This window comes from Planktosalinus lacus (assembly GCF_014640155.1).
In the GTDB taxonomy this organism is placed as follows: domain Bacteria; phylum Bacteroidota; class Bacteroidia; order Flavobacteriales; family Flavobacteriaceae; genus Planktosalinus; species Planktosalinus lacus.
Genome location: NZ_BMGK01000007.1, coordinates 57,672 through 115,342, shown reverse-complemented (window position 1 = coordinate 115,342; position 57,671 = coordinate 57,672). Strand labels below are relative to the sequence as shown.

Below are 57,671 nucleotides of genomic sequence, written 5' to 3'. Positions count from 1 at the left end.
AAGAAGGGCAATATGAAGTGATTATAACTGCAAAAAATTTGGCAGGAGATACCGTAAGTATTACGAAAACCCTTATAGTTTCCTTTTTACCCCCTGAAAACCTTGAAGTAACAATTACTATAGACAACAACAATCCCTTTTTAGTGAATGTCTTTCCAACTGCAGACAATGCAGTGGGGTTTGAGGTATATTTTGGAGAAATTCAGGATGAAGAGCCTCAGAATATTGTGGCAGGAGACATCGCTCAGTATACATATTCAACCACTGGTGTATTCACCATAACAGTGGTGGCATTAAGTGGTGGGGAAGCAACTTTAACTTATAGTGAAGAAATTGAAATTACAGACCCTTTGGTTTTACCCATTGATTTTGAATCTGAAACCGTAAATTATGCATTCTTTAATTTTGGCGGCGGTGAAGCTTTGGGTGTTCCCGTGGTTCAAAACCCTGCTCCAAATAACGTTAACTCAAGTGCCAAAGTAGGTCAATATACTAAAGTTTCAGGGTCTGAGGTCTGGGCCGGAACATCGGCAACCCTCAATGAAAATATTGACTTTTCATCAACTCAAACAATTGCAATTGACGTTTATTCTCCCCAAGCAGGAATACCGGTTTTATTTAAAGTTGAAAAAGAAGGTGATGGAAGCATCTTTGCTGAAAGCACTCAAAACACAACTGTTGCCAACCAGTGGGAAACACTCACATTTAACCTGACAGATATAAACCCTGCAGAGAGCTATTCTGTGATTGCTCTGTTCTTCAATTTTGGCACTTCAGGAGCCGATGAAGACTATTATTTTGACAACATCAGACTAACAAATCCTTTTGAGATTGGATTACCAATAGATTTTGAAGGTGGTGCAAACTCATATCCATTTGTTGAGTTTGGTGGAGCTCCTGTTAGCATTATTGCAAACCCTGATGCGTCAGGTATAAACACCAGTGCAAATGTGGCTGAAATGTTAAAAGCCTCAGGTTCTGAGCCATGGGCGGGTGCTTTTATTGATCTGGATGAGGATGTTGACTTTGGAATTAGCTCAACAATTAGTATAAAGGTATGGTCGCCACAAGCAAATGTTCCTTTTACAATGAAGTTTGAAAACCCCGGCGCAGGTACAGAAACCGAAGTATCTGTGAATATACCTACTGCTAATCAATGGATAGAGTTAGAATTTGATTTTTCAGGGGCCGGTACTACAGGAAACTGGACAAGACTGGTTTTATTCTACAATCTTGGCACACCCGGAGCTGGTGAGCTAATCTATTTTGATGATATTGAATACTCAGGAGGTTCAGGACCTACCTCTGTAAGTGTTCCACTTACTTTTGAAGGGTCTTTAGATTATACATGGACAGGTTTTGGTGGAGCTGAAACACAAGTTATTAATAATCCTGATCCATCTGGAATTAACACCTCAAACAGAGTAGCAGAATTATTTAAGGATACAGGTGCAGAGGTATGGGCAGGTTCATTTTTAGACCTTGATGAACCCATTGACTTTTCTAATACACAACAAATGTCGATGAAAGTCTGGAGTCCCATAAATAATGCTAACGTAATATTAAAACTGGAAAGCCCTGCTACCGGTTATGAGATTGAAGTGAGTGCTACAACAAGTGTGGCCAACCAATGGCACGAATTAACCTTTGACTTCTCAAGTGTAAGTCTCTCTGAAAATATTGATAGAGTGGTAATTTTTATGGATTTTGGAAATCCAGGAAATGGAAACACCTTCTATTTTGACGATATACAATTAGAAAATTAAAAAATTGAAGTAATGATTAAAAAACTGAGTCTATTATTATGTCTTATCCTTGTTATGGGTTGTCAGGAAGATGACGCAAAATTTGGGCAATTACAAGCTCCAACAAATCTTCAAATTCAAGTAGAAGTTTTAAATGCTGATAACGATAACCCTTTTGGAGATGGAAGCGGAAGTGTTAACTTCACTGCAACAGCTGAAAATGCTATTAGTTATAAATTTGATTTTGGCGACAATGTAACTCAAGTTCAACCCGGAGGCCTTGCTTCACACACATACAGTAATGAGGGTGTAAACGACTACCTTGTTACCGTTGTGGCAACGGGTACTGGAGGTACTACGACAACTGAAACCATAGCTATCTCGGTGTTGAGTAATTTTGATGACCCCATTACTGAAGAATTGCTAACAGGAGGTAGCAGTAAAACCTGGTTTGTTGCTTCACAAACTCCCGGACATTTGGGTGTTGGTCCAATAGACACATTTACTCCGGACTATTTTTCTGCAGCACCCAATCAACTTGCCGAATGTCTTTATGACGATGAAATTACTTTTGGTTTAGATAACAATGACAATATTACCTTTAATCACAACAACAATGACATTACATTTTTTAATGTAGAGTTTTTAAATGTTGGTGGCGGCGGTGGTGACTCAGACCAATGTCTTCCGTACAATACCTCTGGTAATAAATTTGTATCTCTTGCCGGCGCTAATTTTGGGGTGCCTGAAGATTTGACCACTGGAACTCAATTTACCATTTCTGATGAAGGCTTTATGAGTTACTACATCAATACAAGTACCTATGAAATTCTCGAAATAACTCAAGACTATATGCATATTAGAGCTATTTCAGGTTCTGCTTCAAACCCGCTCGCCTGGTATTTAAAATTTACAACTAATGAAGGGAGCCAAGGCAATCAACTTGAAACTGAGTTTACAGATTTGATTTGGACAGAAGAGTTTGATGTTGATGGTCCTCCAAATCCTGATGTCTGGAATTTTGAAGTCGGTAACGGAGACAACGGATGGGGCAATCAAGAACTTCAATATTACACAGAAAATAATGCTGAAGTTTCTGATGGTACTTTAAAAATTAACCTCATTGCAGAATCTATTAATGGGTATAACTATTCCTCTTCAAGAATCAATACTCTAAATAATTTTGATTTTAATTATGGTAGAATTGAAATAAGAGCAAAGCTTCCGGAAGGAGGGGGCACTTGGCCCGCTTTATGGATGATGGGATCAAACTTCCCAGATGTTGGATGGCCTTTCTGCGGTGAAATTGATATAATGGAGCATCGCGGAAATGAGCAGGATGTCATTCACGGCACACTCCATTTTCCGGGTAATTCAGGTGGTGACGCAATTTCCCAAACCACAAATGTTCCAGGTGTATCCCAAGAGTTCAATAATTATACTGTTGAATGGTCTTCTGAGAATATTCAATTTGCTGTAAACAATGAAGTCTATCACGTTTTTGAAAACAATTCTTCTGTTCCTTTTAATGACCCATTCTTTATCATACTGAATGTAGCAATGGGAGGAACATTTGGAGGAACTGTAGATCCAAACTTTAGCCAAAGTACCATGGAGATTGATTATATAAGAGTTTACCAATAATGAGAATGAAAAAATTAAACTCTTACATTTTACTAATATCGATTAGTTTCATTACGCTTGGCTGTAATTCTACAAAAAATTCAGGTAACAATGAACTTGTTGATGAAATTGATATTAAAGTTGAGGAGCTAATCAAGGAAATGACCCTGGACGAAAAGATTGGTCAAATGAATCAATACAACGGCTTTATGGACTTTACCGGACCCACTCCACAAAATGGTTTTGAAGCTGTTAAATATGAGAATATAAGAAAAGGGCTCGTAGGGGCAATGTTAAATGTTCATGGTGTTGAAAATGTGAGAGCAGTCCAAAAAATAGCTGTTGAAGAAACACGATTAGGCATCCCTCTCTTGTTTGGGTTTGATGTGATTCATGGCTTCAAGACCATAAGCCCCATACCTTTGGCTGAAGCAGCCAGCTGGGATTTGGAAGCTATTAAAAAATCTGCTCAAATTGCAGCAGAAGAAGCTTCAGCAGCAGGTATTAACTGGACCTTCGCTCCTATGGTTGACATTTCAAGAGATGCACGGTGGGGAAGAGTTATGGAAGGTGCAGGTGAAGATCCTTATTTAGGAAGTTTGATAGCTAAAGCGAGAGTAGAAGGATTTCAAGGAGTAGATTTAACTTCAGAAAAAACACTGGCTGCTTGTGCCAAACATTTTGCAGCGTATGGTTTTGCAGAGGCAGGCAGAGACTACAATACCGCAGACCTGGGAACTTCAACTCTTTATAACACTGTGTTGCCACCCTTCAAGGCAGCTTTAGAGTCCGACGTAAAAACGTTTATGAATGGGTTTAACATTTTAAATGGTATTCCTTCTACAGGCGATGCCTTTTTACAAAGAGATATTCTAAAAGGAAAATGGGAGTTTGATGGATTTGTGGTTTCAGACTGGGGTTCTATCACTGAAATGATCCCTCACGGATTTGCTAAAGATGGTAAAGAGGCAGCAAAACTTGCCATCCTTGCCGGTAGTGATATGGACATGGAATCTTATTTATATGTCACTAAACTTGCTGAACTTGTAAAAAATGGGGAGGTAGATGAAGCCCTGATTGATGATGCTGTTCGGAGAATATTAAGAGTAAAATTTGAATTGGGTCTTTTTGACGACCCCTATAAATATTGTGACTTAGAAAGGGAAACGGCCACCATCGGCAAGCAAAGTTTTCATGATGAGGTTTTGGAAATTGCCAAAAAATCAATCGTACTGCTTAAAAATGAAAACAATCTCTTACCGCTCCAAAAATCAGGTCAAAAAATTGCTGTTATAGGTCCTCTGGCAGCAGACAAAACATCACCTCTTGGAAGCTGGAGAATAGGTGCCGATGACGAAACAGCTGTTTCAGTTCTTGAAGGATTTAAAAAGTATAATAGTACCAATCAAATTAGCTATGCTAAAGGTGCAGATTTAATACTTAACAAGCCATTATTTACTACAGAACTGGAAATAAATACTTCTGATACCTCAGGTTTCGGAGAAGCCATTCAAACAGCAAAAAATGCCGATGTGATAGTAATGGTTTTGGGAGAGCATGGTTTTCAAAGTGGTGAAGGCCGAAGCAGGACAAATTTAGACCTTCCGGGAGTACAACAACAACTCCTTGAAGAAGTTTATAATGTGAATAAAAATGTAGTTTTGGTTTTGCAAAATGGACGTCCATTAACAATAAACTGGGCCTCAGAAAATATTCCTTCAATTGTAGTTGGTTGGCATTTAGGCACTCAAAGTGGAAACGCCCTCGCACAGGTTCTCTATGGTGACTATAACCCAAGTGGAAAATTGCCCATGACATTTCCCAGGAATGTAGGTCAGCTTCCTCTTTACTATAACTATTACAACACAGGAAGGCCGGTTGAGCCGGCTCCAAACCAAGTTTTTTGGTCTCATTATATTGATGAATCAAACGATCCTCTTTACCCTTTTGGGTATGGTTTAAGCTACACAAGCTTTGAATATGATCAGCTTGAAGTAACTAATAAATTTTCTGAAAACAATGTAGTAGAGATTTTAATTACTGTTAAAAACACCGGTAACACCTCCGGGAAAGAAACTGCTCAACTTTATATCAAAGACCTTTATTCCAGTGTTGTAAAACCCGTAAGAGCATTAAAAGGCTTTCAACAAATCGAACTGGAACCGGGTGAAACCAGAACACTCCAGTTTTTATTGACAGAACAAGAACTTGGTTTTTATGATAATTCAGGAAATTGGGTTGTTGAACCGGGTACTTTTGAAGTGTTTGTTGGAGGTAATTCTAAAGCGATACTTTCGAAACAATTCGAAATTTAGAGAAATAAAACTCATTTTTTAATAAAACTATTTTACCCAATATTAATTTTTAAAATTCAACACTTATGAAAAAGATTACTTTATTTAGTTTCTTATTTGCTTTTGCCTTTATGGCTGCGCAAACGACAGTTACTGTAGATGGCTCTGCAGAACACATTGGATATGCAAATGTATTTGAAACACCTGCAAATGGTGGTGGATTTGTTTTTGGATCTCCTTGGGGAGTAGCAGACATTAAAACTGTAGTTGACCCGGGTTCAAATACAGTGACATTATTTCCAAACTTCAATACCTATGGAGACAATCCAAATGACCCGTTCTGGGTGGATCAAAGCACCGGTCTTGGAAATAAAGTTTTTGAGGGAAATACCTTTGTAGAAAACACTACAGATTTAATAGGTCAGGAAGTTACATTTGAAGGTACCGTTGAAGACTTTACTCTTGACACTGATTATGTAGTAAAAGCGTTTATTAAAGTTTTTAATGCAGATTTTTCAGTACTCAAAGAAGAGTCAGTAGTGTTAACTGAAGCAGGTGATTTTTCACTTACATACTCAAACGTTGAGGCTGAAGACACTACTCTTCAATATGGCTTTGCGGTGACAGGATTGAATGCAAATCCTGATGACGAATCCACTTTAGGAAATGTTGTTGTAGGGCCAATAAACCTATCAACTTCAGACTTTGGTTTGTTTTCAATAGTAGCATTTCCAAACCCTGCCTATGAAAGTTGGACAATCAGCAACAAAAGCCTGTCTTCTTTTACATTAAATCTCTATGATATAAATGGTAAATTAATATCAGCTTTTGAAAATAACGCTAGTCAAGACTTGACAATTGACGCGTCAAACTTAAAAGCCGGAATCTATTTTGCAAACATTATTTCTCAGAGAAATACAAATACGATTAAGCTAATAAAGAAATAAAAACCATTTATTTCCTTCTTAACAAGCAAGTTGTTATTGTTTTAAATAGTTATCAAGGGCGTGAATAGTTGTTTTTTAACTTAAACCAAATGAAAGATGAAAAAAGTTACTTTACTTATATGCTTAATGAATCTTCTTTTTGGGTTTAGTCAAAATGCACCCATAGACTTTGAATCAGAAGGAAATGGTGCAAACTGGACCTGGACAGTTTTTGAGAATGATACCAACCCGGATCTGGAAATTATTTCAAATCCAGACCCAACAGGCATTAATACTTCTCAAACAGTAGCAAAATTTACCGCTTTAGAAAGCGGTCAACCTTGGGCAGGATGTGAATCAGCTCAAGGAGCAGATCTTGGAGAGTTTGTACTTGACCAAACAAATTCAACCATAAGCATTATGGTTTGGAAAGATGTAATAAGTGATGTAGGTATAAAACTGGTCTCATCCACTTTTTGGTCTCAGGGAGAGATCAAAGTCCCTAATACAGTGATAAATGAATGGGAAAATATCACCTTTGATTTTTCAAGCTTCACCAATCCGCCATCGGGCAATGGAGTTTTAAATCAAATTGTAATATTCCCTGATTTTGACCTAAGCGGAAGAACTCAGGACAATGTTGTTTACTTTGACAATATAACTTTTGGCGACGAAGTGCTATCAGTTTTAAACAATGAGTTTTTAAACAATCTTGTTATTTATCCAAACCCTGCCTCTGAAAACTGGACAATTTTAAACAAAAACACAGAAATTACTTCAGTGAGTCTGTTTGATGTAAATGGTAAGTTGGTGGCGTTTATTGATCACGTTAACCAGCAGAATTTGACCCTGGATGCTTCTATGCTAAAAACAGGAATTTATTTTGCTACTGTAGTAACAGAAAAATCAGCAAAAACTTTAAAGTTGATTAAACAATAGCCGTTTAGAAGAAAAACAAAACGCATATTTAGTTTTTTATATTTAATGAATTAGCCTGAAAATTTCATAATTAAGTTAAGTTTAATTAATCCACGAATGGTGATTAAACCGACCTCAACACAATAAATGGGGTCGGTTTTTAATCCATGTTAGTTTTAAATATAATGAGCTCTTTAAAAGAATTATCCAAGCTACTTGGCGTTTCTATATCAACTGTATCAAAAGCGTTAAATAATGCTGATGATATTTCTGCCCATACAAAAAAACGTGTTAAAGAATTAGCTCTCGCTTTAAACTATCAGCCCAATAAAATGGGCGCTGCTCTGCGGAATAAAAAGTCAAAAACCATAGGTGTTATTATACCAGATATACTTAATCCTTTTTTTGCCGAAGTCTTGTTTGGAATTGAAAAATACTGTTCTTTAAAAGGGTATGATACACTGGTTTGCATCAGTAATGATCTTACCTCAAAAGAAGCTGAAAAAATTAAACTGCTCAAGAGCGGAAGTGTGGACGGGTTTTTAATTTCTCTGGCTTCTCAAACACAAATTAACCAGGACTATACCCACATTATCAAAAATATACCATCAAATGAACTCGTTTTATTTGATCGGCTTACCCATCATATAAGTTGTGATAAAGTGAGTGTTGATGATGAAAATATCACTTACAAAACAACCAAAAATCTAATCAAAAATGGTAGAAAATCTATTGCCTTTTTAAGTACAATTGAACATCTCGAAATTGGCAAAGAACGTAAACAAGGGTATCAAAAAGCATTAAAAGAAGCTAAAATATCCAACAATAAGAATCTCGAACTTTCATTAGAAACTAATGCAGTAATGCATAATCAAATAAAGGAATGGATTCTATCAAACGAATTTGATGCGGTAATAGCAGCAGATAATACTTCAGGAATAATTGTTCAAAATTTTCTACTTGCTCTAAAACCCATCAAAGCAAAAAAAATCAAAGTGATTGGGTTTTCTAATGCTAACCAGTCTCTCTTAACCTTTCCACAACTAAGTTATATTGATCAAAATGCTGAACTGATAGGACAAAAAGCTGCAGAGTTACTTATCAATAGAATACAGAACACTAACAAAAACAAAGCATTCACACACATTAAAATTCCGGCGAGTATAATTTAACCTTTTTTTGAAAAATTAATCATCGCCAATGTTGAAGGGTGTTGCTCTTGGCTACTTGTATCCCTTAGATAGTCCAGTGTGCCTGTAGCAAGTTTTTTACCAAGTTCAACACCCCACTGGTCAAAACTAAAAATATTCCAGATAACCCCTTGCACAAAAAGCTTGTGTTCATAAAGGGCAATCAAAGCTCCCAGGTTTTCTGGGGTGAGTTGTTTTATCAAAATAGTATTTGAAGGACGGTTTCCGTCAAAAAAACGATAGGGGTTTTCAATTTCCTCACCAACTGTGCCATTTAAAAACGCTTCAGATTGTGCAAAACAGTTGGCTAAAAGTATTTCCTGATGTTGGTCTTGCTTGTGCAGTGCTTTTGCGAAAGCGATAAAATCAACCGGAATCAATTTAGTGCCCTGATGCAACAACTGAAAAAATGCGTGCTGGGCATTGGTGCCGGTGCTTCCCCAAACAATCGTTCCGGTTTCATACGTTACGGGATGACCGTTTCTGTCCACTTGCTTTCCGTTACTTTCCATCACGGCTTGCTGCAGATAAGGAATCAGTTTTGATAGATATTGAGAATAAGGAACAACAGCTTCGGTTTCTGACTTGAAAAAATTATTGTACCACACCGAGAGCAACGCCAGTATTACCGGTATATTTTTATCAAAAGAAGCTGACTTGAAATGTATATCCATTTGGGAAGCTCCTTTTAAAAGTTTTTCAAAATTGGCATAGCCCACAGCGAAACAAATGGAGAGCCCCACTGTGCCCCAAAGTGAAAAGCGACCGCCCACCCAATCCCACATCGGGAATATATGATCCCGGTGGATTCCAAATTTTTCAATAGCACCCAAATTGGTTGAAACTGCGACAAAATGTTTAGAAACGGCTTCCTTATCTACAGTTTTCAAAAACCAATTCCTAACTGTTTCTGCATTGGTCAGGGTTTCCTGAGTGGTAAATGACTTGGAAACCACAATAAACAGAGTGGTTTCTCTATCAAGTTTCTTGAGTGTTTCCTGAACATGATCGCCATCAACATTGGACATAAAATGCACATTGAGGTGATTTTTATAGTAAGCAAGTGCTTCTGTAACCATATCAGGTCCCAAATCACTTCCGCCGATGCCAATGTTGACAACATCGGTAAAAGCTTTTCCTGTATGTCCTTTCAACTTGCCGGAAATAACCGATTCAGAAAACTGCTTCATTTTTTGAAGCGTTGTGCTTACTTCGTTTGGTAAATTTTTAAAATCTCTCAAGGCGGTATGCAGCACCGCACGGCCTTCGGTTTCATTAATTTGTTCTCCTGAAAATTGAGCTTCAATCGCATCGCCAAGCTTGACTTCTTCGGCAAGCTGAAGGAGCAACTCCAGTGTTTTATCGGTTATTCGGTTTTTAGAATAGTCAAAATAAAAGTCTTCCCAAGAGATTGAATATTTCTGAGCGCGCCTTGAATCTTCCGAAAAAAACTGTTGCATCTTGCTGTCTTTAATTTCAGCAAAATGCTTGTTTAATGCTGTCCAGGCATTTGTAGTCACCGGATTTACTTTAGGTAAACTCATGCATTCAGTTTGTTTTTTCTGTAATACTCAATCAAGCCATCTATGGGTCTTCTTACAATATTTCCAAGTTCAAGGTGATACCTGTTAAGACAATCCTGAATGATGTCTTTAGAGAAATGTGCAATGGAACCTATAAAATGTATGGGAACCTGTTGTGCCTCTTTATAACAAAGTATTTTGTATTCAATAAACTTAAGAACCCCTTCACTGATTAGGTTATAAAAATAAGCGTTTTCTTCTTCATGGGTAAATATAAATTCGGCGAAGGATGCTAGATAGGTATTGGGATTCGGTTTTTGATAAAGATTTATTTTAATTGTATCGGGATCCAGGTCAAAGCGTTTTTCAAAATCAACGGCAAGTTTTGAGGGCATTTTTTTATAAAAATAATCCCTGATAAGCCTTTTTCCAAAATAGTTGCCACTGGCCTCATCCATCAAAATAAACCCTAAAGACTCGACATGTGTTTTGGCTTTCTTCCCGTCAAAATAACAGCTGTTGGAACCGGTGCCAAAAATACAGACAATTCCGGGTTGATCTGTTACTGCAAGTGCTGCAGCCACCATATCTTCTTCAACAGTTACTTTTGCATTTACAAAAAGTTGTTTTAAAACCCGGCTAAGCAAATTTTTGGGAGTTATGGTGCCACATCCTGCTCCATAGAAATCTACAAAGCCAACCTGATTAAAAATTGCTGCCAATTCAGGATTGTTTTTGATGCGAAAGAGTAATTCTTGCTCAGGAACCACAGCAGGATTGAGCCCCGGTGTGCGTGTTTTTAAAACAAGATTGCCTTTTTGGTCCAGAAGTACCCAGTCACATTTTGTAGAGCCGCCATCTGCGATTAATGTCATTGATTATAATTTAGCCACATATTCTGATAAATCGACCAGTTTTGAGGAATATCCATACTCGTTATCATACCAGGCAACCAATTTAAAGAAATTATCGTTCAGGGCGATACTGGCTTCGGAATCAAAGGTGCAAATGTGCTCATCTGAAACAAAATCCTGACTGACCACTGCTTCATCTGTATAAGCCACCAGTCCTTTATAAGAACCATTTGCTGCTTTTTTAATTGCTGCTTTAACTTCATCAAATGAAGCTCCTTTTTCGGTGCGCACAGTCAAATCAACTACCGAAACATCTGCTGTAGGAACCCTGAAGGCCATACCGGTGAGTTTACCCTTTAAATCAGGAATGACCTTGGTCACAGCTTTTGCTGCTCCTGTTGATGCAGGAATGATATTGATAAGCGCACTTCTTCCGGCACGATAATCTTTTTTTGAAGGACCATCAACAGTAAGCTGGGAGGCTGTCGTGGCATGAACTGTAGTCATTAAACCTTCCACAATTCCAAATTCGTCGTTTATAATTTTTGCTAAGGGTGCTAAACAGTTAGTAGTGCAAGACGCATTTGAAACAATTGTATCTTCCGATTTTGCTTCGGTGTGATTAACTCCCATTACAAACATAGGGGCATCTTTGGATGGCGCAGAGATGACTACTTTTTTAGCTCCTGCCTTGATGTGTTTGTAAGCATCGTTTTTAAGGGTAAAAAATCCTGTGCATTCTATGATAATTTCAGCACCGGCTTCATTCCATTTTAAGCTTTCGGGGTCACGCTCTGCAGTTACCCTGATTGTTTTTCCGTTTACCACAAGATGTCCGTCTTTGGTAGAAACATCGCCTTTAAATCTTCCGTGAACAGAATCATATTTTAATAGATAAGCCAAATGTTCTACATCAAGAAGGTCGTTGACTGCAACGACCTCTATATCCTTTCTTTGTTCTGCTATTCTTAAAACCAATCTGCCAATTCGGCCAAAGCCGTTTATTCCAATTTTTATACTCATAAATTCTAAATTAAATTGATGTTATGTCTGCAACCCTGATTAGTTCAAGGTCAATTTTTTGTTGTTCTTTTATGGCCTCTTCAAAAGAGACGTGCACCATTTTATTATTTTGTGTGCCAATCATAATGTCTCGTTTCCCATCCAAAAGGGCATCGACAGCCGCCACTCCCATTCTGCTGGCCAGTACACGGTCATAACAACTGGGAGAACCTCCTCTTTGAACATGCCCTAAAACAGTGACTCTAACGTCATAGCCTTCCATATTGGTTTTGATGAATTCAGCCAGTTCAAAGATGTTTTTACCAATTTGATCCCCTTCAGAAACCACTATGATACTGGAGGTTTTACCGGATTTCCGACTGCGCTCTAAAGACTCTATCAAACGGTCTTTACCCATGTCTTCCTCAGGAATGAGAATCTCTTCAGCTCCGGCTCCAATACCGGCATTCAGGGCAATATGTCCTGCATCACGGCCCATCACTTCTACAAGGAAAAGACGGTTGTGGGAATTGGCTGTGTCCCTGATTTTATCAATAGCTTCAACAACGGTATTTAAAGCAGTATCAAAACCAATGGTATTGTCTGTACCGTGAATATCGTTATCGATAGTGCCGGGCAGTCCCACTATGGGGAAATTAAATTCTTTAATAAAAATACTCGCCCCTCTGAATGTCCCATCGCCCCCAATTACAACTAGTGCGTCTACACCTTCATTAACAAGGTTTAAGTGGGCTTTTTCACGACCTTCTTTTTCGTGAAAATCTTTGGAGCGTGCAGACTTTAAAAAAGTGCCTCCACGATTGATCAGGTTTTTTACTGATCGGGCATCCAGCATTTTGAAGTCGCCTTCTATTAACCCCTGTAATCCCCTGAACACACCCACACATTCAAGTCCGTGATAAGCACAAGAACGCACAACTGCTCTGATGGCAGCGTTCATTCCGGGAGAATCTCCTCCGCTGGTGAGCACAGCTATTTTTTGAAGTTTTTTTGCCATTATGTAAAGCTAAAGCAATTAACTGATTCCTGCAAAAAGTTATGCAATCTCTAACGTTTTCGGTTAATAAAATTCCTGTCACTCAACTTTATAAATTAAATTAATAAGGTATTAAAACTCTGTTTTTTTTTTATTTTAGTGTTTTAATAAAAGTTTATGCAATCTAAAGCAACTTCACCCGAAGCATACATCTCTGAACTTCCTGAAGAACGGAAAGAGGCATTTACCAGACTAAGACAAACTATATTAAATAACCTTCCAAAGGGTTTTGAAGAGACCATGAGTTATGGAATGATAAGTTATGTGGTGCCACATTCATTATATCCTGACGGTTATCATTGTGATCCAAAACAACCTCTTCCTTTTATTTCAATTGCTTCTCAAAAAAACTATATCGCACTATACCATTACGGATTGTACACAAACCCCAAACTTCACGACTGGTTTGTTACTGAATATCCAAAACATTCCAAATACAAGCTTGATATGGGAAAAAGTTGTGTGCGTTTTAAAAAACCGGATGCAATTCCTTTTAATCTCCTTGAAAAATTGTTGAAAAAAATAACTCCTCAACAATGGATAGAACTCTATGAAAGTCAAATGAAAACATAATAGTTCATAAAAATTTTACTTTTTTTTGAGTAAATGAGGAATTCCTCAAAAATACCTCACCCCCTCTCTTTAGGTTTGTCTTTAATTACTTTAAGGATATGCCAAACTTTTATTTATCTAAAGAATTAAGTCAACACTTTGAATATGAAATTCATAAAGATGACTGCCTCTATTTACCTGATGAAAAAAGCAGAAAACTGATAGGTAACTACAAAACCTCACAGGAAGCCTTAGAGACTGTATTAAAATCAACCCAACATGTAAATGGATGTTTTTGGTGCTGCAATTCGATTCATCACGGCCGAATTCCATTTATAAATCATAAAAAATAAAAACCTCAAGTGCGGCACTTGAGGACCTCACACACCCGGATTGAATATGGGGATATCTTTTCGGGTGGTTCGTGAGGGTTTTGCGTTGTAATTATAAGTCATGAACTTACTTTTTTATGTATTTTTACATCAAACTTTTCAATCACTCTGTATATGTTGGACTTATTACGCGAAAGCTTTGGACATTTATTTGAAGATGAATTACTTCAGGAAATTGATCATGTTGGTACTTTTAAAGAGATTAATGAAGGCGACCAGTTAATTGAAATAGGCACCTATGTTAAGTCTATGCCGTTGTTAATTTCAGGTGCGATAAAGGTGCTTAGGGAAGATGAAGACGGCGATGAATTGTTATTGTATTTTCTTGAAAGAGGCCATACCTGTGCAATGACCTTAAGTTGTTGTTTAGGGCAAACAAAAAGTGAAATCAGAGCCATTGCAGAAACACAAGCACAACTCATTATGATTCCTATCCAAAAGATGGAAGAATGGACATCAAAATATAAAAGCTGGCGTAATTTTGTGTTTAACAGTTACCACCAGCGACTCAATGAAATGCTTGAAACCATAGACGACATTGCTTTCAAAAAAATGGATGAACGCCTGTTGAAATACCTGAAAGAAAAAGCCCGTGTCACCAACGGGCAAATTATTTACAACACCCACCAGGAAATTGCTTACGACTTGCACACCTCCAGAGTGGTGGTTTCCCGATTGCTTAAAACACTTGAAAACCTAGGCAAAATAGAACTTCAACGAAACCATATCAAACTGATTGATGTGTAACCTCAGTCACAATGTGAACCAATTCAACTGGTTAATTTTGCCATTAACGAAAACAGCACATGGATTTCATTGAAATTATCGGTTATATAGGTGCTCTGATCATTGGTGTTGTGTTGGGATTGATTGGTGGCGGGGGCTCTATTTTAACCGTTCCGGTTTTTGTGTATTTATTTGGCGTGAATCCCGTAACAGCCACTGCATATTCACTATTTGTTGTGGGCGTATCAGCCCTGGTGGGAGCTTTTCAAAACATCAGAAAAGGATTGGTTGATTTTAAAACAGCGATTGTTTTTTCGATTCCTGCTTTCATCGCTGTATACTTAACACGCCGCTTTATAGTGCCTGCCATTCCGGAAAATCTACTAACATTTGAAAGTTTTATTTTGACAAAAAACATCGCCATTATGGTGTTTTTTGCACTTATTATGTTGCTGGCATCCCTTTCGATGATACGGAATAAAAAACCGGAACCCGACCCCAAAACCAAAACAAAATTCAATTATCCACTCATTGTTATCGAGGGTTTTATTGTGGGTGTTCTCACGGGTATTGTGGGTGCCGGTGGAGGCTTCCTGATCATTCCTGCGCTGGTTCTTCTGGCTAAATTGCCTATGAAAAAAGCAGTAGCCACCTCCCTGTTGATTATTGCCATCAAATCGTTGATTGGGTTTATTGGTGACATAGAAACCATGCCCATTGACTGGAGTTTTTTAGCAGGCTTCACCCTTTTATCTGTTTTTGGTATCTTTGCCGGGGTATGGTTAAATAAGTTTATTGACAATAAAAAACTCAAAAAGGCCTTCGGCTGGTTTGTTTTAATCATGGCCCTGTATATACTCATTAAGGAGTTTTGGGGAATCTAATGTCCCATTTTTAACATAAATATATTCGTTTACACGAAATTGATTATTATATGAAATCTATCACTCAACTACCCACTATTAAAGGTATTGAACAAATCTACACCGGCTGTCTGGCACAGGGTGCTTATTACATTCAAAGCAAAGGTGAAGTTGCCATCATTGACCCCTTAAGAGAAGTGGAACCCTATATAGAAAAAGCTGAAAAAGACAACGCAAAAATCAAATACATCTTTGAAACTCACTTTCACGCAGATTTTGTGAGCGGTCATCTCACGCTTGCAAAAAAAACCGGTGCATCAATCGTGTTTGGTCCCACAGCAAACCCTTCTTTTGAAGCCACGATTGCAGAAGACAATCAGGAGTTTAAAGTGGGTGATTTTACTATTAAAGTGCTGCACACGCCGGGGCATACCATGGAAAGTTCGACCTATTTATTAAAGGATAAAAATGGAAAAGACCTGGCTATTTTTAGCGGGGACACTTTGTTTCTGGGCGATGTAGGTCGACCAGACTTAGCTCAAAAAGCTGCTTCCATGACACAGGAAGAACTCGCCGGTATGTTGTTTGAAAGTCTGCGCAATAAGATTATGCCACTTGCAGATGATGTTATTGTTTTCCCTGCACACGGAGCAGGCTCTGCCTGTGGAAAAAACATGATGAAAGAAACGGTGGACACCCTGGGAAATCAGAAAAAAATGAATTATGCCCTGCGTGCCGACATGACCAAAGAAGAATTTATCAAAGAAGTAACAGACGGTCTCGCACCACCACCCTTGTATTTTCCTTTGAACGTAAAAATGAACAAAGAAGGTTATGACGATCTGGATGAAGTGCTGCTTAGAGGCACACGTGAACTTTCACCCGATGCCTTTGAAACCGCTGCCAATGAAACAGGCGCGATTGTATTAGACGTTCGTCATCAAAATGACTTTGTAAAAGGACATATCCCTCGTTCGGTATTTATTGGTATCGATGGTGGGTTTGCACCCTGGGCGGGGGCTTTGATTGCTGATACCGCTCAACCCATTCTTATTGTTGCTCCTCAAGGAAGGGAAAAAGAAACCGTGACACGCCTTTCCCGTGTGGGGTTTGATAACACTCTTGGGTTTCTTAAAGGCGGTTTTGAAGCTTGGAAAAGTGCCGGAAAAGAAACCGATACTTTAAAAAGTATTTCAGCAGAAACCTTTAAAGATCAGTTACTTTCTCAAAATATTCCCGTGTTTGATGTAAGAAAAGAATCTGAATACCTCTCCTCTCATGTTAAAGAGGCTCAATTAACTTCATTGGATTTTTTAAATGACCATCTTTCTGCTTTTCCAAAGGAAAAAGACTTTTATCTGTATTGTGCCGGGGGGTATCGCAGTGTAATTGCCGCTTCTATTTTAAAAGCCAGAGGAATTCACAATATTATTGATGTAGCCGGTGGGTATGCCCATATCAAAAAAACCGAAATCCCCGTTGCAGAAGCTACTTGTCCTTCAACTATAAAACAATAAGCTGTGTAACAAAAGTTACTGTAGAATGCATTTCACAGAAGTATCTTTGTTGTGTAAATGAGCGACTTTAAGTAGTTAAATTTATAATTGGTTGGTTTAGTTAAGGGAGCAAGATTTAAATTGCTCCCTTTTTTTTAAATTTACTTGATACATAACTATTCTATATGAAAACACTATTGACAATCACTATACTAATCATTCAGTTTCAACTGGTAGCACTGGAGTGTCCAAAAGCCACCTTACTCAACAATACTGAATTTAAACAACATATTAGTCAAAACGATGTACAGCTGGTAGATGTTCGAACCAAAGGAGAATATGAACATAGTCATATTGAAGGGGCCTATCATGCTGATGTTTTAATAAAAGAAAACTTTAAAACTCAATTTACTGAATTTAACAAAGATGAACCTGTCTACATTTACTGTCGCTCAGGTTCCAGAAGTAAAAAGGCCGCGCAACTACTTTGTGAGTTGGGCTTTACAAAAGTCTATGACCTCAATGGTGGTTATTTAAACTGGGAATGAAAGAATTTATATTACTTTAACTTTTTACAACTCTCAAAATACAAAACCTTAAATACGGCTAATGGCTAAATAAATAATCTCATGAAACTACTCGGCATGATTGGTGGTACCTCCTGGCACTCCACCGTTGAATATTACAGAATGATTAACGAACTGGCCGGCGCCAAATTTGGAGGCAGCCAGAATCCGCCGTTGTTGCTATATAGTTTAAACATCCAATTGATGCGCGAGCAAAATATGGAAAAAATTCAGGCGGGGTATCTTGAAATCAGTCGCAAATTAGAAACTGCCGGAGCTCAAGCCATCATCATTTGTGCCAATACCCCCCATATGATTTATGAGTATGTACAGCCAAAAATCAATATCCCCATCCTGCATATCGCCGAAGCCATTGGCAAGGAAGCTCAAAAACAAGGATTGAAAAACCTGGGACTACTAGGCACCAAACCAACGATGACCATGGATTTTATTCCCGGATACCTCGATCAAAACTTTGGTATTCAAACCGTGTATGCCGACCGAAAAGACTTTGGCGAAATCCACCGCTATATTTCTGAAGATTTAACTCAAGGAAAATTCACCCCAGATGCCAAAACCTATTTTATCAATCAGATGAAAAAGCTGGAAGAAAAAGGAGCCGATGGAATTATTCTGGGATGCACCGAGTTGCCAATGCTGCTATCTCAGGAGGACTTTCACCGGCCGCTTCTAGACACGACAAAACTGCATGCACAACTGGCGGTGGAGTTTATTTTAAGCTAGTTTTTATTGGTTCTAAATTGCTGTAATGTAGCAACTTATTGTTTTATATATCTTAAATTTGTGTAGCGCTATTTTCAATAAAAAAATGAAAATTCTAGTAACATACCTCTTAACATCTTTGCTACTGCTACAAAGCATGCATATTAACTTGGGAGATGTTTTACGCATAGAAGATTTCATTGAACATGCACAATTCCATAAAAAAAATTACGGAGACAACCTCCTCACCTTCATTTCAAAACACTACGGTCAAGAGAAAAAGGAACACCATCAGAACGAGAGTCACGACCACGACAAATTACCGTTTTCCGGTTGCTCTATCATACATGCACCTGTAGCTTTGCTAGGACAGCTTTTTACACCTGAATTCCAGCGGTTTGATAATTTTGAAAAACAAGATAACTTTAGCTTTCAATTGCGTCATTCTTCACCGGCAATTTTCGATATTTTTCAACCTCCAAAATCAGCATAACACATCGCTTCTGTTTACAAGATTGCCTTGAGTAATCTATTTTAGAATTCCTAATTATGTGTTATGTTATCCAAAATCATTCAATTCAGTTTACAGAATAAACTACTCGTTTTACTTTTCACAACTTTTGTTGCCGGGTTTGGAATTTATTCTTTAACTCAAATCTCCATTGGTGCTGTACCCGATATTACCAACAATCAAGTACAAGTCATCACCACTTCTCAAAACCTTTCAACACAAGATATTGAGCAATTTATCACCTATCCTGTTGAGCTTGAAATGGCCAATCTGCCCGGCGTCATAGAAATTCGTTCTGTTTCAAAGTTTGGTCTTTCTGTAGTGACTATTGTCTTTGAAGACAAAATGGGTGCCTATTTACCGCGACAGTTAATCGCCGAAAAGATTGAAGCCGCCAAAGCAAGCATTCCCGAAGGTTTTGGAACCCCCGAAATGGGTCCCATCACCACCGGTCTGGGTGAAATTTACCAATACGTCCTTGATGTAAAGCCCGGATATGAAGACCGTTATGATGAAGCCGACTTACGCACTATTCAGGATTGGATTGTAAAACGGCAGCTTGCCGGCATCCCGGGAGTAGTTGAAGTCAATAGCTGGGGTGGCAAACTCAAACAGTATGAAGTAGCCATCACCACTGAAAAATTATCGGCCATGAACATCAGCATCAGCGAGGTGATGGATGCCCTTCAAAAAAATAACAGTGTGGCCGGGGGTGCTTATATTGAAAAAGAAAATCAGGCCTATTTTATTCGCGGGGAAGGCCTTGTAGAAACTGTAGAAGATATTGAAAACATTGTGGTTTCTCACAGAGATAACTTTCCGGTCTATGTAAAAGACATTGCTAAGGTGGGTTACGGATACGCCAACAGGTTTGGTGCCATCACCGGAAACGGTGAAGGCGAAAAAGTGCTTGGACAGGTGATGATGCTCAAAGATGCCAATTCCAAAAAAGTAATCGATGCCGTCAAAAAACGTGTTGAGGAAATCAGTACTACCCTGCCTGAAGGGGTCTATATCAACGGCTTTCTAGACCGAAGTGTCTTGGTCAGCAAAACAACATTTACCATCACAGAAAATCTGGTGCTGGGATGCCTGATTGTTATTTTTGTCGTGGTTTTATTACTGGGCAATTTACGCTCGGGCCTGGTTGTTGCTTCCGTGATTCCCCTTTGTCTTTTAGTCGCTCTGTCATTTATGTATTTGTTTGGTATTGATGCCAACCTGATGAGTCTGGGAGCAATTGATTTTGGGATTATAATTGACGGCGCCGTGATTATAGTCGAGTTTATCGCCTTTCAAATTACCAAAAATCAGAAACAACTGGAATCAGTTCCTGTTTATGAACGCCGCCAACTCAAAGACACTATTACCTTCAACGGCGCCTCCAAGATGATGAACTCTGCCGTGTTTGGACAATTGATTATACTCATCGTGTTTATCCCCATACTAACCCTAAGCGGGGTGGAAGGAAAAATGTTCAGACCCATGGCGCTTACCTTTAGTTTTGCATTGATTGGTGCTATGATCATGTGTTTTACTTATGTGCCTGTAATGGCTTCACTATTTATCAAACCTATAAAAAATGCAGATAAGAACTTTTCAGTAAAACTCATTAATTTCTTACACAAACTTTACAAACCATCCATCAATTTTGCGATGCAATCCAAAAAGCTCATTTTAGGAGCCGCTGGGATTCTTTTGGCATTAGCCATTTATACCTTTTCCACTATGGGCGGCGAGTTTATCCCTACCTTAGACGAAGGAGATTTTGTGATTCAGCCGGTATTAAAAACAGGAACTTCACTAAGCAAAACCATTGAAACCACCACACAAATTGAATCTATTTTAATTGAAAACTTCCCGGAAGTTGATCAAATAGTCACACGCATTGGTGCTGCTGAAGTACCTACCGACCCGATGTCTATGGAAGAAACCGATGTCATCATTACCCTAAAACCGAAAAAGGAATGGACCTCAGCATCGAGCAAAGACGAACTGGCGGATGTCTTTAAAGAAGCTCTCAGCGTCATTCCCGGAATGGAAGTAGAGTTCACCCAACCCATTGAAATGCGCTTCAACGAACTCATTACCGGAGTGCGTGCTGACATTGCCATCAAAGTTTTTGGTGAAGACCTCACCCTGCTTGACCAAAAAGCCCGTGAGATTGAAACCCTCATTCGCAATGTGGAAGGCGCTGCCGATGTAGTGGTTGAAAAAACAGTGGGCTTGCCACAAATGCTGGTCAAATATGACCGCTCTAAAATTGCACGTTACGGACTCAACATAGCCGACCTCAACCAAATCATAAGTATGGGGTTCGCCGGTAGTACGATGGGTGTTGTATTTGAAGGCGAAAAACGGTTTGATTTGGTGTTGCGCCTCGACCAATCTGTTCGTAAAGACATTCAAAATCTGGAAAACCTGATGGTGGACACCCCTCTTGGACAAAAAATTCCTTTAAGTGAACTGGCGGCCATCACTTATGAAAAAGGCGCTGCCAAAATCTCAAGAGATGACACTCGGAGACGAGTGGTTGTGGGTGTAAACGTACGCAACCGCGACTTGCAATCGGTAGTTGATGATGTGCAGGTATTGATTAATGAAAACATAAACTTGCCTCCCGGATACAGCATTCAGTACGGCGGGCAATTTGAAAACCTGCAAAGTGCTAAAGACCGTTTATTTATAGCCGTACCTGTGGCATTGCTCCTTATTTTTATACTGCTGTATTTTGCTTTTCATTCCGTCAGGGAAGCATTGCTGGTTTTTACAGCCATACCACTTGCTGCTGTTGGAGGTGTTTTTGTGCTTTGGTTGCGCGATATGCCTTTTAGTATTTCTGCCGGCGTCGGGTTTATTGCCCTTTTTGGTATCGCAGTGTTAAATGGTATTGTGTTGATTGAACATTATAAAGACCTTAAAAAAGAAGGACACGCTCACAACGATGCTCTTATGGCGAGAGGCGCTGCAGACAGGCTTCGGGCAGTGCTTTTAACGGCCTCTGCAGCAGCACTGGGATTCCTTCCTATGGCCATATCCACCGGTGCCGGTGCCGAAGTACAACGTCCACTCGCCACTGTTGTCATTGGTGGCTTGATTTCAGCAACGCTGCTTACCTTAATTGTATTGCCGGTGTTGTACTCCCTCTTTGGAAATACTGACAAATCTGAAAAAAAGAATTCGATGATACAACCCAAAACAATTTCCATTTTACTCCTTTTAATTGCATTGCCTGCTTTTTCACAGCAACAACCACAAAGCCTGGAACAACTAAAAAGTCTGGCTCTGGAGAACAATGCGATGCTAAAATCAGCCGTTTATGAAGTTGAAAAAGCCGGAAAACAAAAAGCCACTTCCTGGGACCTTGATAAAACAGAAGTGTTTTACAGCTTTGATGAAAGCAATCTTGCCGTCAATGAAGAACCGCTACAGGTTTTTGGAATAAGACAAAACTTAGCTTTTCCAACGGTCTACACTTCCCGGAAAAAGCAGTTTCAGGCGATGGAGCAATTGCAACAAAGCCGTTATGAAGTGCACAAACATCAGTTGTTTTTTGAGCTGGAACAGGCCTATAATCAGTATTTATACGCCAATGAAAAAGCAGCAGTCTATCACTACTTAGACAGTTTGTTTTCCAATTTTGCCAACGCAGCCAACAGACGTTTTGAACTGGGGGAAAGCAATTACCTCGAAAAAATCACGGCTCAGGCCAAACAGAAAAATATCGCTACCCTGCTACAACAATCGTTGTATGACATTGAGATTGCCAAAACGGCTTTAGAACAGCTTGTTCAGTCGGAAACGGCGATCGTTCCGGAAATCGTTCCGCTGGAGAAAAAAGTGTTTTTGGAAACTTCAGGAAATACACATCCTTTGCAACAATGGCACGCCCAAAATATGGAAGTCGTCAAAGCAGCCACCAAGGTGGAAAGGCAACAACTGCTGCCCGATTTAAGCCTTGAATATTTTCAGGGCACCAATGCCGGACTCAACAGGCAACTAATAGGCTATCAGGTGGGAGTGCATATTCCGCTTTGGTTTGGTGCAGACAAAGCGCGCATTCAAGCCGGAAAAATACAGGAATCTATTGCCTATGAAGAGCGTCGCCAAAATAGTTTTGAACTCAAAAACCGGCAACAACAATTTGAAGAGGAAGTTAAGAAACATACCGAAATGCTTTCGTATTTTGAAAATGAAGGACTTGACCTTGCCAAAGCCATTGAAAACACTGCAGGGAAAAGTTATCAGAATGGCGAAATAGACTTTTTTCAATACATCCAAAGTCTCGAGAACGCCATGGAAATTCAGTTGAATTATCTGGAAACCCTCTTTTTATACAACCAAGAATCTTTAAAACAACACTATCTTTTTGATACAAATAATTAATACTCAGAAATTATGAATCACTATATATCTTATTTTTTAGTCCTGACCATACTTTTGACTTCCTGTAAAGACACAGAGAACAATACTACCGAAACTGAAGAAGCCAACAACCTGATCACACTTACGGAAGACCAATTTCAAACCAATGCTTTTAAAATAGACACCTTGTCTGCACACCATTTCCCAACCTACATTCGCACGCAGGGCGTTATTGATGTACCACCGCAAAATAAGGTTGAAATCCACGCAATGATGGGTGGATTTGTAAAGAATATTTCCCTACTGGTAGGTGACAAAGTCGAAAAAGATCAGGTGCTGGTGACATTGGAAAATCCTGAATTTGTCAGCTTGCAGCAAGAGTATCTGGAAACACGGGAACAGCTGGAATACCTTCGTTCGGAATACGAACGCCAAACCATCCTGCTGGAAGAAAACATCACTTCACAAAAAAGCTTCCTCAAGGCAGAAAGCGAATACAAAACTGCAGTCGCGCGAATGGAATCTTTAAAAAAACGCTTACAATTACTGAACCTAAATCCTGAGCGTATTCAATCCGGTACTCTCAGCTCACAGGTTCAGTTACGGTCACCCATTTCTGGTTTTGTCTCCTCCATAAGCGTAAACTCCGGCACTTATGTTTCAGAAATTGAGCCTGTGATGGAAATTGTTAACAATGACCATATGCATTTGGAAATGCAGGTGTTTGAACGGGATATTCCGCAGCTGAAAAAAGGAAAAACGATTGTTTTTAAAACCCCCGAAACCACCGCCGACCCGTTTATGGGAACCGTACATTTGATAGGGACCACAGTCAACAACCAAACCCGCACCACACAAGTACATGGGCACATTCCTGATAGTATAGCCGGTCGCTTTGCTGTAGGGATGTTTGTGGAAGCACAAATTGAAACCGGCAGCACGACAGCACGTGCTTTGCCCAAAGATGCCGTTGTGGAAGTAGAAGGTAGTTTTTTTGTCTTACTTAAAGAAGATACTGAAGGATTTCAGTTTAAAAAAGTAATGGTACAACCCGGAAAAGAACACAATGGTTTTGTAGAAATAAAAAATGCCGCCACCTTCCCGGCATCAGCACAATTTTTAGTAAAAGGAGCTTACAACCTTATTGGGGAGTAAAAAAGAAATGATATTTACTTTCATTTATGTTTAAATTTAATGCTTTATGTAACTTTTGTCACATTTAATCTGCTGATAATCATTTAGCTTTGGTTAATGGTATAAGCAGCGCGCTTGTCCCTTCAAATCAAGCTAAAATGCAATAGTATGGCAAAGATACTCGTTCTTGGAGCCGGCATTTCGGGTCATGTGGCCGCCTCCCATCTCCGCAGAAAACTTTCCAAAGACCATCAGGTGGTGGTCGTGTCCCCCAACAGCAATTACCAATGGATTCCATCCAATATCTGGGTGGGAATTGGAAGAATGAAATCTAAAGAAATCCTTTTTCCGCTAACGCCTTTATACAAACGAAAAGGTATCGACTTTCTACAGGCAAAAGCTGTAGCCTTTTATCCGGAAGGTGATGAAGGGCAACAACTGCCTTATGTGCTTGTAGAACATATGAGTGCTGAATCCAAAGGAAAAAAAGAAAAAGTGACTTATGACTACCTGATCAATGCCACCGGACCCAAACTCAACTTTGAAGCCACAGAAGGCCTTCTGCCGGGAAAAAACAAAACACATTCTGTTTGTACTTATACCCATGCTGAACCCACCTGGAAAGCACTGGACCAATTGATTCAGGAAATGAAGCAAGGCAAAAATGCCAAAATTCTCATCGGTACAGGGCACGCAAAAGCCACCTGTCAGGGGGCTGCTTTTGAATATATTTTAAATGTGGAACAAGAACTCCGCCGTCATAAGGTGCGTGACAGGGCTGATATTACCTGGATTTCCAACGAATACCATTTGGGTGACTTTGGAATGGACGGTATGCTCCTTTCCTATGGCAGTAACATTATGAAGTCCAAAGAAATGGTCGAAATGGTCTTTGAAGACCGGGGCATTAACTGGATATTGGGCGCCGGTGTCAACAAAATTGAAGACGGCAAGGCACATTACGAAAACCTGGAAGGCGAACACAAAACCGAAACCTTTGATTTTGCCATGCTCATTCCCGTGTTTTCGGGACACGGGTTTAAAGCATTTGACAAAAATAACAACGATATCACCGACAAACTCTTTAAAGGTTTTATGATCGTAGATGCCAATTACACTTCCAAACCTTATAAAGAATGGACCGCACAAGACTGGCCCGAAACCTATCAAAACCCCACTTACAAAAACATCTTTGCTCCCGGTATTGCTTTTGCACCGCCGCACAGCATTTCAAAACCACGCAAAAGCAAGAACGGCACAGAGATTTTCCCCTCACCGCCACGAACCGGTATGCCCTCAGGAATAACCGCAAAACTGGTGGCTGATAATATTATTGACACCATCAAAAAAGGAAAAGACTCGCAAGACCACAAAGGTTCTATGGCCAATATGGGGGCGGCTTGTATCGCATCGGCAGGATACGGTACGTTTTCAGGAAGCGGGATTAGTATTACCACTTATCCCATCGTGCCTGATTATAAAAAATACCCCGACACCCACGGACGTAAGTTGGGGAAAACCTTTGGGGAAATCGGCCTGGCTGGACACTGGCTTAAGTTAACACTTCACTATGTGTTTATGTACAAAGCTAAAATGAAACCCTTCTGGTGGCTCCTGCCGGAATAAAAAAACGAAAGATAATGACACAAAGAATCTCAAAAACAAAACGCTTCTGGATGAAAAATCCTATTTGGCAATTTTTCAAATTTCTATGGTTAAGCCTCAAGGTCATGCTTATTGTCGCCGGAGGACACGGCAGTACACGGTCAGAGGCCTATCAGAAATCTTAGTGAAAAAATTTATTAGTAGTGTATTATTGACAAGCTTACTGGTTAAACTTATACTATCATTTGATACTTTCAAAAATAGTTGCCTCAACTTTACAACTAGAACCCCCTCGGTAACAAAGGTTACTGACCCACCTTACTTAGCGGCGTACTTTTGCACTGTCAAATTGAGAACAACGATGAAAAAAACCATACTAGTAGTACTCGCCTTAGCAAGCACAACACTGCTTGTTGCTCAGGAGCAAAAGCCGCTCTCTAAGGAACAAGCCGTAAACAGCGTGCTGGAGAACAACCGCAATCTTAAAATCAGCGAACAGGAATTCCTGCAGGCGCGAGCCGACTACCGGCAAACCAACGCGGTATTCCTTCCTAATATCACCGCCTCACACACCGGGATGACCACCACCAATCCGTTGATGGCTTTTGGGTCTAAACTCAATCAGGAAATCTTAACGCAAAACGATTTCAACCCCGCGCTGTTAAACAACCCCGAGCGTACTGATAACTTCGCGACCAGAATTGAAGTACAACAACCCCTCATTAATGTAGACGGTATCTTTCAACGTCAGGCGGCCAAAAGCAAGATGCAGGCCACGCAATTGCAGGGACAACGCACACAGGATTACATCCTTTTGGAAGTAGAAAAAGCCTATATGCAACTGCAACTGGCACACAAAGCCGTTGACGTTTTGGAACAAGCACTTGAGGCAGCTGAGGAAAACAAGAAACTGGCCGACAACAGTTTTGACCAGGGCTACCTGCAACGCTCAGACGTCTTGGCCGTAGAAGTGCGCGTGAGCGAAGTGCAAAACCAATTGCAGCAAGCCAAAAGCAATGTGCAAAACGCTTCCGACTACCTGTCGTTTTTGATGGGTGAAGAAACCTATTCCGTTTGGAATCCTACAGATGCATTGGAATCTGAGGAATTAGTTTCCTTAGAAAGCACCTCTTTAAATGAAAACCGCTCAGACATACAAGCGATGACTTTAGCTACTGAAGGGTACGCAAAAATGAACAAAGCCGATCAAATGGCCTTTCTGCCACGATTAAATGCCTTTGGAAGCTATGAACTGTATGACAGCGAAGCATTTCAGGGCAACGCCAACGGTTATATCGTAGGCGCACAACTCAGCTGGGACTTATTTCAAGGTGGCAAGCGCTTTGGCAAAGCCCAAAAAAGCAAAGCCGAACTTGAGCAATCCCGTATCGAACTCGATCAGTACAAGGCACAAAGCCAACTGGAAATCAACAAGGCACAACGTCAGCTCAATGATTTACTCGATCAGTTAAAACGCAGCGAACTGGCCGTAGAACAATCAGAAGAAGCTTTGCGCATTCGCACCAACCGTTTTGAACAAGGACTTGAAAAAACCACCGAATTATTACAAAGCGAAACCCAGTATGCCCAAAAACAACTGGAATACTTACAAACCGTATTTGAATACAATTTCGCTAAAGCGTATTTAGAATTTTTAACCAAAGAAGAATAAATAATTAATGACCGCTTCCCCCTCTCCTTAGGAGAGGGGGCTAGGGGGTGAGGATAAACAATAGAAAATGAAAACAACGATACTTAGCACCTTAGCCATTACCGCACTACTTTTAAACAGCTGTGGCAATTCAGAAAAAGATACTGCAACAAATAGCCAAACGACGATACAGGTCACCGCTAAAGCCCCGGCAGCCAGCTCAGGCAGCAACCTGACCGTGAGCGGAGAGGTAGTGGCCGTCAACAACGCCACCCTCAGTACCCGTATGATGGGCTACGTCAACAAGGTACACGTCAACGTGGGCGACAAAGTCAACCAGGGGCAACTGTTGATTTCTATCAACAACAGCGACCTGCAAGCCAAACGCGCACAAGTCAATGCCGGAATTAACGAAGCACAGGTAGCGTTCAACAATGCTAAAAGGGACTTTGAACGTTTCACCGCCTTGTTTGCACAAAACAGTGCCTCCCAAAAAGAGCTCGACGATATGACCGCAAACTATGAAATGGCCAAGGCCCGTCTGGAATCTGCCAAAGCGATGAAAGCAGAAGTGGATGCCCAGTTTGCATATTCCAATATCACAGCACCCTTTAGCGGAGTGGTGACCAACCGTTTTGTGGAAAACGGCGATATGGCCAACCCAGGTATGCCATTACTAGCTCTCGAAGCCCCGGGTAACTTTGAAGTGCGTGCCACCGTCCCTGAAATGGCCATCGGCCAGATTAAAACCGGGGAAACTGTAGAAGTACATTTCAAATCCATCGATAAAAGCATCACCGGAAAAGTAACAGAAGTGAGCAGCTCCTCGTCGATGACCGGCGGACAATATCCGGTAAAGATAGCACTCGATAAAAATGACGCCCTGAAATCAGGAATGTATGCCACGGTGCAGTTTCCGGTAGCACAAACCGATGACACTCCACAACTGGTAACCGTGCCAAAGGAAGCCATTATTACGCAAGGCGACTTGCGCGGCGTCTATACCGTCAGTCAGCAAAACACAGCGATATTGCGCTGGTTGCGCCTGGGAAGAAGCTTTGGCAACGAAGTGGAAGTCCTCTCCGGACTCAATGCAGAAGAAGCCATTATCGTGGATGCAGAGGGGAAGTTGTATAACGGAGCGAAAGTGGAAGTACAAAATTAGAAGGTAGAAGTACGAAGTATAAGATTGACTTAGAACTAAAACTTAGCGCTCTTAGCGAGTTTCTTTGCGGACTTTGCTGCTTCGTCGCCTGAAGCTATGAAGCGCAAGGCGGTGAAATAAAAAATGTTGATTTAAACAATAAGCATTTCGCTTAAAGCGAAAACAATTTATAGAAAAATGAAAGAAGGTTTAGCCGGCAAAATTGCCAAATTATTTATAGACTCCAAGCTCACTATCCTCTTGATGATCGTGTTTATGGTCATTGGGGTGTACAGCTCTTTTTTAATCCCACGGGAAGAAGAACCACAAATCGACGTGCCCATGGCCGATATCTTTATCGGATATCCGGGGGCGAGTCCGCTGGAAGTGGAGTCACGGGTCATCAAACCCATCGAAAAAATGGTGTCCAACATCAAAGGGGTAGAATATGTCTATTCCACCTCCATGCAGGAACAGGGGATGATCATCGTGCAGTTTTATGTGGGCGAAGACATCGAGCGTTCCTATGTAAAACTCTACAACGAGTTGATGAAGCATATGGACGAGATGCCGGAAGGGGTTACTCCACCACTGGTCAAAACACGTTCCATTGACGATGTGCCTATGCTGGGTCTTACGCTTTGGAGCGAAACCTATGACGACCACCAGCTGCGGCAAATTGCCAATGAGGTGAACCACGAAATACGAAAAGTGACCGACGTGGCTACCACTCATAGAATTGGCGGACGCAGCCGTGAAATTCGAGTGGTGCTCGACAAAAATAAAATGGCTTCCGCCGGTGTGGACATACTGGGCGTAGCCGAAAAAATAAAAGCCAACAACACCCAGATGACCTCCGGGGCGTTTAACCGAAACGATACCGAATTCAAAGTCAATACCGGTAGTTTTTTACAAACCGTGGACGATGTGGAGAACCTGATTATTGGGACTTCTCAAAACCAGCCGGTTTATCTGAAACAAATTGCACAAGTACTGGATGGTCCCGAATTACCAAATGAATATGTGACTTTTGGGTATGGTGCCGCTTTTGATGAAGTGGCTTCAAAATACCCATCAGAATATCCTGCGGTGACCATTTCAGTTGCCAAACGCAAAGGGGCTGATGCGATGAAGCTTTCAGATATTATTCTCGACAAAGTAGAACACCTGCGCACCACCATCATCCCCGATGATGTACATGTGGAAGTCACCCGAAATTATGGTGAAACGGCTTCTCAAAAAGTGGGCGAACTCCTGCTTCACTTACTCGGGGCTATTATAGCCGTAACCATCGTCGTGATGCTCGCTATGGGCTGGCGCGGTGGACTGGTGGTATTCCTTTCGGTACCCGTCACCTTTGCATTGACCTTGTTGAGTTACTATTTACTCGACTATACCCTCAACCGCATTACGCTGTTTGCATTGGTGTTTGTAACCGGTATTGTAGTGGACGACTCCATCATCATTGCCGAGAATATGCACCGCCACTTTAAGATGAAACGCCTGCCGTTTAAACAGGCCGCCCTCTATGCCATCAACGAAGTGGGGAACCCAACAATCTTAGCCACCTTTACCGTCATTGCTTCCGTATTACCGATGGCATTCGTTAGCGGACTCATGGGGCCCTATATGAGTCCGATGCCCATTGGTGCGTCCATTGCCATGATACTCTCGTTGATTGTCGCCTTGACCATTACGCCTTATCTGGGGTATATCTTCTTACGCGAAAAAGACAAAAAGAATGCCGCCGGCGAAGTGGAAAAACCCATCGAAATTGAAGATACCCGCATCTATAAAATCTACAGCAAGTTTGAACGTCCCTTACTGGACAATCCGTTTAAACGCTGGATGGCACTGGGGATTACCACCTTACTGCTATTAGGTTCTGTAGCCATGTTCTTTACGGAAACCGTACTGGTAAAAATGCTGCCGTTTGACAACAAAAACGAGTTTCAGGTGGTCATTGATATGCCTGAAGGTACTACGCTGGAGCGCACCAATGTGGTCACACAAGAAATTGCCCAGTACCTCTCCGGTCGTCCGGAAGTGGTGAACTACCAAACCTATGTGGGTACTTCGGCGCCGATTACCTTTAACGGTCTGGTGCGTCATTACGATTTAAGAGGTGCTTCCAATACGGCAGATATTCAGGTAAACATCAAAGACAAAGGCGACCGCAAACTGCAAAGCCACGACATTGCCAAGTTGCTGCGTCCTGACATTCAAAAAATCGCATCAAAATACAACGCCAACGTTAAGCTGGTAGAAGTACCGCCCGGACCTCCGGTGCTAAGTACCATTGTGGCCGAGATTTACGGACCTGATTATGAAGAGCAAATTCGTGTAGCCGACTCAGTGCAAAGTATCCTGCACAACACCACCGATGTGGTGGATATCGACTGGATGGTAGAAGCCGAGCAAACGGAGTTTGTCTATGATATCGATCGCGAAAAAGCGATGCGTTACGGGATTGCCCCACAACAAATTGTACATACGCTGAACATGGCGTTGGGCGATCGTGCCGTGACGCACTTGTATGATGAAAATGCCACCGAGCGCGTGGGCATCCTGCTGGCACTGGATGAACAGGATAAAGCCAGTCCGGAAGCCATTGCACAAATAGAAATCGCTTCTCAACAGGGGAATATGGTCTCTGTGGGTGACTTGGTAAGGATTAACGAAAGTACCGTGCCCAAAAGCATTTACCGCAAAAACCAAAAACGCGTGGTCTATGTCCTGGCCGATATGGCGGGCACATTGGAAAGCCCCGTGTATGCCATTTTGGGTATGGAAGAAAAGTTGAAAGAAATCCCGTTACCGGAAGGGTATACGATGAACGAGCTCTATGCCAGTCAGCCGGAACATGAAGACGACTATACCGTCAAGTGGGACGGCGAATGGCAGATTACGCTGGAAGTCTTCCGCGATTTAGGGATTGCTTTTCTGGGGGTGATTGTGATTATCTATATGCTCATCGTGGGCTGGTTCCAAAACTTTAAAGCACCGGTGGTGATGATGGTGGCCATACCCCTGTCGATGATTGGGATTGTGATTGGTCACTGGCTGTTGGGTGCCTTCTTTACCGCTACTTCCTTTATCGGGATGATTGCCCTGGCAGGAATTATGGTGCGGAACTCCGTCCTGCTCATTGACTTTGTCAACCTGCGACTGGAAGACGGAATTCCGCTAAAACAAGCCATCGTAGAAGCCGGAGCCGTGCGTACCACACCAATTTTGTTGACCGCAGGGACCGTAGTAATCGGGGCCTTTGTGATCCTGTTTGACCCCATTTTCCAGGGACTGGCCATCTCATTGATGGGCGGAACCATAGGCTCTACTTTCTTAACGCTGTTGGTAGTGCCACTGGTGTATTACCTGATTATGAGAAAGCAGTATCCTGAAGTTGAGGAGGAAGTTGTTGTTGAAATTGAAGAAAAGAGAGAAGATAAAATAGAATAGAAAATTAGTGGTCAATGGCAGTAATCAGAAAAGCTTTAATAAACCCTTTGCGGGCTTTGCGCAAATCTTTGCGGGCTTTGCGTGAACCCCTTAAAAGTTAACTTTAAAATTTATGAAACTATTAATTGTAACCGCAGTAGAAGAATTCCAAAAGGATGTTCTGAAGCTGTTTAAGAAAGCCGGCATCGAGGCGTTTAGCACCTCAGAGATTGACGGCTACAAAAATGCCAACAACTCGGTAGTCGCTACACAAAGCTGGTTTCCGGGAGAGAAAGGCGGCAGCGAATCGCTCATGGTGTTTTCGTTTGCCGAAGAAGAAAAAATCGACCCGTTTTTTGAATTGGTCATTCAGTACAACAGCACCCTGGAAACAGAAAACCCGGTGCGTGTAGTCGTGGTGCCGATTGAAAGAGCTTTGTAGAGTATTAAGTATTAAGACTGACGTAAGACTGCAGGACTTAAGACTTAGGACAAAATTCTCTGTGAACCTTTGAGGAACCTTTGTGTATCTCTGTGGTATAGCTTTTTCCTCAAGACTGAAATTAATCCGAAAACCGGAAATATAAAATAATTTAAAACAAACCATTATGTTAAACAGAATCATACGCGGCGTGGCCGGAACATTTATCATCATCAGCTTGTTGCTGGCAATTTATGTAAATATCAACTGGCTGTGGTTTACGGCTTTTGTCGGCGTAAACCTATTGCAATCATCGATCACCAAATGGTGTCTGATGGAAGACATTTTGAAGAAGTTTGGGGTGAAGCCTTAAGTTAAAACTGCGAAGTTAGGGGTCAGAAGTATTTGGTATCAAAAATCTTTTGTATTTTAGTGGAAATCAAAACACTTCCGTAATGAAAACAATGTACACCCTTTTCAGTTTGTTGTTTACAACAGTTCTATTTGCTCAAAGTATTGAAGGATCGTGGCAGCTTACACATGAAAATGGTGAATTGGTGGCTACCAAAGAAGTCATTGCCATTTATCAGGATGGATATTTTGCCGTAGGTGCCAAAGAAGCCCGCACCAACAAATTTCTATATGCCTCGGGAGGCGAATACAGCCTGAGGGGTAAAGCCTATACAGAAACACAGGATTTCAATACCAATAGTTCGCAACGCATTGGAATGACCATGACGTTTAAAGCGAGCCTTGATGACGACCAACTGGAATTAAACAGTGGAGGAACCACACAAACCTGGCAGCGTCGATCTGCCAAAACTGACGCCCTCACCGGCAATTGGGTCATCACAGGCCGGGAGCGTGACGGGAACATGAACACCATGACACCCGGAGACCGTCGTACCATAAAAATACTTAGTGGCGGACGTTTTCAGTGGGTTGCATTCAACTCGGCTACCAAAGAGTTTAGCGGCACCGGTGGTGGCACTTACAGTGCCCAAAACGGCGTCTATACCGAATACATCACTTTCTTTTCACGTGATGACAGCCGTGTGGGTGCCAACCTGCAATTTCAGTTTGAAGTAAAAGACGGTAAATGGCACCATAAAGGGAACAGTTCTAAGGGTGACCCACTTTATGAAGTTTGGAGCCCTTACGGGGAAGCCTATAAAAAATAAATTCATTACAATACTAATTCCTCCCCTTTTCAAGGCGTCTTTTTTTTATAAAAGGACGCCTTGTTTCTTTGGTGAAAATGCCAAAGAAACCCCAATTAAGATTTTTTTTAGGAAAAAATAGCTTTTTTTTTATAGCTTACTTATTTAAAATACTCTTCAGGAACGCTAATCCTGATGCGATGTCTTTTAAAAACATTCAGAACCATGACCAAAACAACCACACGTACCCCTTCGGGCATAAGACATATTATGGAAACCCTTGTAGAAAACAACCGGGTCGAAACAGAGCTTCCTGGTGGTGGTTTTTTGCATCTCGATGAAAAACTTCCCTTTTTACTGCTCTACCGCAAAAAGGAACAAGGAACCGACCGTGGCACTAAAAGACTGGCAAAAAGCATCGGATCTTATTTGATTGTTGGTAACAAAAGCTTTGAATTTTATCAGGAATTAATTTATATGCTTACCGGCTATTTTTCCAATAAATACACTACCTATCTGCTCTTTGAAATATACAATGGTCCGGCAAACAGCAATACCTTTATCATTAAAGGGCCCGCTCATAAACTGCCCACCACGCTGGAGGTGCTTAAGGAAGAGCTGGAAGGAATCCCTCCTCATCTTTATAACTTGCCGTTGAAGGCTGAGATAAAAAGAACCAAAAGCCGCCAGGAAGAAGGTGAAGCACCCCTCATCGAAATTGAAGAAGCAAAAATGCAGGGTGCGCTGTGGGTTGCCCTGGAAGTACCCCCCGTTTACCGAGACATTAGTGGCATAGTCTATCCTGTGTTTTTCAGGCAATTCAGGGATTTGTTTGTAAAAGCAGTGCAAAAAACCATCTTTGACTACCTGCGGGTGCAAACCTCCTCAGACATCAGCAATTATTTTGCCCTGGGGAAACGCAGAATCCACGATGAAGTCTTTAAAATAGACAAACAACTCACTGAAATTGAATCCAGCTACCAGTTCCTCTTGCTGGTGTCGCCCGTGAATATGCACGAGATACGCGAAGTCTTTTTTGAAAGCAATTTTAAAGAACTACCTGACTATCAATACCGCTTGCTTACCATAGACCCTGACCTTCTGAAGCGCAAACTTTTTAACCTGCGCATCGACGAGATAGACGATCCCGCCTTGTCCTTCATTTTTAAGGAAAAAAGAGAAGAGCTCGATCAGCAGATTACTATGCTCAATGAGCGCGGCAACAAAAACTTCTTTTACAACAGTATTCGCCTTTATTATGTGGTAGAACAAGACCTGAAAAAGGAAGCCCTGAAATTATTGCATGATTTACCCAAAGAAACCGTTGTTCCGGAAGAAGAACAGATTGACGCAATGGAATTCAGTGCCATGGCCCGCAAAGAATTTGATTACTTCCGCACCCAGGATCCTGAATTTAAAAGTATGGTACACATCCGGGAAGATGTGAATGTGATTATGGTTTCGCGGGGCGAACTTTATATTCCTTCAGACTATACCATGAGTCGTAGAGAAGCCAAAGCCCTGATTCAGCACGAGGTAGGCACACACGTGCTTACTTATTATAACGGAAGCCGACAACCCCTCACACAATTGTGTTCGGGCTTGGCACATTACGACCCCTTGCAGGAGGGTCTTGCGGTATTGGCAGAGTATTTTGCAGATGGATTGACCATCAACCGTTTGCGCCTGTTGGCCGGGCGGGTGATTGCCGGGGCTGCACTCATTGAGGGGAATGACTTTCACAGTATTTTTAAACTGCTTTATGAAGATCATGGCTTTTCCAAAGAACGGGCCTTTAATATCACCTGCAGGATTTTACAGGGCGGTGGTTTTTTAAAAGACATCATTTATTTAAAGGGCCTTCTGGAGCTGATAGATTTTATCAAGGAAGGTGGCGACCCCGCCTTACTGCTTGTAGGCAAATTTGCCCTCAAACACCTCAACGTGATCAAGGACCTGACTGAACGCGAGATTCTCAAACCCGCTGTTTTAAAGCCACGTTATATGGAGTCTGAAAACTATGAGCAAAAATTAACTAAAATCAGAGAGGGTGTTGCCCTTTCACAACTCGTAACATTATGAAAATATGCTTTGTATTAAATGATATCGCTACAGAAAAAAGCGGCTCTTCAGTGCTGATGATGAAAAAAGCACACGATTTGGGCCATGAGGTGATGGTTATGGGTGTGGGGGACTTCTTTTTTAAGCACGATAAACCCCTGAGTATGCACTGCATTCGCATCTCAAAAACGGCCAAATTTGATTCGGCAGAGCATTTTCTGGAGCGTTTGCAAGCCGGTGACTTCAAACGAAAAGAAACACTGGCTACTACGCTGGATGTCTTGTTTATCAGGAACAACCCCACCGAAGAGGATACTGCTCGCCAGTGGGCAGAACACGCCGGGGTAGCTTTTGGAAGAATGATTCAGCAGGAGGGTGTGCTGGTGTTGAACGACGCTTTTGCCCTTTCTTATGCCTTTATCGACAAACTTTATTTTGAAGAACTGCCCTCAGAAATCAAACCTGACTCCATCATCACCCGAAAAAAAGAAGACATCCTGGAGTTTTGGGAAAAGCAGAACAAAAAAATGGTTTTAAAACCTCTGGAAGGCTCCGGTGGACGGGATGTCTATCTCATAGATAAAAACGAGAAAAACATCAATCAAATAATTGAAAACCTCACCCAGCAGGGCTATATCATCGCGCAGGAATACCTTCCGGCAGTGAAGGACGGTGATGTGCGCGTCTTGTTAATGAACGGCAAAGTCATCGAAGAAAAAGGCAAGCAGTCTATTATCAGACGGGTGAGCGGGGAAGGCGAATTTCGTAGTAATTTTGCATTGGGAGCCACGGCAGACAGTAGCAAACTCACCAAGGCAATGCAAAAAATCGTGGACCTCACGGCGCCTAAGCTCATCCGCGACGGCTTGTTTCTCGTAGGGCTGGATGTAGTAAAAGACAAGCTTATTGAAATCAATGTGCTGAGTCCCGGCGGTTTGGAACACTTTAAAGACATTGGTCTCCCCGACTTTTCAGAGTCTATTATCAAGGCCATTGAACGCAAACTGTATTACAAAGAAAAATTTCCCGGTCAGTTCCCCAACAAGGTATTGGCCACCATGGAATAAAAACACTATACGATTATGGAACATTCAACAAAAAACACTTTTCCACGCATTCTCGGAACCTATTCAGGACCCAAAAAAGGACCTTTGTTGTTTATTACTGCCGGTATTCACGGCAATGAACCCAGCGGCGTGTATGCCCTTCAAAAGGTTTTTGACGCCCTGTACCTCTCCAAACCCGCGCTTTCAGGCACTGTGGTGGGGGTAACCGGCAATCGCAAAGCCCTGGAAAAAGGAGTGCGATACATCGATGAAGACCTCAACCGTGCGTGGACCGAAGAAAACATTGAAAACAAGCTAAAGGAATCTAACGAGCAAAAAGAAATGCACGAAATTATTGAAGTGCTGGAAAGTTTTCCTGAAACCGAATACACCCGGCGCTATTTTATGGACTGTCATACTATTTCTGCCAACACCCTTCCCTTTATTTCAGTGCAGGAAGTGGGTAATAATGATACCTGGGCGCATTACTTTCCCATTCACATTGTGCGTGGGTTCAGTGATTTGGTCTATGGCTGTATTGACCATTATTTGAGCCGTATCGGGATCACGGGGTTTGTGTTGGAAGCCGGACAACACGAGAGTGAGGCCGCTATGTGCAACCAGGAAGGCATGATTTGGCTGGCCATACAGGAAGCCTGTGGCCTGGATATGCACCACATTATGAATTACCCCGAGTGCATTGACAAGCTTACAAAAAACCTCAAACCGCCTCGCAAAACATTTGATATCGCTTACCGCCACAAATTGGAAAAAGGCGATTCCTTCACTATGCAACCCGGTTTTGAGAACTTCCAAAAGATTAAAAAAGACCAATTACTGGCAGTTCACAACGGCAAGGAAATTCGCAGCCAGTGGGATGCCTTTATCTATATGCCCCTCTATCAGGAGCAGGGGAATGATGGGTTTTTTGTGGTCACGGAAGCAGAATAGCAAACAGCGATCAGCTTTTGGCGCACAGCATGCTCTTTGGAACGCTTCCTTTGACGTAGGACTGCAGGACATAAAAAATCCTTTGCGCTTTCTTTGCGTCTAGACTTTGCGCATTTTGCGTGAACCCTATAAATTATGAATCAGATGTACCTGTTCCAAAAACAAACCTAGAAATGTAAGCCTTAGGGTTACTGCTAACTGTAACTGAAAAATATCAATTCAATGGTCTGGGCTGCTTTTGTACCCTGCAAAAATGTATCTTTACAGTTCAAAATCAGCATGAGCCATGAACTGCCCTTTATGCCACAGCCCGCTCACCACAAAAATTGACGTTGATTATTTTGACTGCGGCGGTTGCAGGGCCTTGGTTAAGCATCCTGATTTACTGCCCACGCCTGATGAAGAAGTGCACAGGTACCAACTGCACAACAATGATATCAACGACCCGGGTTACCAACAATTTACAGCACCCATCTGGCAATATATTCTGAAGTATTTTAACAAGGAGGACCTTGGTCTCGACTATGGCTCAGGCACCGGACCGGTGATTTCAAAGATGCTTTTGGATCAGGGGTATACCATCAAGCAGTATGACCCCTATTTCACCCCAAATGAAGCCCTACTGGATTTAAAATATAAGTACATCGCCTGCTGTGAAGTAGTGGAACACTTTTTCCATCCGCGTCAAGAATTTTCTAAATTGGACACCATGCTATTCCCCGGGGGAAAGTTTGTGGGCATGACCCTGCTCTACCACGACGACATCGACTTTAAGACCTGGTCCTACAGAAAAGACGAAACCCACGTGTTTATCTACCGCAAGGAAACCCTGGAATATATCGCACGCCTTTTTGATTATCAGCTTACCGAGTTGACGAACAGGTTTTTTGTGTTTGAAAAGAGTATTAAGTACAAAGTATTAAGACTTTTAGAAAAAAGAGTAAAGACAATTGTCTCTGCTCTAATCTCTTTTTTCTTTTTTCTTTTTTCTAAAACTGAATACTGTAAACTAAACCCTATCCGTCACCACTTTATACGTCGGGTCTTCCATGACGTTGACATCAATGATGGCTTCGGCATTTTTAAGGAGACGGCGGCAGTCCGGGCTGAGGTGTTTGAGGTGTACTTTTTTACCTACTTTCAGATAGCGCTCGGTGAGTTTATTGAGGGCTTCGATGGCCGACATATCCACCACGCGGCTTTCCTGAAAGTCAATAATAACCTCATCCGGGTCATGGAGTACATCAAATTTTTCGTTAAACACCGCTACTGAACCAAAAAACAAAGGTCCATAGATTTCATAATGCTTCACCCCGTCATCATCAATGTGCTTGCGTGCACGAATGCGCTTGGCATTGTCCCAGGCAAATACCAGTGCGGCAATAATCACACCCACCAATACCGCTAAGGCCAGGTTGTGCAGCACTACTGTTACCAGGGTGACCAACACCATTACCAATACATCTGACTTCGGCATACGGTTAAAGGTTTTTACACTCGCCCATTCAAAGGTGCCGATCGCTACCATAATCATCAGTCCGGTGAGGGCTGCCATAGGCACTTGTTCGATAAGGCTTGAGCCAAACATCACAAACACCAGCAGCATCACAGCGGCTACAATACCGGCCAGACGCGCACGCGATCCCGATGACACATTGATCAAACTCTGCCCCAGCATAGCACAACCGCCCATCCCTGAAAACAGACCGGAAAGGAAGTTGGCAGCACCTTGTGCCACTGCTTCTTTATTTCCGCGACCGCGGGTTTCAGTAATCTCATCAATGATATTGAGTGTTAATAAGCTTTCGATCAGCCCCACCCCGGCAACAATGGCAGAATAAGGCAGGATAATCATTAAAGTATCCCAGGCAAAAGGCACTTGCGGAATGTGAAACGGCGGAAACCCACCTTCAATCGAAGCAATATCGCCCACGGTTTTGGTATCGATTCCTAAAAACACGACCAATCCAAAAACCACCAGTATAGAAGCCAGCGAAGCCGGAAACGCCTTGGTGAGTTTGGGCAAGCCCCAGATGATTAACATAGTCAATACTACCAGACCCAATAAAATATAAAGCGCTTCACCGGTAAGCCAGTTTCCGCTTGGGTCCTTGAACTGATCAAGTTGTGACATAAAGATGATGATGGCAAGTCCATTTACAAACCCAAAAATCACCGGATGCGGTACCAGGCGGATGAGTTTGCCCAGTTTAAGAAACCCAGCCAACATTTGAATGACCCCGGCCAGCACTACAGCTGCAAATACATATTCCACCCCGTGTGACATTGCCAATGACACTACAACAACAGCCACAGCTCCCGTTGCTCCCGAAATCATTCCCGGGCGACCGCCAAAAATAGCCGTGACCAGACCCATTACAAAAGCGGCATACAAACCGGTGAGGGGTGATAAACCTGCGATGAGAGAAAAGGCCACCGCCTCAGGGATCAGGGCCAGTGCCACAGTGAGTCCGGAGAGGATTTCAGTTTTGTAATCTACCTTTTGCGTTAAGTCAAATAAGTTGAAGTACTTTTTCATGCGTTCTGTTCAAATATTGGTTTGGTAATGAATATTGTTTCAGGGCAATTAAGGATTCTTAATTGGCTGTTGTTTTTGTTAAAGTTCCGGATATGGGATATCCACCCCGCAGCTAGGGCGGCGTGAGTTGTATAAAACGATCTATGTAGAGTGTCGTATTCATTTTAAGCGGGCAAAAATAGTCTTTTATTGATGGCAGACAATGTTTTTTAGTGTAAAATTTGTGTTAACTGGTTTGGAATGGGATTCATAATCTGGATGTGAATTTAAGGTTAAAAGTTCCTGACCTTGTTGAATGCATGAAGTAAATGACTAAAACAAATTCCAAATGACAAGCACCAAATTCCAAAGAACAAGCACCACACGAGGCCACCGGCCGAACTGAGCGTTTGCTAAATTCCAAAAAAGTATTCAAGGTTTGAAGGTATCATATAGTTTAGCTAAAAGCTAACTGCTGATAGCTGATAGCTGATTTGACGTAAGACGTAGGACAAAATGGTAATAAGCACAAAGACACGAGCGATAGCGAATTTACCCGCCGAAGGCTGGCTGGCGAAGCAATTAAGACTTGAGATTGTTTAGCTGATTGCTAATAGCAATAGAAATTTCAAAGTGCAAGCGTTTGTGTTTAAAAGCAGGAACAACATCAAGAAATGCTGAGGCCGTTTTGGACAATTAATTAACGTGCTGCTCCAAAGTGATACCCTTCGGAGAGCTCGAGAAAGCTCAAAGTCATAAGGCTTCGTGCAGCGGTTTTGATTACTAACGCCCGATAGATTTTTACTTATCAACGGCGAACCTCATAGGTTGCGACCCCTTCGGTTAGTGGTAATACGTGCTCCAGCAACGCTGCAAAGAAACGACCTGGTTCCTCCAAAAAAGGGATATGCGCACTTCGTTCAAAAATCACCATTCTTTTATGAGGTGCTTCAATCCATTCAAAGTAGGTCCGGGCATTCTCAACTGGTGGCGTGAGATCATATCGGCCGTGAAAGAAAAGCACCGGAATCTGGAAATTGGGGCCAAGTTCGCGGAGGTCCTTCCTCCCGGTATTATTTTCCGTATTCAGCAAATACAATCCTTCCTTCCATGCAATCACATTCTCGTCTGTATACTCCGGTGCCAGGGACGGTAAATCTAAATAGAGGCTCCAGCCTCCCTTGCCGTACCAGGCACCATCAAATGTGTTTGCCCATTTTCGGGTATTCCATTTAACGGTGTCTATAGCTATTCTCTCCGATTCAGTGTATGAAGCATAAGGCTTCAGTTCTGCAACCGCTTTATCATTGCCCGCAGCCAATGCTAATTCCAGTGTACGATCATAAAGTGCCTGCTCTAAATTATGCGATACCTGACCGATGCCCACATACGCATGCAACCACTCAGGCCGTTGCTTTGCAAGATGAATCCCTACAGTTCCTCCCATTGAATATCCCATCGCTACTACTTTGTCTTTTCCAAGTCGCTCACGTAAGTAAGAAACAAGTTCCTCAGCATCGCTGACCAAACGTTCTAATGTAAACTCTTTCATAAAAGCTTCACGGTCTGTGCCAATAATTGCATTCTTACCGGCATTACGGTGATCCCACTGCACAACCGTAAAGTAATCCTCCCAAGGTGTCTGAAATGCCCATGACAATCCGATCATTGGATCGCCCCAGCCTCCGGGTATAAAGAGCAGGACGGGATTATCTTGATTCCGTCCGCGGATTGACACCCATTGTGGTACACCCCCAAGTTCAACTTGCTCAAGTATTTCGATACCCTCAGGGGTGTGTATTTTACGAAGTTCTTCAATAATGCCGATAGCATCTGACCGTTCATTAATGGAGGTTTCTTGAGTTTGACTAAATACTAAAGTCGAACTTAGAAATAAGAATAGTATACCTATAAAAAATTTACTGAAAAGAATATGTGATGTTTTCATGGTAATTTCATTGTTATAATTTTATACATTGCTTTTATAATGTATCATTTGAATAATGTTTAGTTTTATTATTTTCTTGCGGTTTTGTTATTTGTTTTGCCTATGAATTGAAAAGAAGCAAATAAAGGATTCAGTAGAACGAGAGTCATAGAGAGCAGTGTGTATTATTTTTAGAACATTCTTAGTCATATCCATAGTATCAAAATTTTATAGCAGACAATTGATTCATCACTTTTTCAAATGATGTTCAAAAAATTTGATAACCGCTTCCTGTGCGCGCCGCTGCTTCTCTACTATTTTTTCACCAGCTGTTGATGCTTGTTGATTTCAGCTTCACTTAGACCCAAAAACCTTGCGGCATTGTTGTAAAAGAGATCAGCTTTTTCTTCCGCTGTTAAAAAATCAAGGGAGTTGACACGCTCAATGGCGATTCCAATAGCATCGTGCCACACCATTTGGTCAGTCCCAAAAAATATACGGTCCAGCACTCCCATTTGTTTTGCTTTTTGCAGGAACGATTCCAATACCGGCTCCATTCCCGGCATCCAGTTAAGTATACTGATATCGGTATACAGCTGCGGATACATATTCAGCATCATAAGCGCATATTCTGAAAAAGGCCCTGCACCGCCGGCGTGCATCATAAAAACCTTTAGTTTTGGAAACTCGATCAACATATCTTCCAGCAGCATAGGATTGCCCAAAGCAAGCCGGAAATTAGGACAGCAGCGAAACGGTGTGCCCGGAAAACTTGCCCCGGTATGTATTCCCACCGGTATGCCTTCCTCCTCTGCAATTTTATAGTAAGGATAATACCCCTGCTCTGAAGGCGAGTAGCCAAAATATTGGGCACCCACTTCTCCCAGCATATCGAGGGTTCCGTTTTGTATATTGCTTCTAAAGGCTTCCTCATCCATAAACTCTGCCGGCTCTCTTAATTCAATACCCCGTAAAAACATACCGGGAGCTTTGGAATGCCATTCGTTTCCTGATTGTTCAGACACTCCCGAAACAGCGCCCAGCACCACATTGTAGCGGCGCATCATCTTTAAAGTCTCCTCCAAATGTTGCTCAGCGGAAGCTACTGATAGTTTCCCAGTAACCGGATTGGGTGCCGGGCCCCAAAAATCAGCCGATGTATAAGAGTGCAGGTGCATATCGATGATGGGGCCTGTATACGCGTTTTGTTGGTTACTGTTGCTTTGTGCTAACAGGGGAAGCACAGCTATGAGAAGCCCTGCCATAAACAGTTTCTTAAGGCATTTTGGTAATTTAAAAGTAGTTTCCATAGGTGTTGATTATTTAGTTTTTAAAAGATGTATTGGTTTGCGATTGTCATCGGTTTTAGGCACAAATGATTCAAACTGTTTCCTTCCCTGTCGGAATGTTAACTTCAGGATATTCCGGCTGTATCATTACAGTTCTTCAGTTTTTAGCGCTGAAGCCGGAGACTCCTTTACATTTCTTTGCTATCATGGGGGTCCCTTTTGACGATACTTTTATTGAGGGAGTGTTATGGAGTGGCTTACATACCAATCGCCAGGCGGCTTTTATTTTTTTATTGCTGTCTGGTAATATACAACCCACTGAGCAGCACTTAAGTTCCTGATAGCTAATGTACAAAAAAATATAAAACAATTTACAGGGGGAAAGATTCAAGGCTTAAAGTTTAAGGTTCAATGTTCTTTTGCTGACCGCTTATAGCTGATAGCTGATTTGACGTAAGACTACAGGCATCGCCGTCGGCAAGCCTATGGCGGCCGATGGACGTAAGACGTGGGACAAAAAAGTATTAAGTATTAAGACTTGAGATTCTTTAGCTGAAAGCTGACCGCTGATAGCTATTAAACGAATACAATCACCAACAACACCAGCAGCACAATCAGGTAATACAACCAATATTTCTTGGGGCTGCGGGGGTTTTTGCCAAAAAGGACACGGGTAACCTTGAAGTAAAAAGGACGGTTTTTGGCGATATGGTTATAGCCATGGTCACTGAGGTACCGGAACCAGCGGTATTTTTTATACCAGCGATGCCAGGTTTTAGTACCGGCATGATAAAGGCTGCGGTAAGCAGTATCGGGTCCCGAGTACACCGTGCCATCAGGCTCTATCAAACGGCTGGCTTTTTTGAATTCTTTTAAGGGGATGTCTTTAAAGTTTTCGGCAGCTTCCTGATAGGGAACAAAAGCTACGTTCCCTTCTGTAAGGATCTCCCAGCGCAGCTTCCAGTAGTGGCAAAACCCACAGTGCTCGTCCCAATAGAGCGTGGGCCGGGAAGGTGGGTAGGCGGTTTTGTGAATTTTTTTGAACATATGATTTTTGCTGAATGCTTTTAAAGTTATGAAATTTGTAATTATTTTTCAAAACACAAACTTTTGGATAAACTCTTTGATGGCATTCCCATGCCTTTATCATGGCTTGACCATGCTATACATGTAGCCTTTTTGTTACCTTAGCGTTGGGTAAACGTTGCCTTTGTGTTGCATTCGACCCCCTTGAACCCTACATGAACTCACCCCGAACATCGCATTCACTCAACTTGAACTATACATTACTACGTGTTGAGTGTTGCATTACTACGGTTTTTATTTTCAAAAAAAGGGTCCTTGTACCCGTTTTGTTGCAGCAATTCGTGTGTAAAACAAATTCCAAATTACAAGTACCACACGAGGCCACCGGCCGAACTGGGCGTTCGCTAAATTCCAAAAAGTATTAAGTACTAAGTACAAAGACACGAGCAATAGCGAATTTACCCGCCGAAGGCTGGCTGGCGAAGCAATTAAGACTTGAGGCTGTATAGCTGACAGATAACATTCACCCCCCTTATTTAGACCCCTTCTTATTTAACTTATGTATGGCGCATGTATGAAGTATCTATGGATTTTCTTCGGGTTTTGTTCGGGATTCCTTCGGGATTTGTTTTTAAAAAGAGCTTTTTTAAGAGGAAGACTGGGAGAAAGGTGGGAGGAGATGGGTTTTTTTGAGTAATCCTATTTGTTTTGAGCACTTAACTTTTTATAATTTTATTTCTCATCAACTCAGTCAAGCTAGTAGTAAACGGAAAAGAAGAAGATCTCTTTGATTCATATTTTGAAAGTTTTTTAAAGTCCCATTTTACACTTTCAAATTCAGGATCGTCTACTTTTTCAAGCTCAAAAATAAGATAATAGTCTTGTGAGGGTGAAGGATATCCTTTTTTAGACATTGTTTCTTTTGCCCAAACTTTTGGACCTTTACTGACAATCTTCCATAGATCAGCAGATACATCATCTTTGTGTGTATGAAGCAACAAATATTTTGAACTTACGGTTTCCTTGTCAAGAATTAATGACCCACGACCTGAACCCATTCTGAAATTATAAAGTTTGTTCCTTTTAATCCAATCATATTGTTTAGGTGAGTCATAAAACCCAACTAAAACAAAAGTATCATCAGGTATTAAACCACGGTTGTCATTGTATGCTTCGGGTATTGCTTCTCTGATTTCGTCTTCCGGGTTTGGTGGGTTTTTATATGTGTCATAGCTTTTGAAGGCTATTTTTTCACGTTGTGATGCACGATTAATAAAGTGGTCTATTATTTCAAGAATAAACTTTTTTAAATCCCCGATCCCGGTATCTGTTTTTGACGGACGGACCGGAAATGCACCTAAACCCGGAATAATCTCATGAAAACCCTTGCGCTCTATTGAATTTTCGCCAGGATACAATACATAAGCACCACCAGTTCTTCTAATGGCATCTTTGTATGCATGCATTTTCAGCAGATCGGCATTTTTATAAATACCTTTTTTATTATCGGTTTTTTCTTTATCCAGTTCCTCTTCTGAGGTGTCGTCCAGATAGTCCCATAAGTTGGCAACTTTGTATTTTGCGTCAAAATGTATATGAACGATCAACTCCTGTTTTTCTGCTTCAGGTTCTGATATTCCCAGCGGCCAGAGTGAAAGCGTATAATCCGGTCGCAAAGTTGTTGTCCAGCTGCCGGAATGCGGATACTCTTTTTTACCACTGAAAGAGCGATTGTAATTAAACCTGATATTGAGTTTTCGGTTTCCGGAATCAAACACACCTCTTAACGGGGTTGATTTCCCTTGTTTGAGTTGTAAGCTTAAGTCGCCCTGAGATGGTTGTATTAAGTCTGAAATGTCATTAGGTTCAATGTCAAAAATCTCTTGAAATAAATCCAGTAATTTGAAGAAAAGCCAATATTCATAAAGTGTTGCAATATCTTTCTTTCCGGCGCCATACACGTCTTCCCCACCTTTCCAGATGAGTTTTGCAGCAAGATCAAACATCAGCCAGACTCTCAATACTTCACGGTAGCCCTCTTTTCTTTGCAATACAGGACTGTTCAATTTTAGTGTTGTGGGTCTGGAAATCTCATTAAAAATGGTATGTTGTAACTTGTTTTCCAAAATACGAACAAGCATTTCAGCTTCATTTTCCAACTTTTTAAGATTGCCTTTAACGGCTGCCTGATGAATCTCAGTACAAAACCTTAAAAAAGTTTCCAGTGCGTGTTTAACAAAGCGGTTTTCAGGGGTGTCCACCGAATCAATTTTACGAATGGTCGTAATACGCTCAGGCAGTGTTTCAATTCCATAATTATGAAAGAAGTGACCTTGTGGAAGTTTTGTTCGGTTACCGCTTTTAAGTATTTCCCTAATGTTGGTATTAGAAAACCTTCTGGCATTTCGAATATCCCTGTTTTCAGCAGTTTCTGTCCATTGCGTGACAGGCATCGTCACGATGCGGTGTACAGCTTCTGCAAATTCATCAGTGGCTATGACAGACTTAACAAAGGCAAAACGCTGATATAAGGTTTGTGTGTTTTTTGTATAATCGACATCAAAAGTATGGGATACCGGTGCATTGGCCTGTAGCAAGAGGTCTGTACATTTTTCGGTAATGAGCTCCAGCATATCCCGGTAATCCTGACGATAATCTGACTTTAAAGACTGGACTTCAAGTAAGATATTTGAAACCGTTTCTTCGGTTTCTGTATCTTTTACAGGGATTTCAAGTGTACCCACATAGATGTTTGGTGCTATCGTGCCCAGGTGGGGTTTGCGTTTGTGTGGCAATACAATACTACCAAAAGGATCTGCCAAAACATAACGGGAATCGCTGAGCTCATAATCATAATAACACCCCTCAATTAACTGATATCTGGCTTCATTGTTTTCTATAGCAGAATCTGTTGCATCAAACAAGGTTTTCGCTCTGCGTTCTGTGATAATAAGACATAAATCTTCACTTACAGAGTCGAGATTAATTGATATTTCAGCTAGTGGAACCATCGATTATGCTTCAGCAAAACTTGCAAACCCATTGTCAACAGCTCCTTTGTGCATACGGGTTATTTTTTCCAGTGAGAGCGGGTATAGAACATTGGTTCCATTGAAGTCAAAATCTTCTTTTTCAAAAACATCTTTAATGATTTTTACATTGCCTGAAATGCAGAAAGCGCCGAGTGTTTCAAGAACGGAGCACAGTTTTCTTCGGGAGCCGTGCAATTTTGGAAGCAGTTTTTGCATAATGGCTATATCAATCTTTTCATTTGTTGTTAGCTTGCTGTCTATAGTACTTAACTGGTTTAACAAGCGAAGAATCTCTGTTGCTGATCTGTAACCAAACTCAGCTCCTGTCTTTTTCAACTCCCCAAAAAACTTAACCAGGGTTTCATTAATTTCAACAATATCTTTAGTTTCAAAAGATTTGTTTGCTGCCATATTTAGGAAGCTTTTGCCCATACCTGCGCCTTTACCTTCCAGTTGCTTCATATCGATACTGCGAATATTTCCCAGAAAGTTTTGCATCTCTTCCTGTGAAACACGAAACTCAATGGTATTTGCTCTGTCAAGTACCTTGGGGCTAAACATATGGGTGGTTTCATCAATGTTGACTGTTCCAATGATGAACAAATTGGAAGGCATTTCAAGATTTGACGGCACGCCATTATTAACAGTGCCCTCAGAATACAAAGGAATTTCTTCTCCCGACTCCATCACGCTTAAAAAGTCAGCAAAATAGCGCTCAACATGACTGAGGTTCATTTCATCCAATATCAGAAAATGCGGTAAATCAGGGTGATTATTGGCTTGCATAATTAAATCCAATACGCCACTGTCAGGTTTTACATATTCCTCAGGTTGTAAAGCATTGGGATATCCAAGTAATGGTTCCCTGTTGGTCCAGTCTGCACCCACGGGAATGATGCGGTACTGGCTTTCATCCTGACACATCCATTGCACAAAAGCCTGCGCCAGTTTGGTTTTTCCGGAACCTGATAAGCCTGTGAGGATGATGAAGGGTTTTGTGAGGAGTGAAGCGGTGAACCTTTTTATTAATTGGTTAGAATAAATTAACCCAGATTTAATTAGAGATTCATTAAAAGAAGTATAGTTAAATAATTCAAATTTCATTTTCTCTATTTTATTTTTATTTGAAAGATTAACATGTGGTAAACTTTCATTGGTTTTTTCTCTATAAACATCATTAATTAATGACATTAACTCCTGCGGGCAAGGTGTTAAATAAGCACCTTGTCTGAAATCCAACTTCTTATTGTAGAACACCTCTGAATTATCAGAAATATGAATTAATTTTTGTTTGTTTCGTTTATTTAATAAGTCACTTCTTTTGATTGGAGGGTTCAATTCAGTATAGTTTTTCAAATCAATTAAATAAGCAGGTCTATCCCATTCAGTTCCGGATAATCCAACTGTCTCAACTGCTTTCTTATTAACGATTGAAATACCTGAAAACTCATCATTATTAATTAAGTGAAGTACTAAATCTCCCTCTGAAACAAGCCTCATATTTTTATAAATGTCAGCTCCTCTTTTATCTTCTCTTGGTGACCATAATACTTTTCCTAATGCCCGTTTCCCTTCTAATCTATCTTTTCTTCCTTTTACTATAGTCTTTTCTATCCAATACTTTTGATTGCCGTCAACCTTATTTTTTATTTTATTATTTGTAGATTTTGTATTGATTAAAAAGCCATTATCTCTCAAAATTTTAAAGGGAACTTCGACATTATTTCCAAAATCAGAAAGCGTTAACTCGTTTCCTCCTTTTAATTCATTAGCTATTGATAAGACTAAAATCGGGGGATATTTTTTATCCTTATACACTAAATCATATGTTGAAGAATGCCTGCCTGTTACTAAATCTGGATTTTCATCAATTCTCTTGATAGCTTTTAGAATATCGTTTTGAGTATAATTCATTTTTAAGTATTGAAATATTAAAGCTCTTTATTAGGATGGGTTATTATTCCAAAGATAACAAAATCAAGACAGCAATATTTAATTGCTGTCTATTTCAATGTTTCTCTACATCTCGTTTGAAACCCTATTAATGTGCTGTTGTTCTGGATTTTGGTTTTTCATACTTAATATAGAAACGATTGGAGCTGTACTTTACAAAATAACTTCTAGCAAAAGGTTCTCTGCTGCCACAAAATTCTTCATATTTACTTTCTTTAAATTCACTCTCCGGATAGTTTGAGATAGCGCTCACATAAAATGTATGTTCTATTGTTTTTAGTTCGTCGTTGCCATTCACCTGGTATTTTATTAGATTTTTAAATACAATGGGACTATTTGTTTCGTTAAAAGTTTCACTATTTACCTGTTTTCTACTTGGATATCTAAATAAATTACAACTTCTGAATAGTGTAGGGTTAATAATGTATTCTGCGATTCTTTTAGAAGATTGAGGAGGAATACTGATCTTAGGTTTTTCAACAGCTGCAACACTACGATCTCCTGCGATTGCTAATTCTGAAGTTTTCGTACCGTAGCCCCCTAAAAGCAAAGCCATGCTATTTGAATAGGACGAGGTAGCTGTGGTCATTCTAGATGATGAAGTTATACGATTTTTATAATAATCATAAGCTCTGTCATTCAGAATAAAAAAACTTTCATCCAGGTGAAGTGTTAATTTCTCTTGGGTTTTATTATAAATCGTAAAGCCACTGTCACCTTCTTCAGCCCACAGGTTATAGGTAATGATGCAATGTTCATCTTCATAGACGAGCCCCTCCTCTTCTTTTGAAATATTTTGCTGAGGCTCTACCTCATAGAGTTGATAAAATGTTCTGCTACAAGAGGTTAATGACAAACACAAGACCATCAAAAATAATAGATTTGTTTTCATAATTAAAAGCTTTTATGGTTTATAAAAACAAAACTAGAGGTGTTTGTGCGTTTAACTATGAGGAATTCCTCATTTAGCTCAAATTTATTCCTAACACTCAATATTATGCGACTCCTCTTCGCTATCGCTTCAACGGAATGACAAATAGCATGTTTGGAATTTGTCTTATGTCTTACGCCCTACAGTCATACGTCAAAAAAAGTAGTATCTTTACAACGTATTCCGAACCCGCCGCAGGCGGGTACCAACCGAGAGCAGTCTCCACGGTGGTCAAACAATACGGACAGCAGGTCAAAAATAAACGTTTTACACCTTTCCTTTTAGTGCCTTGTCGGGATACAAATATGAATGTTTAATTATATCTTATTTGTATGGAAACAGAAATTTCCCTGAGTTTAAAGCCTTTCAGAATCCACAATCTGGAAGCACGCTTACATCAGCTTACTGATTACACTTTTGATGCCCGCCCGGTGCTGTGTGGCAAGGATGCCTTGTTGCTGGATGTATACCACCCGCAAACCAACACCCGGCTGGAGCTCACCGGGGTGGCACCCTATGCGGTGTTGTTTTTTAACAATGACTTTAAATATGCCGGGGCCACGCTCAATTTGAAGTACCACAACAGTCCGTTCAGCATCCTCACGCCGTATAAAAAGATACTGTTGCTCAAATGGCCGCTTGAGTTTGAGTTGAAAAATGTGCTGGGTGTGAATGTGAGGTGAAGGTTTTTAGAATATAGAGTAAAGAAAATAGAAAAGAGACTTTAACCCCTGTGACTTAGGACTGCAAGCATCGCCGTCGGCGCTCCGTCGCAGAAGCTTTAGCGTAGGCGCCCTGAATCCGCCCTTTGGCGAAGCAAAGCAGATAGATGATTTGAATAGTGAATCTTAAAGTCTCTTTTCTATATTCTATTTTCTCTTCTCTATTCTCTTATATGAGCTCACTACTCACCTCCATCTTAATACTGCTTTCATCTAAATATCAGAAAAAATGCACGCATGAGTGTATGGTTCAAGTAAAAACCCAAAAACGAATGTATAGACTCACCTGCATGAATGTATGATTCATGATGCATGAGTGTATGATTCAGGTGGGGTCTATGTATGGTTCATGCATGGTTACTGTATGGTTCGCCTGAAGCGAGTGCCACCCGAGTCCCACTTGAATGCCACTCTAATGCCACTCTAATGCCACTTTCATGCCACCTTAAAGGCATGATAAAGGCATATGAATGCTATAAAAAGTACTTTTCACCAAAAATCAATGACTATTTTTAAGAATAAAATTAATGTTTAAAAACGGTCAACACTAATCAGGGAAGTTCAAATTTGTTGTTTTTTTTCAGTTTTTTTTCAGTTTACATTTTCTGACTTTAGACAGAATATAAAAAAAAAAGAGTTTTATGAGGCCTGTGAGCAACAGGCAAGGGTGAATTTAGAAAGGGAATTGTCAAATTAATAATGACTACAAATGGGTTAAAAAAAAGTGAAGCGATCAAAGATTTTTTCTCTTCACGCTCCACTTCTTCATTTAACACAACTTATTGCTTTATTAGCTTCTTGACAATGCTTCCCTGTGGAGTATTGATTTTGATAAAGTAAACACCTGTTGCCTGCTTAGAAACATCCAGCTGGGTTTCTTGACTGTCTACCAGATGGAGGCGTAACAAGCGTCCCGAAACATCATACCATTCGATGGAGTTCATCAGTGTGCTTGAGGTGATCGTCACCACATCGCGGGCCGGGTTGGGGTACACTTTGATACCGGCATTGAGTTCGGGATCCTGCGTGCTCATTGTGGCTTCAAACAGGGTGCTGGCTTCATTGGTGGTGATGGGAGCGTTGTAATCAAAATAAATGGCTGCTTTGTTCATCACGGCATCGCCTTCCTGCAGGCTATTCAGGGTTTCTACTGCCAGCAATATATTGCCATGTCCTCCTGAGGCCAGTTGGATGTCCTGAAAGAAAAACTCAGCGACATTCCCCACCAAACGGGCTTCCACACCATGAGAGGCATTGAGTAGCAATACCGTTTCAGGGTCAAACTGCTGGGAATTGATTTCCATAGTAACCACCACATTTTCGGCAGGGAAATTACCGGTGTTTTCAAAGCGCACGAGGTAATGAAGTTGCTCACCGATGTTTACAGGGTCTTCGATGTCGCCTTCCAGGCACAAGATATCATTGGGGTCAAAAGCGCCCACTACGGTTTGACTGTGGATATAGGTATTGTCTTCGATGGTTTCGTCGCCAGCCAGAGGTTGTATGATGGCTTCAAAAAGCAGGATGTCATCAATGTTTACCGGGTTGTCTGGGTCTGTTGGAGGGTTAATATCCATCGTGACAACGATGCTGCGTTCCTCAAAGGGAAGCAAATCTTCATAGTCCCAGCGAAGCACTCCTTCTGATTGGCTGTCCGGTGTTTCAGTAGCCGACACAAAGTCCATAAAATTATCCTGGAAGTAAAAGTTCACACCGTCTGTTTGTGTTATGGCCTGGTTGCCTTTGTTGCGATACACAATTTTGTAAGTGGCTTCAAAACCGGGACGGGCAGGAAGCAATGGCGCAATTACGATTTCGAGATCAGGATGCACCCCGTTTGCAGCTATACAAAAGTCGATCACTTCCACACTGTTATCCACCACCGGGAAGGTTACTGAAGCAGTCGTGGGAGTGATGGTGAAAAATTCCATGTTTTCAAAATTGGGTGTCAGGGTGAAGGTGCCCTCTTGAGTATAAAAGAGATACTCTCCGGTATCATCGGTAAAACTGGCTCCGGTTTCAGTGCCGTCTGTCAGGTCCATCCTGATGTATGGCTGAGGAAATTCTACTCCGTCACAACTACCGTCATTGTCCACATCAAACAGCATCTGCCCGGTAATGGTGTTGTAATCGCCCCCCGGGGTAACGGTACAGTAAGAAGAGACGTGTTTGCCGGTTCCTATATCATTCAAAAATTCGTCTATGTCTTCAATTTCACTTTCATCTGCACAGACATAGCAATCGTCAGGCAGGTTGGCCCACATTTCCATCCAGGTGCCGGTACCAATTTCGAACGGATCAAATGTGTTTCCATTTTTTACATTCATAAAGGTAAGGGGGTTGCTGAGTGCCCATACAAATTCAAGGTTTGGGTTATCAGATAAGTCCAGTTCAGTTAGGTTGTTTGCTGAACAAGTAAGGTTTAGAAGCTCGGTAAGGGCGGAAACGTCCAATACATCCAGGTTGTTTTGGTCACATAACAAATCGGTCAGGTTTGTAAAGGCTTCAATACCTGTTAAGTCATCAATGCCGGAGTTAATAACGTCCAGCTCATAGACTGTAAGTGCTTCACTCACCTGAATTTCGCTATCCCCATTGGTGTCAATGACAATCGAAACCCCGTTTTGGTCTTTGGCGGTGTTATTGCCGGCGCTTGCCGCAAGCAATGTGTTCTTAAAATTGGTGTCAGGAATATTGACCACCTGGGCCTGGGCCAGTCCGCATATAAAGAGGAAAAGAAAGGTTAACTGTTTCATAGTATATATTTTTGATTGCTCGTGTATTGTTTTAGCGAATGTAACTTGAAAGTTTTAGATTTAATGGGGTCAATGAGTATATCACAGGTTTCATTTAGAATTTGTTCAAATGGTTTTTAAAATTTCCTGCAGCCGTTCTTTTTTACGTTGCGAAATGGGTAAATGACTGCCGTCTGACATCACCACATAGCCGCCATCTTTTCTAATGTATGATTTTAAAAAGGCCAGGTTGATGAGGTGTGATTGATGAATGCGTTCAAACCCCTGCCCTCCCAGCAGTTCTTCATACTCCTTCAGGGTTTTTGAAATCAAAATACTTTTGCCGTTTACAAAGTAAAATTTGGTGTAATTGTCTTCTGATTCACACCGCAGTATTTCGTTGATGTTAAACAAGTGTATGCCCTCTGCAGTTGAAAGGGCGATGCGTTTGAAGTTATCGGCTTTCTTCCGGATGTTTTCCAGCAGCAGTTCGATGTGTTCAAAGTTTTCATGCTTTTGCAGGGTGGCTTGTATTTTGGCAACCACTTTTTGCAGTTCTTCAGGATCCACGGGCTTGAGTAAAAAGTCGAGTGCGCTAAAGCGAAATGCTTTGATGGCATATTGCTCGTGTGCGGTGATAAACACCACCTGAAAGGAAATTTTCCCCTGAAGTTCCGTCAGTTTTTCAAGGATGTCAAATCCGGTGCCCTCTGAAAGTTGTATGTCGAGGAACACCACCTGCGGATTTTGGTTGCTGATCACTGCAATCGCATCATGGACGTTTTCGGCCTCACCGACTATTTGAAACTCCGAAGCATACAGCTCCAGCATGGCTTTCATGCCTTTTCGCAAATGGGCATCGTCATCGACCAATACAGCTGTTATCTTTGGTTTGTTTTGCACGTTTAAGACTTTTTAATGGGTTGTTTTGAATCATATTGTAAAGGCAACTGCAGCACCACCCGGGTGCCGGTGGTGTTTCCCTGGCTATCACTGGTTTCTTCGATGCTCAGCTTGGACGATTTTGCTGTGGAGTTTTCAATCATTTTCAAGCGGTTTCTGATGATGTCCAGCGCCATGGATTTGTGAACAGAAACTGATTGTTCTTTGAGTCTTTGGGAGGTTTTAATTCCGATGCCATTGTCAGTTACCGTACACACCAATTGATTGTTTGTAATAGAAAAGTCGACAGACAACATTCCTTGTTCCTTTTTGGGAATCACCCCGTGTATAATGGCATTTTCCACAAAAGGCTGTATCAAAAGCGGCGGCAGGGCCACATCATCTTCAATTTGTGGGTCTTTGGTAATGGAAAAGTCAAAGGCTCTGTTGAATCGCAACTGCTCCAGCTCCAGATAATTCTGCAGGGCTTCTATTTCTTTGTCCACGGGAATGAGTGATTCCTTGGAATACTCGAGCGTGAGCCGCATCAATTTAGAAAACTTGGCGAGGTATTTTATGGCAGAGTCGTTGCCGTTTTGAACGATAAAACTCGAGATAGACCCCAGGCAATTAAACACAAAATGCGGATTCATTTGCAGGTGCAAGGCTTTTTGTTCATACTCGGCCAGGTTTTTCTGAAGGGTAAGTGTTTTTTTAAGTTGGTTGCGGTTGTAAAACAAAAAGCCCAGACCCACACTTAAAAACACAAACACAGCTCCAAAAATGAGTTGCTGCCGGTGCCGTTTAGACTGCTCGCCCAAAATTGCGGCTTGTTGTTGCTGCTGTTCTTTATGGAGGGCTTCCTTTTTCTCAAATTCAAAATCCATTTCAGACTGAATGGTTTTGCGAATGTTTTGGTAGCTCACCAGGCTGTCTTTAAACCGGTCATACTCTTTGCCGTGAATCAATGCCTGGCGGTAGTCGCCAGTTTGCTCATAGATGTCCTGTAGTTGTTGCTCGGTAAGCACCAGCATTTCAAGTGTTGCGATTTCTTTGGCCAGGTCCTGTGCTTTTTGGGTAGCAGTGATTGCTTCCGCATACTTTTTTTGAGTGGTGTAAAATCCGCCTAAATAGTAGTAGGTATCAGAAAGCCCGAATTTATCATCAATCTGCTCAAAAGAGTGGATGGCCTTTTCCCAGGATTGCAGGGCTTTTTCATTTTCCCCCGCTTGTTGGTAATACACCCCCAGGTTGTTATAAAGCTCACCCATCCCCCTGCTGTCAGGATGTAGCTGAAACTGCTGTAGCGCCCGGTCATAATAGTCCTTGGCCTCCTTCAGTTGTTTTTGAGAGAGATAACTATTCCCAATGTTTGTCGTGGTAGTGGCGATCGTGGGGTCGTCCAGACTATCTTGCAAGGTATAGGCCTTAATAAAATAGTTCAATGCTTTAAAATGGTCTTTTTGGGCCTTAAACACAATACCGATGTTGTTGTACACCCGGGCCAGCCTTTGTTTGTCCTGTCCGTTTTCATAAATCCGCAGGGCTTTTAAATGGTATTGCAAGGCTTTGTCATAGCTGCTTTGCTCAGAAAACACGATGCCGATACTCCCATATACGCGCGCCAGTTGCTCTTTAAACTCCGTTTCAGAAACCGACTCATAAAGGTCTTTCGCGAGGCGAAAATACTCCAGGGCCTCGGGATATTTCCCGGTGATGATGTTGTAATTTCCCAGGTTGATATAAGCCGTTCCCTGCGCTTCTGTGAAGTTTATTTTTTTTGAGATTGTGAGTGCTTCCTGAGCATAGCCCTGAGATGCTTCTGGATTGTTGTACAGGCTGTAACCGGCAAGGGTGTTTAGTGTTTGCGCTTTGTCAAGATCGTTTTGCTGAGTTGACAGGACAGCTTTTAAACTGTCTATTTGCTGTTGTTGCGCAAAGACAGTTAACGTGAAAAACAGGAAAAAGGCAATCAGTTTGAAGACATTTGTCATTGTCAAGGCATTAAATCACAAAACAAATGTAGGGTTTCCTCACTTTGATTCCATGTTAAATTAGAATTTGCAGCGTTTCATTGAGAATTTGATTGATTGTGAGTGGGTATGGCATGGGTATAATTAAGTTCATTACACTAAAAAAAACAGCTATGCCATCTCATTTAATTTTTCGACATTTGTGTTCGTCCAACCACCAAGCCATTCAGCCCTTATGAAAAGATGGGTGTTTTTGTTTTTCTTCTCCTTAGTATCAGTACCGGGCATAGCTCAGCAAGAAAGTGACACGCTGATCAGGCAAGCTGTTGAATCGATGTATATCAAAGACTACAGCCGTTCACTGGAATTACTTGCTGAAGCCAAAACACTGGCCGTCGAAAACAACTGGCACAAGCAACACTTTCTGGCACTCAACAATATGGGCGCCAACTATTATTCTATGCTGGACTATGGGGAGGCCCTCAATTACTATCTGGAAGCTTACACATTGGCTATCAAAGAGCTGGATGCACAACAGGAAATGACCGTGTTGAACAATATTGCCATCTTGTTTTTACGCGAAAAAAATTACAGCCGTGCCATCGAATATTTTGAAAAAGCCTATGAACTTGCCAAAAATGTAAGCGATCAAAAAAAAATTGCCCTGTATGCCGTCAACCTCGGTTTGGCATACAACAGCAACGAAATGCCACAACAAGCCCTTTACTTCCTTGAAGAGGCGCTTT

The 57,671-nt window shown here is 41.3% G+C and carries 42 protein-coding genes, 1 pseudogene and 1 riboswitch (2 of these 44 cut by a window edge); of the genes and pseudogenes, 29 read left to right on the top strand and 14 right to left on the bottom strand.

The window, feature by feature from the left end; genetic code table 11:
• The 6 genes from IEV69_RS09585 to IEV69_RS09560 form a co-directional block, all read left to right on the top strand.
• Positions 1–1,766 carry the 3' portion of a carbohydrate binding domain-containing protein gene (locus tag IEV69_RS09585; protein WP_188441870.1) on the top strand. 262 nt of this gene lie to the left of the window's left edge, so 1,766 of the gene's 2,028 nt are visible here — the last part of the coding sequence; the start codon falls outside the window, past its left edge; its stop codon occupies positions 1,764–1,766.
• 12 nt (positions 1,767–1,778) lie between these two features.
• The gene (locus IEV69_RS09580; RefSeq protein WP_188441869.1) at positions 1,779–3,389 is read left to right on the top strand and encodes a family 16 glycosylhydrolase; all 1,611 of its coding nucleotides are present in this window, start codon (positions 1,779–1,781) and stop codon (positions 3,387–3,389) included.
• Between the two features lie 5 nt (positions 3,390–3,394).
• A complete protein-coding gene (bglX, locus tag IEV69_RS09575; RefSeq protein WP_188441866.1) occupies positions 3,395–5,683 on the top strand; it encodes a beta-glucosidase BglX in 2,289 nt (762 codons plus the stop codon).
• Positions 5,684–5,748: 65 nt separating this feature from the next.
• The gene (locus IEV69_RS09570) at positions 5,749–6,609 is read left to right on the top strand and encodes a T9SS type A sorting domain-containing protein (protein ID WP_188441864.1); all 861 of its coding nucleotides are present in this window, start codon (positions 5,749–5,751) and stop codon (positions 6,607–6,609) included.
• A 96-nt stretch (positions 6,610–6,705) separates the two neighbouring features.
• Positions 6,706–7,527, top strand: a complete 822-nt coding sequence (locus IEV69_RS09565; RefSeq protein ID WP_188441862.1) for a T9SS type A sorting domain-containing protein — start codon at positions 6,706–6,708, stop codon at positions 7,525–7,527.
• Positions 7,528–7,691: 164 nt separating this feature from the next.
• Complete coding sequence (locus IEV69_RS09560) at positions 7,692–8,678, top strand: LacI family DNA-binding transcriptional regulator (RefSeq protein ID WP_188441860.1); 987 nt, start codon at positions 7,692–7,694, stop codon at positions 8,676–8,678.
• On the opposite strand, the gene pgi is transcribed toward IEV69_RS09560, so the two are convergent.
• The 4 genes from pgi to pfkA are packed head-to-tail and all read right to left on the bottom strand — an operon-like array spanning position 8,675 to position 13,093.
• Positions 8,675–10,240, bottom strand: coding sequence for a glucose-6-phosphate isomerase (pgi, locus tag IEV69_RS09555; RefSeq protein ID WP_188441858.1), 1,566 nt, complete (start codon positions 10,238–10,240; stop codon positions 8,675–8,677). The two genes, IEV69_RS09560 and pgi, sit on opposite strands and share 4 nt — an antisense overlap.
• Positions 10,237–11,094, bottom strand: coding sequence for an N-acetylglucosamine kinase (locus tag IEV69_RS09550; protein ID WP_188441856.1), 858 nt, complete (start codon positions 11,092–11,094; stop codon positions 10,237–10,239). Before IEV69_RS09550 ends, pgi begins: the two co-directional genes overlap by 4 nt.
• Positions 11,095–11,097: 3 nt before the next feature.
• A complete protein-coding gene (gene gap, locus IEV69_RS09545; RefSeq protein ID WP_188441854.1) occupies positions 11,098–12,096 on the bottom strand; it encodes a type I glyceraldehyde-3-phosphate dehydrogenase in 999 nt (332 codons plus the stop codon).
• Between the two features lie 10 nt (positions 12,097–12,106).
• The gene (gene pfkA / locus IEV69_RS09540; RefSeq protein ID WP_188441852.1) at positions 12,107–13,093 is read right to left on the bottom strand and encodes a 6-phosphofructokinase; all 987 of its coding nucleotides are present in this window, start codon (positions 13,091–13,093) and stop codon (positions 12,107–12,109) included.
• 156 nt (positions 13,094–13,249) lie between these two features.
• On the opposite strand from pfkA, the gene IEV69_RS09535 reads away from it, so the two are divergent.
• The 21 genes and pseudogenes from IEV69_RS09535 to IEV69_RS09435 all read left to right on the top strand — a co-directional run.
• Positions 13,250–13,705, top strand: a complete 456-nt coding sequence (locus IEV69_RS09535) for a DUF1801 domain-containing protein (RefSeq protein ID WP_188441850.1) — start codon at positions 13,250–13,252, stop codon at positions 13,703–13,705.
• 98 nt (positions 13,706–13,803) lie between these two features.
• Positions 13,804–14,037 carry a hypothetical protein gene (locus IEV69_RS09530; RefSeq protein WP_188441848.1) on the top strand — a complete coding sequence of 78 codons (234 nt, stop codon included), beginning with the start codon at positions 13,804–13,806 and terminating at the stop codon, positions 14,035–14,037.
• Between the two features lie 153 nt (positions 14,038–14,190).
• On the top strand, positions 14,191–14,823 hold the full coding sequence (locus IEV69_RS09525; RefSeq protein WP_188441845.1) for a Crp/Fnr family transcriptional regulator: 633 nt from the start codon (positions 14,191–14,193) through the stop codon (positions 14,821–14,823).
• Between the two features lie 59 nt (positions 14,824–14,882).
• The gene (locus IEV69_RS09520) at positions 14,883–15,686 is read left to right on the top strand and encodes a sulfite exporter TauE/SafE family protein (RefSeq protein ID WP_188441843.1); all 804 of its coding nucleotides are present in this window, start codon (positions 14,883–14,885) and stop codon (positions 15,684–15,686) included.
• A 50-nt stretch (positions 15,687–15,736) separates the two neighbouring features.
• Positions 15,737–17,182, top strand: coding sequence for an MBL fold metallo-hydrolase (locus IEV69_RS09515; RefSeq protein WP_188441841.1), 1,446 nt, complete (start codon positions 15,737–15,739; stop codon positions 17,180–17,182).
• Between the two features lie 164 nt (positions 17,183–17,346).
• Positions 17,347–17,709, top strand: a complete 363-nt coding sequence (locus tag IEV69_RS09510) for a rhodanese-like domain-containing protein (RefSeq protein ID WP_188441839.1) — start codon at positions 17,347–17,349, stop codon at positions 17,707–17,709.
• A gap of 81 nt (positions 17,710–17,790) precedes the next feature.
• Positions 17,791–18,471, top strand: coding sequence for an aspartate/glutamate racemase family protein (locus tag IEV69_RS09505; protein ID WP_188441837.1), 681 nt, complete (start codon positions 17,791–17,793; stop codon positions 18,469–18,471).
• A gap of 85 nt (positions 18,472–18,556) precedes the next feature.
• Positions 18,557–18,943, top strand: a complete 387-nt coding sequence (locus tag IEV69_RS09500; RefSeq protein WP_188441835.1) for a hypothetical protein — start codon at positions 18,557–18,559, stop codon at positions 18,941–18,943.
• A gap of 63 nt (positions 18,944–19,006) precedes the next feature.
• Positions 19,007–23,347, top strand: coding sequence for a CusA/CzcA family heavy metal efflux RND transporter (locus IEV69_RS09495; RefSeq protein WP_188441833.1), 4,341 nt, complete (start codon positions 19,007–19,009; stop codon positions 23,345–23,347).
• A gap of 12 nt (positions 23,348–23,359) precedes the next feature.
• On the top strand, positions 23,360–24,481 hold the full coding sequence (locus IEV69_RS09490; protein WP_188441831.1) for an efflux RND transporter periplasmic adaptor subunit: 1,122 nt from the start codon (positions 23,360–23,362) through the stop codon (positions 24,479–24,481).
• A 147-nt stretch (positions 24,482–24,628) separates the two neighbouring features.
• Positions 24,629–26,086, top strand: coding sequence for an NAD(P)/FAD-dependent oxidoreductase (locus IEV69_RS09485; RefSeq protein ID WP_188441829.1), 1,458 nt, complete (start codon positions 24,629–24,631; stop codon positions 26,084–26,086).
• 340 nt (positions 26,087–26,426) lie between these two features.
• The gene (locus tag IEV69_RS09480; protein ID WP_188441827.1) at positions 26,427–27,737 is read left to right on the top strand and encodes a TolC family protein; all 1,311 of its coding nucleotides are present in this window, start codon (positions 26,427–26,429) and stop codon (positions 27,735–27,737) included.
• A 67-nt stretch (positions 27,738–27,804) separates the two neighbouring features.
• Positions 27,805–28,881: an efflux RND transporter periplasmic adaptor subunit gene (locus IEV69_RS09475; protein ID WP_188441825.1), complete on the top strand. Its 1,077-nt coding sequence runs from the start codon at positions 27,805–27,807 to the stop codon at positions 28,879–28,881.
• Positions 28,882–29,058: 177 nt separating this feature from the next.
• The gene (locus IEV69_RS09470) at positions 29,059–32,319 is read left to right on the top strand and encodes an efflux RND transporter permease subunit (protein WP_188441824.1); all 3,261 of its coding nucleotides are present in this window, start codon (positions 29,059–29,061) and stop codon (positions 32,317–32,319) included.
• A gap of 112 nt (positions 32,320–32,431) precedes the next feature.
• The gene (locus tag IEV69_RS09465; RefSeq protein WP_188441823.1) at positions 32,432–32,740 is read left to right on the top strand and encodes a hypothetical protein; all 309 of its coding nucleotides are present in this window, start codon (positions 32,432–32,434) and stop codon (positions 32,738–32,740) included.
• A 166-nt stretch (positions 32,741–32,906) separates the two neighbouring features.
• Positions 32,907–33,092 (top strand): YgaP family membrane protein, encoded by a 186-nt coding sequence (locus IEV69_RS09460; RefSeq protein WP_188441822.1) that lies wholly within the window; start codon positions 32,907–32,909, stop codon positions 33,090–33,092.
• Positions 33,093–33,174: 82 nt separating this feature from the next.
• On the top strand, positions 33,175–33,900 hold the full coding sequence (locus IEV69_RS09455; RefSeq protein ID WP_188441820.1) for a hypothetical protein: 726 nt from the start codon (positions 33,175–33,177) through the stop codon (positions 33,898–33,900).
• A 204-nt stretch (positions 33,901–34,104) separates the two neighbouring features.
• Complete coding sequence (locus IEV69_RS09450; protein ID WP_229741417.1) at positions 34,105–35,961, top strand: peptidase MATCAP family protein; 1,857 nt, start codon at positions 34,105–34,107, stop codon at positions 35,959–35,961.
• Positions 35,958–37,007 carry a glutathione synthetase gene (locus tag IEV69_RS09445; protein WP_188441818.1) on the top strand — a complete coding sequence of 350 codons (1,050 nt, stop codon included), beginning with the start codon at positions 35,958–35,960 and terminating at the stop codon, positions 37,005–37,007. The genes IEV69_RS09450 and IEV69_RS09445 overlap by 4 nt, the downstream gene beginning before the upstream one ends.
• A gap of 15 nt (positions 37,008–37,022) precedes the next feature.
• A complete protein-coding gene (locus IEV69_RS09440; protein ID WP_188441816.1) occupies positions 37,023–37,937 on the top strand; it encodes a M14 family metallopeptidase in 915 nt (304 codons plus the stop codon).
• 286 nt (positions 37,938–38,223) lie between these two features.
• A pseudogene (locus tag IEV69_RS09435) lies at positions 38,224–38,796 on the top strand (methyltransferase domain-containing protein); the annotation flags it as partial.
• A gap of 150 nt (positions 38,797–38,946) precedes the next feature.
• Here IEV69_RS09435 and IEV69_RS09430 read toward each other — a convergent pair.
• The 7 genes from IEV69_RS09430 to IEV69_RS09400 all read right to left on the bottom strand — a co-directional run bounded on the left by IEV69_RS09430 (position 38,947) and on the right by IEV69_RS09400 (position 50,574).
• Positions 38,947–40,476 carry a SulP family inorganic anion transporter gene (locus tag IEV69_RS09430; RefSeq protein WP_188441814.1) on the bottom strand — a complete coding sequence of 510 codons (1,530 nt, stop codon included), beginning with the start codon at positions 40,474–40,476 and terminating at the stop codon, positions 38,947–38,949.
• Positions 40,477–41,263: 787 nt separating this feature from the next.
• On the bottom strand, positions 41,264–42,403 hold the full coding sequence (locus IEV69_RS09425; RefSeq protein ID WP_188441812.1) for an alpha/beta fold hydrolase: 1,140 nt from the start codon (positions 42,401–42,403) through the stop codon (positions 41,264–41,266).
• 293 nt (positions 42,404–42,696) lie between these two features.
• Positions 42,697–43,647 carry an amidohydrolase family protein gene (locus tag IEV69_RS09420; protein ID WP_229741416.1) on the bottom strand — a complete coding sequence of 317 codons (951 nt, stop codon included), beginning with the start codon at positions 43,645–43,647 and terminating at the stop codon, positions 42,697–42,699.
• A gap of 600 nt (positions 43,648–44,247) precedes the next feature.
• A complete protein-coding gene (locus IEV69_RS09415) occupies positions 44,248–44,718 on the bottom strand; it encodes a thiol-disulfide oxidoreductase DCC family protein (RefSeq protein ID WP_188441808.1) in 471 nt (156 codons plus the stop codon).
• Positions 44,719–45,413: 695 nt separating this feature from the next.
• Positions 45,414–47,708, bottom strand: coding sequence for a DUF2357 domain-containing protein (locus IEV69_RS09410; protein ID WP_188441806.1), 2,295 nt, complete (start codon positions 47,706–47,708; stop codon positions 45,414–45,416).
• Between the two features lie 3 nt (positions 47,709–47,711).
• Positions 47,712–49,643 (bottom strand): McrB family protein, encoded by a 1,932-nt coding sequence (locus tag IEV69_RS09405; RefSeq protein ID WP_188441804.1) that lies wholly within the window; start codon positions 49,641–49,643, stop codon positions 47,712–47,714.
• 127 nt (positions 49,644–49,770) lie between these two features.
• Positions 49,771–50,574, bottom strand: a complete 804-nt coding sequence (locus tag IEV69_RS09400) for a hypothetical protein (RefSeq protein ID WP_188441802.1) — start codon at positions 50,572–50,574, stop codon at positions 49,771–49,773.
• Between the two features lie 212 nt (positions 50,575–50,786).
• Positions 50,787–50,883, top strand: a riboswitch (SAM-I-IV-variant riboswitch).
• A gap of 62 nt (positions 50,884–50,945) precedes the next feature.
• Between IEV69_RS09400 and IEV69_RS09395 the strand changes: the two genes are divergently transcribed.
• Complete coding sequence (locus tag IEV69_RS09395; protein ID WP_188441800.1) at positions 50,946–51,296, top strand: hypothetical protein; 351 nt, start codon at positions 50,946–50,948, stop codon at positions 51,294–51,296.
• Positions 51,297–52,114: 818 nt separating this feature from the next.
• On the opposite strand, the gene IEV69_RS09390 is transcribed toward IEV69_RS09395, so the two are convergent.
• The 3 genes from IEV69_RS09390 to IEV69_RS09380 all read right to left on the bottom strand — a co-directional run bounded on the left by IEV69_RS09390 (position 52,115) and on the right by IEV69_RS09380 (position 56,946).
• Entirely contained in the window at positions 52,115–54,091 is a 1,977-nt protein-coding gene (locus IEV69_RS09390; protein ID WP_188441799.1) for a DUF7619 domain-containing protein, read from the bottom strand.
• Between the two features lie 105 nt (positions 54,092–54,196).
• Positions 54,197–54,973 (bottom strand): LytR/AlgR family response regulator transcription factor, encoded by a 777-nt coding sequence (locus tag IEV69_RS09385; RefSeq protein ID WP_229741415.1) that lies wholly within the window; start codon positions 54,971–54,973, stop codon positions 54,197–54,199.
• Between the two features lie 2 nt (positions 54,974–54,975).
• Positions 54,976–56,946 (bottom strand): tetratricopeptide repeat-containing sensor histidine kinase, encoded by a 1,971-nt coding sequence (locus tag IEV69_RS09380; protein WP_188441798.1) that lies wholly within the window; start codon positions 56,944–56,946, stop codon positions 54,976–54,978.
• 214 nt (positions 56,947–57,160) lie between these two features.
• On the opposite strand from IEV69_RS09380, the gene IEV69_RS09375 reads away from it, so the two are divergent.
• On the top strand, positions 57,161–57,671 hold the 5' end (the start) of the coding sequence (locus IEV69_RS09375; RefSeq protein ID WP_188441797.1) for a tetratricopeptide repeat protein. 1,127 nt of this gene lie beyond the right edge of the window; the window shows 511 of its 1,638 coding nt (coding positions 1–511); its start codon is at positions 57,161–57,163; its stop codon lies beyond the right edge, outside the window.

Coding starts and splice junctions, on each gene's coding strand:
- IEV69_RS09580 (WP_188441869.1), top strand. CDS start 1,779: ATGATTAAAAAACTGAGTCTATTATTATGTCTTATCCTTGTTATGGGT.
- bglX (WP_188441866.1), top strand. CDS start 3,395: ATGAAAAAATTAAACTCTTACATTTTACTAATATCGATTAGTTTCATT.
- IEV69_RS09570 (WP_188441864.1), top strand. CDS start 5,749: ATGAAAAAGATTACTTTATTTAGTTTCTTATTTGCTTTTGCCTTTATG.
- IEV69_RS09565 (WP_188441862.1), top strand. CDS start 6,706: ATGAAAAAAGTTACTTTACTTATATGCTTAATGAATCTTCTTTTTGGG.
- IEV69_RS09560 (WP_188441860.1), top strand. CDS start 7,692: ATGAGCTCTTTAAAAGAATTATCCAAGCTACTTGGCGTTTCTATATCA.
- pgi (WP_188441858.1), bottom strand. CDS start 10,240: ATGAGTTTACCTAAAGTAAATCCGGTGACTACAAATGCCTGGACAGCA.
- IEV69_RS09550 (WP_188441856.1), bottom strand. CDS start 11,094: ATGACATTAATCGCAGATGGCGGCTCTACAAAATGTGACTGGGTACTT.
- gap (WP_188441854.1), bottom strand. CDS start 12,096: ATGAGTATAAAAATTGGAATAAACGGCTTTGGCCGAATTGGCAGATTG.
- pfkA (WP_188441852.1), bottom strand. CDS start 13,093: ATGGCAAAAAAACTTCAAAAAATAGCTGTGCTCACCAGCGGAGGAGAT.
- IEV69_RS09535 (WP_188441850.1), top strand. CDS start 13,250: ATGCAATCTAAAGCAACTTCACCCGAAGCATACATCTCTGAACTTCCT.
- IEV69_RS09530 (WP_188441848.1), top strand. CDS start 13,804: ATGCCAAACTTTTATTTATCTAAAGAATTAAGTCAACACTTTGAATAT.
- IEV69_RS09525 (WP_188441845.1), top strand. CDS start 14,191: ATGTTGGACTTATTACGCGAAAGCTTTGGACATTTATTTGAAGATGAA.
- IEV69_RS09520 (WP_188441843.1), top strand. CDS start 14,883: ATGGATTTCATTGAAATTATCGGTTATATAGGTGCTCTGATCATTGGT.
- IEV69_RS09515 (WP_188441841.1), top strand. CDS start 15,737: ATGAAATCTATCACTCAACTACCCACTATTAAAGGTATTGAACAAATC.
- IEV69_RS09510 (WP_188441839.1), top strand. CDS start 17,347: ATGAAAACACTATTGACAATCACTATACTAATCATTCAGTTTCAACTG.
- IEV69_RS09505 (WP_188441837.1), top strand. CDS start 17,791: ATGAAACTACTCGGCATGATTGGTGGTACCTCCTGGCACTCCACCGTT.
- IEV69_RS09500 (WP_188441835.1), top strand. CDS start 18,557: ATGAAAATTCTAGTAACATACCTCTTAACATCTTTGCTACTGCTACAA.
- IEV69_RS09495 (WP_188441833.1), top strand. CDS start 19,007: ATGTTATCCAAAATCATTCAATTCAGTTTACAGAATAAACTACTCGTT.
- IEV69_RS09490 (WP_188441831.1), top strand. CDS start 23,360: ATGAATCACTATATATCTTATTTTTTAGTCCTGACCATACTTTTGACT.
- IEV69_RS09485 (WP_188441829.1), top strand. CDS start 24,629: ATGGCAAAGATACTCGTTCTTGGAGCCGGCATTTCGGGTCATGTGGCC.
- IEV69_RS09480 (WP_188441827.1), top strand. CDS start 26,427: ATGAAAAAAACCATACTAGTAGTACTCGCCTTAGCAAGCACAACACTG.
- IEV69_RS09475 (WP_188441825.1), top strand. CDS start 27,805: ATGAAAACAACGATACTTAGCACCTTAGCCATTACCGCACTACTTTTA.
- IEV69_RS09470 (WP_188441824.1), top strand. CDS start 29,059: ATGAAAGAAGGTTTAGCCGGCAAAATTGCCAAATTATTTATAGACTCC.
- IEV69_RS09465 (WP_188441823.1), top strand. CDS start 32,432: ATGAAACTATTAATTGTAACCGCAGTAGAAGAATTCCAAAAGGATGTT.
- IEV69_RS09460 (WP_188441822.1), top strand. CDS start 32,907: ATGTTAAACAGAATCATACGCGGCGTGGCCGGAACATTTATCATCATC.
- IEV69_RS09455 (WP_188441820.1), top strand. CDS start 33,175: ATGAAAACAATGTACACCCTTTTCAGTTTGTTGTTTACAACAGTTCTA.
- IEV69_RS09450 (WP_229741417.1), top strand. CDS start 34,105: ATGACCAAAACAACCACACGTACCCCTTCGGGCATAAGACATATTATG.
- IEV69_RS09445 (WP_188441818.1), top strand. CDS start 35,958: ATGAAAATATGCTTTGTATTAAATGATATCGCTACAGAAAAAAGCGGC.
- IEV69_RS09440 (WP_188441816.1), top strand. CDS start 37,023: ATGGAACATTCAACAAAAAACACTTTTCCACGCATTCTCGGAACCTAT.
- IEV69_RS09430 (WP_188441814.1), bottom strand. CDS start 40,476: ATGAAAAAGTACTTCAACTTATTTGACTTAACGCAAAAGGTAGATTAC.
- IEV69_RS09425 (WP_188441812.1), bottom strand. CDS start 42,403: ATGAAAACATCACATATTCTTTTCAGTAAATTTTTTATAGGTATACTA.
- IEV69_RS09420 (WP_229741416.1), bottom strand. CDS start 43,647: ATGGCAGGGCTTCTCATAGCTGTGCTTCCCCTGTTAGCACAAAGCAAC.
- IEV69_RS09415 (WP_188441808.1), bottom strand. CDS start 44,718: ATGTTCAAAAAAATTCACAAAACCGCCTACCCACCTTCCCGGCCCACG.
- IEV69_RS09410 (WP_188441806.1), bottom strand. CDS start 47,708: ATGGTTCCACTAGCTGAAATATCAATTAATCTCGACTCTGTAAGTGAA.
- IEV69_RS09405 (WP_188441804.1), bottom strand. CDS start 49,643: ATGAATTATACTCAAAACGATATTCTAAAAGCTATCAAGAGAATTGAT.
- IEV69_RS09400 (WP_188441802.1), bottom strand. CDS start 50,574: ATGAAAACAAATCTATTATTTTTGATGGTCTTGTGTTTGTCATTAACC.
- IEV69_RS09395 (WP_188441800.1), top strand. CDS start 50,946: ATGGAAACAGAAATTTCCCTGAGTTTAAAGCCTTTCAGAATCCACAAT.
- IEV69_RS09390 (WP_188441799.1), bottom strand. CDS start 54,091: ATGAAACAGTTAACCTTTCTTTTCCTCTTTATATGCGGACTGGCCCAG.
- IEV69_RS09380 (WP_188441798.1), bottom strand. CDS start 56,946: ATGACAAATGTCTTCAAACTGATTGCCTTTTTCCTGTTTTTCACGTTA.